The sequence below is a fragment of the Streptomyces sp. 130 genome (assembly GCF_007096885.1).
Lineage (GTDB): Bacteria > Actinomycetota > Actinomycetes > Streptomycetales > Streptomycetaceae > Streptomyces.
Genome location: NZ_VJNO01000014.1, coordinates 57,672 through 113,358, shown reverse-complemented (window position 1 = coordinate 113,358; position 55,687 = coordinate 57,672). Strand labels below are relative to the sequence as shown.

Here is a 55,687-nt window from a genome sequence, read left to right as displayed (position 1 = left end):
GCAGGACCGCCCACGGTCCACCTCACAGTCTGGTCGATGGTTCTCCACGACGAGCATCGCCGCCAAGGGGGTTGAGGGACAGGGCCCGGGGTACCGGGGGCGGGGAAGGGCGGGGTGCCCTTTGGGGGCGTGCGGCCACTTTCCGCGGCGGTCGTGCGCCGGTGAAACCGGTGCTTCCGCGCAGCTGTCGGCCGCCGCCGGGGAGACCGGCCACCGGCCCCTGGAGCCTGCGGGCGGCCGGGCCGCGCGCGCGGGGCACCGAGGGGGCAACGGCGGCTGCCCTCCCGGTGCCCGGTGCGCGGTATCCGGTGCGCGGTGGACCGGGTGCGCGTCAGATCAGCCCGTGCCGCATCGCGTACCCCACCGCGTGCGCCCGGTTGCGCAGGTTGAGCCGGGTCGCGACCTCGTGCAGCACGTTCTTGACGGTGCGTTCGGAGTACGCGGTCTTCTGCGCGATCTCCGCCGTGCCGTAGCCCTCCGACACCAGCCGGATCATCTCCGCCTCCCGTGTGGTGAGCGTGGACAGCGAGAGGCCCCTCGGGTCCAGGACCGAGCGGTGCAGGCTGCTGACGTGGTCGATGAGCTTGCCGAGGAGGTCCCCGGGAAGGACCCCCTCGCCCTTCGCGATGGCCGTCACGAGGTGGACCAGCCGGTCCTGGTCGGCCTCCCCGCGCCGCAGCACCGCGGCCACCCCGTACTCGATCAGGGTCTGCAGGGCGCCCGCCTCGAAGTAGCCGACGACCAGGCCGGTCCGGGTCGCGGTGTTGCGCTGGAGGCGGTGCAGGAGCTGGACGGCGGGCTCGTTCACCACGTCCACCACCACCAGGGAGACCTGGGCCCGGTCCGCCTCCTCGTCCGGGACCAGCTCGATCTCCGGGCGCCGGCGCAGCTGTTGCACCACCCCGGTCCGGAGGATCAGGTCCTCCGCGTACACCGCCACCGAGACCCGGCCGGACGCCGGGCCGGCTATGCCGGGCGCGGGCTGCGCGGGCTGCGCGGGCTGCGTGGGCAGGGGGAGGTCGCGCGGGCCCGCCGCCCCCGTCTTCGTCATGTCTGTCGTGATCGTGGTCATGTGCTCGTCCTTCTGGGCCGCTTCCGCCGAATTCCGTTACGTCCGGTGCCGTGCGCGTACGTCCGGGGAGCGCAGGGCGACCTCGCGCGGGGGTGCGGCGCGGGCACCCGGCGCGGGTGTGCCCCCGGGGCATCGCCCCTGCCCCGACATTGCCCTCGCGCCCCTGCTGCCGGGGGCGCGCCGCGGCCTAGCGTCGCAGGGTGACCACATCTGCCGAACTCGCAATGCCCACGGTGACGGTGTCGCCCGGCGCCGAAGCGACGACCACGCTGACCGTGCGCAACGACGGGGACATCGTCGAGGCATACACCCTCGACGTGGTCGGCGACTGTGCGGCGTGGACCACGGTGGAACCGGCCCGGGTCTCCCTCTACCCCGGCACCTCCGAGACCGTCACGGTGCGCTTCGCGCCGCCCCGGTCCCACGAGGTCCCGGCCGGCGAGAAGCCCCTGGGGATAAGGGTGTTGCCCGCCGAGCACCCCGAGTCGGTGGCCGTCCCGGAGATGACGGTGGTGGTCGAGCCGTTCCACGAGCTGCGCGCACGCCTGGAACCGGGGCGCCGCCGGGGCTGGCTGGGGGCCCGCTTCCGTACCGTCGTACAGAACCGTGGGAACGCTCCCACGGAGGTGGCCCTGAGTGCCCGGCAGCCCGGCGAGGAACTGCGCCTCGCGTTCACGCCGGAGCGCCGGAAGCTGGAGCCGGGGGAGTCCGCCGAGGCGGGCCTCAAGGTCCGGGCCCGGAAGCTGATCTGGTTCGGCGCGCCGGCCGCCTGGCCGTTCGAGGTGGTGGCCGGGGAGCCGCAGGACGCCGGGGCCGAGGGGCCCCGGGAGGGCGGGGCGGAGCCGCTGCCGGGCGAGTTCGCCCAGATCCCGGTCTTTCCGAAGTGGCTGCTGATCCTGCTCGCGGCGGTGCTCGCGCTGCTGCTCGCCTGGTTCGCGCTGGTGCGTCCGGCCGTCCGCTCCACCGCCGAGGAGGCGGGCGCCAAGGCCGCGCAGGAGGAGAACCGGCAGCCCCAGCAGGGCGGTTCGGCCTCCGGTGGCGGACAGCAGGAGCCCCAGGGCGAGGGGCAGGGCTCGGGGGGCGCCGCCGGGCCCGGCGGCGCCACGAGCGGCGGCGGCGGCTCGACCGGCGGCACCGGCGGCCCGGGCGGCTCCGGTGGCGGCGGCGGCCTGCAGAGCTCCCAGACCATCGACGTGCAGACGGACGCCGGCGGCCGGAAGAACGGCACCTATGTGGTCCCGGAAGGCAAGACCTTCGGTGTCACGGACATCGTCGTGGCCAATTTCCAGGGCGACGAGGGGCTGCTGACCATCTCCTTCGGGCAGCGGAAGATCACCACCATTGCCCTGGAGACGTTCAGGAACCAGGACTATCACTGGGTCACCCCCATTCAGATTCCGGAGAAGGCGGCGGTCACCGTTTCCGTGACCTGCGCGAAGCCCGGGACTCCGGCCACCGGTAAGCAGGCTTCCGGCTGTCACCAAGTGCTCAATGTCAGCGGCGTGCTGAGCGATGTTTCGCGAGAGGAACGATAGCGCCGGGTTCCTGGCCGTCCGTTCCGGTCATGTGAACAGACGGGTTTCTCACCTGCGGGGATGCGCCACCGAGTGTTCATCCGGGTGTGTCCCTTCACACACCCGGACACACCCGGAACGGTTGGACTCGTAAATGCGCGGAGCGCGGGCAGCGGGCCAATTCCGGTGTTTCCCGGGTGATTCCCGGTCATTTCCGTGCGCGACGAATGGACTGGACCACTGAGCCGCGTGCTCGGCGGAGCGGATCGGCACTCATCCGGTTCCCCGGAGTGCCCGTAGAAATCCAGCCGATCTCACCGACCCGCTCGCGACTTTCTGGCCAAAACTAATCCCTCGTGTCCGGTGTGTGGACGCACCGCCCCGGAAAGGCAGCCGCCCTGCCCCCCGGCCAGGACTTTGAGACCTACTGCTCCCGCGCACGCCCTGGCAAGACTGGGCGGGCGAACGACTGACCAGCCGAAGGAGCGAGCATGCCGTCGTACCTCACCCCAGGTGTTTACGTGGAGGAGGTGCAGTCCGGAGCACGGCCCATCGAGGGTGTCGGCACCGCCGTCGCCGCCTTCGTCGGCTTCGCGGAGACCGGCCCCTTCCACCGGCCGACGCTGGTGACCAGTTGGGACCAGTACGTTTCGACGTTCGGCACCTTCACCCCGGACACGTATCTGACGCTCGCCGTCCACGGCTTCTTCAGCAACGGCGGCGGCGCCGCGTACATCGTCCGGATCGGCGGCCCCGCCGAGGACGCCCCCCGGGACACCGCGCCCGCGACGGCCCCCTCCGTGGCCATCGGCGGCTTCCTGGTCGCGGCCCGCCAGGGCGCCGGTGACGGGATCTCCATCGAGGTCGCCGACGCCGAGGGCGAGAACCCGCCGGAGGACCGCTTCCGCCTGCTGGTCCGTCAGGGCGGCAAGGTGGTGGAGACCTTCGACACCTCCGTGCGCAAGAACGTCAAGGGCTACCTCGTCACCCAGGCCCGCCAGTCCAAGTTCATCGAGGTCACCGAGCAGCCCGGCGCGGCGCAGTCCCGCCCCGAGAAGCAGAGCCTCACCCTCGCGCCCGCCGCGCCGGACGCGAGCACCACCGGCCGGACCGGCCCCACCGAGTACGTGGGCGACGCGGCGGAGCGTACGGGCATCGCGGCCCTGGAGGCGATCGACGAGATCACCATGGTCGCCGTCCCCGACCTGATGAGCGCCCACCAGCGCGGTGACATCGACGACGAGGGCGTCCGGGCCGTACAGCTCGCCCTCATCGCGCACTGCGAGCAGATGGGCGACCGGGTCGCCGTCCTGGACACCCCGCCCGGCATGAACGCCCAGCGCGTGCGCACCTGGCGCAACGACGACGCCGGCTACGACTCGCGCTACGCGACCGTGTACTACCCCTGGCTCAAGGTCCTCGACCCGGCCACCGGCCGCCAGACCCTGATGCCCCCGAGCGGCCACGTCGCCGGCGTCTGGGCCCGCAGCGACGGCGAGCGCGGTGTGCACAAGGCCCCCGCCAACGAGGTCATCCGGGGCGCGCTCGACCTCGAACTCCGCCTGAGCCGGGGCGAGCAGGACCTCCTCAACCCGATCGGCGTCAACTGCGTGCGCGCGTTCCCCGGCCGGGGCATCCGGATCTGGGGCGCCCGCACCCTCTCCTCCGACCCGGCCTGGCGCTACCTCAACGTCCGTCGGCTCTTCAACTACCTGGAGGAGTCGATCCTCCTGGGCACCCAGTGGGTCGTCTTCGAGCCGAACGACGACCGCCTCTGGTCGAGCATCCGGCGCAACGTCACCGCGTTCCTCTCCGAGGAATGGCGCCGGGGCGCGCTCTTCGGCCGTACGGCGGAAGAGGCGTTCTACGTCAAGTGCGACCGGGACAACAACCCGCAGGAGTCCATCGACCTCGGACAGGTCGTCTGCGAGATCGGCGTCGCTCCGGTGAAGCCGGCGGAGTTCGTCGTCTTCCGGCTCTCGCAGTTCTCGGACAGCACGAGCCTCGTGGACGAGTGACAGCCGTCCCTCTCCCGCAGTAACACCGCAGGCGACAACGAACGGAACAGGTGACACACAGTCATGGCAGAGGGCGACGCTCTTTCCACCCACGTCTTCGGCGTGCAGCTCGGCGGCTATCTCGTGGAGTCCATCCAGGAGATCAGCGGCCTGACCGTCGAGGAGGAGGTGGTGGAGGTCCGGCAGGTGACCTCCACCGGCAAGCAGATCATCCGCAAGCAGCCCGGCGCGCGACAGGCCGGTGAGGTGACGATCACCCGGGGACTCGACAAGAGCAGCGAGTTCACCAAGTGGATCAAGGAGACGCTGAACAACGGCGCCGTCGACACCGCGCGGCAGAACCTCACCATCGAGATCAAGGACTCCAAGGGCGACACCGTCCGCCGCATCCAGCTGATGCAGGGCTGGGCCAGCCGCTGGGAGGGCCCCTCGCTGAAGGCCGGCGAGTCCAGCGCCGCGACCGAGACGGTCACCATCACCTTCGAGGAGATCGTGGTCGAATGAGGCGCAGGACCGTTTCCGGCGGCGGTCTCGAGGAGGTCCTGGACAGCCTCGCCGCCGCCGCGCCGGCGCCGACCGAGGCCCCGGCCCCCGCCCCGGCGCCGCCCCCGGCCGCCCGCCGGCCCGACGAGTTCGACTTCGAGCTGCCGCGCGGTTACGTGGACGACGAGGGCCGGACCCACCGGACCGGGACCATGCGGCTGGCCACCGCCCGCGACGAACTGCGTCCGCAGATCGACCTCCGGGTCAAGGAGAACCCCGCGTACCTGAGCGTGGTGCTCCTCAGCCAGGTCATCACCCGCCTCGGCACGATCACCGATGTGCACGCCGGGGTGGTCGAGCGGATGTACGCGACCGATGTGGCGTTCCTCCAGGACTTCTACCGCCGCATCAACAGCGAGGGCCACACCCACGCGGCGGTCACCTGTCCGCTGTGCCAGGGCTCGTTCGAGGTTGACCTGTCGGGTGAGCGCCTGGGGGAATCGTGACGTACGCGCCTTCCCGGCTGCGGGAGGAGATCGCGTACATCGCCTACCACTTCCACTGGCAGCGCGAGGAGATCCTCGACCTCACACACGGTGAGCGGCAGGAATGGGTGAGGGAGATAGCGCGGATCAACACCCGCGTGAACGAGAGCGGGTGAGGGCGTGGAGTTGAGGGGCTGGTTCCGGAAGCGTCCGGTGGCGGGCGCCTCCGAGGCGGCGGACCGGGCGCCGGAGCCCGGTGCCGTCCCCGGGGTGGCCGCCGCCTCCGCGCACCCCCGCGCGGACTGGGACGGCGGCTGGCGCCGCGTCGCACCGCCGGTGGTGACCGTCGCCCGGTCCTCGATCGGCGTCAGCGACGGCCTGCGCTTCCGGTCCGGCCTGGCGTCCTGGCAGAACGTCGCCTACAGCGACGGCGACCTCGGCCACGCGGTGCTGCCGTCGGCCCCGGTGGGGCGGGTGCACGGCGTGACCGCGACCCCGGGGAGGCCGCGCACCGCGCCCTCGGGGGCGCCGCTGGTGTTGCGGGCGGTGGCGCCGGTGGCGCCTTCGGCGCCGGGTGAGGGGGAGGCCGCCCCGGCGGACCGGGCCCCGGCTGCGCCCATGGCGCCCTTGGCGCCTTCGGCGCCGGTGGCCCGGGCGGGCCGGAGCACGGGCGTGCCCAGGCGCGTGGTCCCGGCCGTGGCCGGTACCGCGTCCGGTGGCGGTGAGCGGTCCGCGTCGCCGCAGATGCCCCCCGCACCGGTACGCGCCCGCCGCACGGCGCCCCCGCTGATCGTCGCCCGCCGCCCGGCGACGGCTCCCCGCACGGTGTCGGCCGTCGCCTCCACGGCGGTGCCGGTACGCCCTGGTCTCGGCGAGCCCATGGGCGCGCTGCCGCCCGGGGCCGACACGGAGGTGCGGCGCCAGGCGGACGAGCCGTCCTCCGCCGAGGGACCGGCCCTGCCGGTGGTGCAGCGTCGGGCGGACACGTCCGCCGTGCCCGGGGTAGGGCCGGGGTCGGCCGGGCCGTCGGGTGAGCTGCCCTTCGGGGGCGGCCCTTCGGGCTCGGGTGCCGGGCCGTCCGGCCCGGCTCTGCCGGTGGTGCAGCGCGCGTCGGACGGGTCCGCGCCTGCCGGTCCGGCGGCCGGTCCGTCCGTGCGCCCGACTCTGGACGCGCAGCCGCCCGTGGCGGCGCCGGTCGGGCCTGGACTGGCGGGGGTGCAGCGTCGGGCGGACACGTCCGCCGTGCCTGGGGTAGGGCCGGGGTCGGCCGGGCCGTCGGGTGAACTGCCCTTCGGGGGCGGCCCTTCGGGCCCGGTTGCTGAGCCGTCCGGCCCCGCCCTGCCGGTGGTTCAGCGCATGACGGACGGGTCTGCGCCTGCAGGACCGGCGGCCGGTTCGGCGGTGAGCCCGGCGCCGGGCGGCCGGGCTGGCGGAGAGGCGGGTGCCCCGGTGGGGCCCGCTCTGCCGGTGGTTCAGCGCGTGACGGATGGGTCCGCGCCTGCCGGTCCGGCGGCCGGTCCGTCCGTGCGCCCGACCCTGGACGCGCAGCCGCCCGTGGCGGCGCCGGTCGGGCCTGGACTGGCGGGGGTGCAGCGTCGGGCGGACACGTCCGCCGTGCCTGGGGCGGGGCCGGGGTCGGCCGGGCCCGCGGGGGGACTGCCCCGCGCGGGCGGCCCTGCGGGCCCGGCGGCCGAGGCGTCCGGCCCCGCCCTGCCGGTGGTGCAGCGCGTGACGGACGGGTCGGCCCCCGCCGGAGAGGCGGGTGCCCCGGCGGGGCCCGCTCTGCCGGTGGTTCGGCGGGAATCGGACGCGTCCGCGTCCACCGGTTCGGGGGGCGGTCCGTCCGTGCGCCCGACGTTGGGCGGGCAGCCGCCCGTGGCGAATCCGGCCGCGCCCGAACTGCCGGCGGTACAGCGGCAAGCGGACGCGTCCGTTACGCCGGCGGGGCCTGCGCTGCCGGTGGTGCAGCGCCAGGTGGAGGCCCCCGCCGGACCGGCGGCCGGTCCGGCCGTGAGCCCGGCGCCGGGCGCCCGGGCCGCCGGGGAGGCGGGTGCCCAGGCGGGGCCCGCTCTGCCGGTGGTCCAGCGTCAGGCGGACGCGCCGGTCGCCCGGGAGCGGCCCGCGCCGGGTGCCCCGGCCGGGCCCGCTCTGCCGGTGGTGCGGCGGGAATCGGACGCGTCCGCGTCCATCGGTTCGGGGGGCGGTCCGTCCGTGCGCCCGACGTTGGGCGGGCAGCCGCCCGTGGCGAACCCGGCCGCGCCCGCCGGGCCGGCGGGTGGTCCCTCCGTACGCCCTGCCCCGGACGGGCAGCCGTCCGCAGCCCTTCCCGGCCTGCCGGTGGTCCAGCGCCAGGCGGACGCGTCCGGCACTCCGGGTGCGCCGGACGGGCCCGCGCTCCCCGTGGTGCAGCGCCAGGCGGACGGGTCCGCCCCCGCCCTGCCCGCCGTCCAGCGCCAGGCGGACGCGTCCGCCGGCGTGCACCCGCCCCGCCCCGCCCCGGGCGCACCCGCGGCCCCCCGAGGCGCCGCCCGGCCTACCCTGGGCAAGCCGCTCCGCGAACTCCCCGCAGAGGCCGCCCCCTTCGCGCCGGCCCACCGGGTCGCGGGCGGCCCCGCGCTGCCCGTGGTCCAGCGGCAGACGCCGGACGGCGTCACCCCCGCGCAGCCCACCACCGGTCCGGCGCACCCCGCGCCCGCCGGCCCCGGCTCCCACGCCCGCACCCGGGGCGGGCTCGGCGCGCCCCTGTCCGCCCTCCCGCCCACCGCCGGCACCGCGAGCGACGCCGCGCGCCGGGCGCGCCCCGGTCCCGCCGCACCCCCCGCGATGCCCCTGCGGACCGCGCCCGCCGGGCAACCGCCCGCCGGGCAGCCGGCCCCCGTCCGCGTCCGCCCCGTCCCCTCGCGTCGCGCGGCCCGGCCCGCTCCCGTGCAGCGGGCCCGTGCCCTGCTCACCGGGCGGACGCTCGCCGTGCGGACCGGGGCGGCCGAAGGGTTCACCGCCCGTCCGTCCGCCGTGACCACCCGGCCCGTCGTACCGGCCACCTGGCGGCGCGACGCCCCGAGTGCGCAAGCCGGGCCCGTCGTCCAGCGGGTGGCCGCCGACCCGGTCGCCCCGCCCCGCCCGCACGCGCCGCTCCCGGCCCGGTCCGCCGCGCCGCAGGAGCCGGTGGTGCCCCAGGCCGCCGCCGTCCGCCCGGACCCGCCAGGCACCGCCCGCCCGGGCGGACCGGTCGTGCCGGTGCAGCGCCTGGCGATGCCGGTCGTGGCGGAGGCGGGCGCCCCCGTCGCGGGGGCCGGGCCGGAGGCGGGCGCCCCCGGCGCCCCCCGGCCGTCCGCCCCCGGGACCGCCCAGTCACCGCCCGCGCAGGCGAACGGTCAGGCGCACGCGCAAGCCGTCCAGCGCGCCGTCGCCCAGGCCGGTCTCGCCGGCGTGCCGGTGACCGTCGTCCAGCGGCAGCCCGCCCAGCGCCCGGCGCCCGCACGGCCCGCCGCGCCCGCCGCGCCCGCCGAGGCCGACGTGGACGTCGAAGACCTGGCCCGACGCCTCATCGACCCCGTCGCCCGGCTCCTCCGGGCCGACCTGCGGCGGGGCCGCGAACGTTCCGGACGTCCGTACGACGGCCGCCGCTGACCAGCACAGCGCTGAGAAGGAAAGCAACGGATGACGGACAACATCTTCGCGACGAGCGTGTTCTTCAAGCTCACCATCGGCGGGAGCGACCTCGGCGCGTTCCACACCTGCTCCGGCCTGGGCGCCGAAGTGGAGATCGAGCAGTACGCGGAGGGCGGGAACAACGGGTACACCTGGCAGCTGCCGGGGCGGATCACCTGGACCAACATCACGCTGACCCGCCCGGTCACCGCCGACACGCTCAAGATCGCGCGCTGGCTGAACGAGACGACGCAGCGCGTCGAACGCAAGGACGGCGAGATCGTCGCCCTGCGTCCGAACCTCAGCCGGATCGTCAGCTGGCAGGTGCAGGGGATCGTCCCGGTCCGCTGGCAGGGGCCGTCCTTCGACCCGGCCAGCTCCCAGGCGGCCGTCGAGACGCTGGAGATCGCGCACGAGGGGCTGGTGCCGTCGTGACGGGCCGCCGAGACCGCGTCAAGGAAGGAGGGACCCCGTGCCAGCCGCAGCCCGCACGAGCCGTGCCCGCGCACAGCTGACCATCATGGAGCCGCCGTCGGACGTCGGCGCCAAGCCGGGCGGGACCCTCGCCCGGCTGACGCTCCAGTTCAACCCGGCGACGCTCTCGCTGCGCAAGTCCACCGAGTGGCGCCGCACCCCGTCCCGCACGGCGGGCGAGTCCGCGCTGCCCGAGTTCGTGGGCAGCGGGCCCCGCTCGCTGTCGCTCGACGTGTTCCTGGACGCCACCGCCACCCACGACAACTCCGTGGAGAGGGCGGTCGAGCAGCTGATGACCGCCTGCGTGCCGACGCCGAGCAGCCTGGGGCGGAAGAAGCCGTCGAGCCCCTGGGTGCGGTTCGACTGGGGGACCTCGCGGACGACGTCGTTCGACGGGGTGCTGTCCAGCCTCTCCGTCTCGTACACGCTGTTCGACGTGGACGGGAAGCCGCTGCGCGCCACCTGCTCGCTGTCCATCGAGGAGGCGAGCGTCGACCCGGCCGGGCAGAACCCGACGTCCGGCTCGCGGGAGGCGCGGCGCACGCACACGGTCGTCGCGGGGGACAGCCTGCCGCTGCTCGCCTGGCGGGAGTACGGCGACGCCACGGCCTGGCGCACGATCGCCGAGGCGAACGGCATCGACGACCCCATGCACCTGCCCCCGGGCAGCGAACTCCTGGTGCCCGCGCTGGAGGACGGCGCGGCCGAGGACGGCGTGGCGGAGGCGGCCCGATGACCGGCCCCGCCCGCTCCTTCGCCGCCGACCCCATCGTGGAGGCGCCCGCCGAGCTGCCCCAGGCGTGGGCCGCCCAGCTGGTCAGCTGCGCGGTGGACGAGAACATCGGGCTCCCCGACAGCGCCGTGCTGACGTACCGCGACCCGTACCACACGCTGCTCACCGCCACCGGGATCACGATCGGCACCGAGCTGAAGATCTCCGTGGTCACCGTCCAGGAACGGGCGCGCGAGCGGCTGTTCACGGGCGAGGTGACCGCGCTGGAGCTCGACAGCGACACCACCGGCTCGTTCACCGTGGTCCGCGCCTTCTCCAAGGCGCACCGGCTGCGGCGCGGGCGCAAGGTCGTCGCGTACCGGAACATGAAGGCCGCCGACATCGTCCGCAAGGTCGCCGCCGGGGCCGGGCTGCCGTGCGGGAAGGTCGAGGCGGCCCCGGTGACGTACAAGCAGCTGACCCAGCCGAACATCTCGGACTGGGACTTCCTCCAGTACCTCGCGGGGGAGTGCGGGGCGCACGTCCGGGTGGACGAGAAGGGCGTGCTCCAGTTCGTGAAGCCGAAGCCCGCCGCCTCGGCGCCGGCCCCCTCCACCTCCGCGTCCAAGCACCCCATGGTCCTGGAGTACGGCCGCAACCTGCTGGCGCTCCGGGCCGTGCTGACCGGGGCGGACGGGGCGGACAGCGTGGAGGTGCGCGGCTGGGACGTGGAGAACAAGGTCCGGCTGGTCGCCCGGGAGCAGTCGATCCGGTCCACCACCGTCACCCCGGGTGCCGACCCGGCCACGCCCGCCGCCCTGTTCGGGAAGAACGCCCGGATGACCGTCGCCGACACCCCGTACCGCACCCAGGCCGAGGCCCGCTCGGTCGCCGGAGCCGTGGCCGGGCGGGTCGCCTCCGGCTTCGGCGAGATCGAGGCGGTCGCCGAGGGCAATCCGAAGCTGCGCGCGGGCGAACCGGTCGCCCTCGGCAACGTCGGCCCCGCGTTCGCCGGGCGCTACACCGCGACCGCCGCCCACCACACCCTGGACCCGCAGGGCGGCTACCGTACGACCGTCCTGGTCAGCACCGACCCGGACCGCTCGCTGACCGGCCTCACCGGCGGCCAGGGGGCGCCCGTGCCCGGCCCGCGCATGCCGGGCCTCGCGATCGGCGTCGTCACCGACATCCGCGAGGGCCGGGGCAAGGAACGCGGCTCGGTGCGGCTGAAGTTCCCCTGGCTGGACGACACCTACGTCACGGACTGGGTCCGTACGGTGCAGTGGGGCGGGCAGGGCGGCGGCGGGGTCTTCAGCCCCGAGGTCAACGACGAGGTGCTGGTCGGCTTCGAACAGGGCCTGATCGACGCACCGTACGTCCTCGGCGGCCTCTACAACGGCGTCGACAAGCCGTCCCCGCACGACGTCCCGCTCGTGGACCCGACCAGCGGCAAGGTCAACCGCCGCTCCCTGGTGTCCCGTTCGGGCAACCGGATCGAACTGCTCGACACCCCGCGCGGCCCGTCCGGCGTCCGGCTGGCCACCGGGGACGAGCAGCTGGAGGTCGTGCTCGACGAGCGGCGCGGCGAGATCGCGCTCAAGGTGTACGCGCGCGGCACCTCCCGGGTCCTCAGCTCCCTGTCGCTCGGCCGCACCGGGATCACGCTCGACGCGGGCGCCGGAGACGTCCAGGTGAAGGGCAGGTCGGTGACCGTCACCGGCAAGACCGGAGTCACCGTCGACGGCGGCCTGCTCGCCGTCCTGAAGGCCGCACTCGTCCGCATCAACTGACGCGTCCCACCGAGGAGATCACCAGCCATGCCCCAGGCAGCCCGTACGGGCGACCCCACCGTCCACGGTGGCGTCATCGGCACCCCGCCCCCGGGCGCGGTCGCCGTCGCCACCGTGCTGATCGGCGGCAAGCCGGCCGCCGTCACCGGAAGCCTGCACGTGTGCGCCGTGCCCCCGCACGCCCTGCTCGGCCCGGGGAACGTCGTCATGCCGAACCCGGCGGCGGCCGTCGGCGGCGCGGTCCTGATCGGCGGGCTGCCCGCCGCCCGCATGGGCGACACGACGACCTGCGGCGCGAAGATCGTCGCCGGTGCGCCCAACGTCCTGATCGGGGGCGCGCTGTGAGCGAGCACGGCTTCATCGGGCGCGGCTGGGGCTTCCCGCTGCGCGTCGGCGCCACCGGCGGCATCGGCATGGTCGAGCGGGAGCAGGAGATCGAAGAGGCCATCGGCCTGATCCTCGGCACCGCACCCGGCGAACGCCCCATGCGCCCCGAATTCGGCTGCGGCATCCACGAATACGTCTTCGCACCCGGCGACGGCGCGACCGCCGGGCGGATCGCCCACGAGGTGCGTACGTCCCTGGAGCGCTGGGAGCCGCGCATCGAGGTCCGGGACGTGGTCGTCGCGTACGACACCGTCGAGGAAGGCACGCTCTACATCGACGTGCACTACACCGTCCGGTCCACCAACGACCTGCGCAACCTCGTCTTCCCCTTCTACACGATCCCCGAGGCGGGAGCCCGCTGATGTCCCTGACCCCGCCCAATCTGGACGACCGCCGCTTCCAGCAGCTCGTGGACGAGGCCAAGCGGTACGTCCAGCAGCGCTCGCCCGAGTGGACCGACCACAACGTGTCGGACCCCGGCGTCACGCTGATCGAGACCTTCGCCTACATGGTCGACCAGCTGCTGTACCGGCTGAACCGGGTGCCGGACCGCAACTACTTCGCCTTCCTGGACCTGCTCGGGGTGCGGCTGTTCCCGCCGACGGCCGCCCGCGCCGACGTCGACTTCTGGCTGTCCGCGCCCCAGCCGGACACCGTGCGCCTCCCGGCCGGCACGGAGGTGGCGACCGCGCGCGGCGAGACGGAGGAGGCGGTCGTCTTCTCGACCGTCGAGGACCTGGCGATCGTGCCGAGCTCCCTGGTCCGCCTGGTCACGGTCCCGGCGTCCGGCGAGCAGACCGACCGCACCGCGCCGCTCGCCGAGGGCCGGGACATCCCCTGCTTCCAGGCCCGGCCCCAGCCCGGCGACGCCCTCCTGTTCGGGCTGCCCACCGCCGTGCCCCGCTGCATCGTCGCCGTGCGGCTGGACAGCCGGGTCGAGGGCGTCGGCGTCGACCCCCGGCAGCCGCCGCTGGCCTGGGAGGCGTGGGACGGCGCCCGCTGGGTGCCGTGCGCGACCGGCGTCGACTCCACCGGCGGGCTCAACAAGCCGGGCGAGATCACGGTGTTCGTGCCCGCCGGGCACACCGAGTCCGTCACCGCCGGCATCCGCGCGGGCTGGCTGCGCTGCCGGGTCACCGAGGCCGCCCCCGGCCAGCCCTTCTACTCCGAGTCCCCGACGATCCGCGAGGCGGAGGTCTTCACGGTCGGCGGCACGGCCGCCGTCGAGCACGCGGAGACCGTGTACGACGTGGCGCTCGGGACGTCCGAGGGGGTCGCGGGCCAGACCTTCGCCGCGCCCCGGACGCCCGTCCTGCTCGACGGGGAACCGCCGCTCGTGGAGGTGTCCTCGGCCGACGGCTGGCAGACCTGGACCCCGGTCGAGCACTTCGCCGCCTCCGGCCCGGCCGACCGGCACGTGCTGATCGACGCCGTCGCGGGCCGGTTCGCCTTCCCGCCCGAGGTGCGCGAGGCGGACGGCACCATGCGGGCGTACGGGGCGGTGCCCGCCAAGGGCGCCCACATCCGCCTCACCCGCTACCGCACGGGCGGCGGCGCCGCCGGCAACGTGGCGCGCGGCGCGATCCGCGTCCTGCGCAGCTCCGTCCCGTACGTCGCCGGGGTCGACAACCGGGAGGCGGCGCGCGGCGGCGTGGACGGCGAGACCGTCGAGAACGCGAAGCTGCGCGCGCCGCAGATCCTCCGCGTCCAGGAGCGGGCCGTCACCGCCGAGGACCACGAGGCGATCGCCCGCGAGGCCGCGCCCTCGCTGCGCCGGGTCCGCTGCCTGCCCGCCGCCCCCGGCGAGGGCGGCGCGGTCCGGGTCCTGGTGGTGCCCGACGCGGTCCCCGACGAGGGCGGCCGGCTCCGCTTCGAGCAGCTGATCCCGCCGGACCCGGTCCTCGCGGCGGTGGCCGGGCGCCTGGACGAACGGCGGCTCGTCGGCACCCGCCTGGTGGTCGAGCCCCCCGCCTACCAGGGCGTCACCGTCGTCGCCGGGCTGGTCGCGGACGAGGGCGACACGGACCGGGTCCGGACCGCCGCGCTCGACGCGCTCTTCCGCCTCATCGACCCGCTGAGGGGCGGCGCGGACGGCACCGGCTGGCCGTTCGGCAGGCCCGTGCAGTACGGGGAGGTGTTCGCCGCCCTCCAGAACGTGCCCGGCGTCCGCCTGGTCGAGGAGGTCCGCCTGTTCCCCGCCGATCCCCTGACCGGGAGGCGCGGCGGGGCGGTGGACCGCATCGACGTGGCGGCCAACGCGCTCGTCTTCTCCCACCAGCACCAGGTCGCGGTGACGGCTGCGGGGGCGCGCGCATGACGAGGTCCGCCGCCATGAGTTCCGTAGGCACCGGCACCGGGGAGCGCTCATGACGCGGGCCGCCGTCCCCGGCCTCCCCAGCCGCTACCCGATCGGCGCGCTGCTGCCCGCCCTGTACGCGGACGACGACCTCGCCCAGCGCTTCACGGCGGGCCTGGACACGGTCCTCGCGCCGGTCCTGTCCACGCTCGACAACCTCCCGGCCTACTTCGACCCGGCCCTCACCCCGGACGACTTCCTGCCCTGGCTGTCCTCCTGGGTCGGCGCGGGCATCGACCCCTCCTGGCCGGAGGACCGCCGCCGCGCGGCCGTCGCCCGCGCCGTGGAGATCCACCGCCGCCGGGGCACCCGCCAGGGCCTGGCGGACCACCTGCGCCTCTGCTTCGGCGTGGAGGCGGACATCCAGGACGGCGGCGGCGTCACGTGGTCGTCCGAGCCGGACTCCGCGCTGCCGCCCGCCCCGACCGGCGAACTGCTGGTCCGCGTCCGATCGGACCACCCCTTGGACGAGTCCCGCGTCCTGGCGGTGGTCCGCGCCTCCTGCCCGGCGCACCTGACCTGCCGGGTCGAGATCACAGGGAGCCCCGAATGACCCGCCCGTGCCCGGCCTGCGGTGCCGCCAACGCGGAGGACGAGGACTTCTGCGGGAGCTGCGGTACGTATCTGGGGTGGTCGACGCGAGTACGGCCCGGGGTGCCGCACCCGGACCCGGCGCCGGACCCCGCACCCGAGCCGCGTACGACCGCGAGCCCGGACGCGCCTTCCGCGCCCGGGCCGGACCCTGCCCCGCGTACGACCGCGCCCGCCGCGCCCGGGCCGGACCCTGAGCCGGACCCGGCCCCCGAGCCGCGTACGACCGCGAGCCCGGACGCGCCTTCCGCGCCCGGGCCGGACCCTGCCCCGCGTACGGCTCCGAGCCCGACCGCGCCCGAGCCCGGGCCGGACCCGGACCCCGCCCCGGAGCCCCGCGCGTCGCGGCGCTCGGCGTGGCGGCGGTCCCCGGACCCGGCCCCCGCGTCGGCCCCGGAGCCGCGTACGGCCCCGAGCCCGGCCGCGCCCGCCGCGCCCGCACCGGACCCGGAGCCGACCCCCGGGCCGGACCCGGCCGCCCCGCGGCCCCCCGCCCCGCGGCCCCCCGCACCCGTCCCCGTACAGCCGGCGCATCCGCGGCCGCCGGAACCCCCGGCCGAGGAGCCGATCGGGGCGGTCCGGCCCGGTGTACCGATCGCGGCCCGGCCCACCGTCAGAACGGCCCCGGTGGACGACGAACCGGACGGCGAGCCCTGCCCGTCGTGCGGGACGAACAACCGGCCGGGCCGCACGTTCTGCCGGAACTGCGCCGAGCCCCTGAAGCCCCGTGCCCAGGCGGCTCCGCTGCCCTGGTGGCGGACCCGGTGGCCGTTCAACCGCCGGGTGCGGGCGGGCTCGGGGAGGCTGCTGCGCGGGACCCTCATCGCCCTGGTCGTCGCGGCCCTCCTGGTCGCGGGCTTCCTGCTGGTCCCGGCGGGGCGTTACGTCGTGGAGGACGTACGCGACAAGCTCGGCGGCACGGGCGAGGTCTCCCCGGCCCGTGTCACCGCGAACGCGTCCGCCCACGGCCACCCGGCGAAGGCGGCGGTGGACGGGGTGACGAACACGTACTGGGGGGCGCCGAAGACGGGCGACGCGCTGACCGCGGAGTTCGAGGACCCGTTCCGGCTGGTCGGCGTCACGGTCCACACGGGCGTTTCGAAGAAGGCGGAGGTCTTCCAGAAGGGCGCCAGGCCCACCCGGGCGGACCTCACCATCACGACGGAGGACGGAAAGGTCCACGAGAAGACGATGACCCTGGCCGACAAGCCGGGCGAGCAGACCCTGCGGATGGGCATCAGTGACGTCGTAACGATCCGCTTCACGATCCGCGAGGCGGCGGGCCAGGGCGACGGGCGCCCGATCGCGCTCGGTGAGATCGAGTACTTCAAGCGCACGTGAGGAAGGCGCTCACCGCAGCACGGCCGCCATCAGGTCCGTCCCCAGCCCCGACAGCGCGGGCACGCTGAGGGAGTAGCGGACGTAACGGCCGTGCCGCCGAGCGGTGAGCAGGCCCGCGCGGCGCAGGACGGCGAGGTGACGGGAGACCTCCGGGGGCGACAGCTCCCAGGCGTCGGCCAGTTCGCCGGTGGTGTGCGGGCCCCGGGCCAGGGTGCGCAGCAGCCGCAGTCGTACGGGATGCGCGAGCGCCTCCAGCCGCAGCGTGACCGTCTCCAGCGGCACCGGCTCGGCCGGACCCGCCCCGGGCACGGGGTACTGCACCACGGGCTGCCACCCGGGCGCGTGGACGACCACCAGGTGCGGGCGGCCGAAGACGCTGGGGAGGAAGGTCACCCCGGTGCCGTGGGCGGAGGTGGCGTTGTCCTGGAGTTTGTCCACGACGATGCGACCGCCGTCCGGCGCCAGGGCCACCGCGCCGGAGACCGAAGCCAGCGCCGCCCCCAGGCCCTGGCGCCGCAGCAGGTCGTTCTTCAGGCGGACGTCGTTGGCGAGCCGCACGGCGGCACCCGCCCAGGCGGCCTCGAAGAACGCCTCGGCGCACTGTTCGAGGGTGTCGCGCACCCGGGCCCGCACGGCGGCCGGGTCCGCGAGGAGCCGTTCCGCGAAGGCGTCCTGGAGCGGGCCGCGCGCCCTGGCCCGGTCCAGGGCCCGTTCGCGCGCCGCCGCGTCGGCGAGCGGGGACGGCGCGCCGAAGTGGACCCGGTTGCTGCCGCACGTGGTGACGAGCGCGGCCGTCACATAGGTCTCGTCGTCGATCCGGTCCACGTCGTCCAGCTCATCGGCGAGGGCCGACCGGGGACGGGCGGGCACCAGGAAGTCGGCCCGGGAGGAACGCCACAGGAACTCCGCCTCGGTGAGCCGCTCGGCCAGCTCCGGCCGGAGCCCGGCCCGCACCTCGGCCGCCCAGCCGGCGAGCTCCGGATGGTGCGCGGGCTCGGCCAGCACGTGCAGCATCGCGGTCAGCTCGGCCAGCGGGGACGCGGCGAACCGCAGCCGCCCCTCGGGCAGGCCGGCGATGTCGATGCTCAGCGTCATCTCCGCATCATCGCCGGTCGGACCGGGGACGGCCGCGTCGATTGACGGTGTCGGTCAACCGGCGGGGCCGCCTGGCGGGCCGTGCGCACCGTGGACGCCATGGCAACCACCACCACCAAGCTGCGGCCGGGCGCCCTCGTCCGGGCCTCCGGAGGCCCCCGCTATGCCGTCGCCCTCGCCGTGGACGCGCTCGGCACCGGCCTGCTGCGGCCCTTCCTGCTGCTCTACGGGGTGTCCGTGCTGGGGCTCTCCGCACCGGCCACCGGCACCGCGATGACGGTCGGGGCCGTCGCGGGCCTGGCCGGCATGCCCGCCGTCGGCCGCTGGCTGGACCGGGGCGCGCGCAGCACGGTCGTGGCCGCGTCGATGCTGGTCCGGGTGGTGGGCGTGGCGCTGCTGCTGGCCGCCCCGGCGGGGAACGTACCGCTGTTCACGGCGGCGGCGCTCTTCCTCGGCATCGGCAACCAGGCGTGGCCCGCCGCCCACGCGGCCCTCGTGGCCACGGTCGCCCACGGCCGGGAACGCGACGCCGCCCTCGCGGGCGGCCGGGCCCTGCGCAACGCGGGCCTGGGAGCCGGGGCGCTGCTCGCCACCGCGTGCATGGCGGGCGGGACGGCCGCGCTCCAGGCCCTGGCGGCGGTCACCGGCATCGCCTACCTCGCGTCGGCGGCCCTGGCCCGCTCGGTCCGCGTGCGCGCCCGGCCGCCCGCCGCCCCGGCCGGGGGCGGAGGCGAGGAGCCGGCGCCCCGGATGCGCGCGCTGCTCGCCGCCAACGTGATCTACGTGTTCTGCCTCAACGTCCCCGAGGTCGCGCTCCCGCTCGTCCTCGTCACGCAGTTGCACGCCTCCCCGGTCTGGTCGGGGGTCGTCTTCGTGGCCAACACCGTGCTGGTGGTCACCCTCCAGGTGCCGGTCACGGTCCTGATGTCCCGCTTCTCCCGCGGCTTCGTGCTGGCCGGTTCGGGCGTGCTGCTCGCCGCGTCCTACCTCGGCTTCCTCGCCGCCGCCCAGCTGGGGCCGGGCTGGGCCGCCCCGGCCGTCGCCGTGGTGTCCGTGGTCTGCACGCTGGGCGAGATCCTGTACGCGGGCAGCGCCACGGCCCTTGTCACGGTCCTCGCCCCGGCCCGTGTCCTGGGCCGCGCCCTCGCCCGCTTCCAGCTCTCGTCGGGCTTCGGCCTCGCCGTCTCCCCGGCGGTGATCACCGCCCTCGCGTCCCACGGCCCGGCCGCCCTCTGGGGCAGCCTCTCCGCCGCGACCCTCTTCTCCGCCGGGGCGGTCGCCACGCGAGGCGACCGGGAACCGGTCACGGGGCGGCCGGCGTCTCCGGCGCCACGACACTCCGGAGAACCGAGCCCAGTGCCAGGTGACGGGCCTACAGGTGGATGACCACACGTCCGGGGCAGCGCCGGCCGGCCGCTGGACGAGGCCCGCGTCCTCGCGGTCGTCCGCGCCTCCTGCCCGGCGCACCTGACGTACCGCGAAGATCATGCGGTTGGTGTTCCGTACTCCGCCTTCCAGCCGATGTCGGCGCGGCCGTGCTGGCGGTAGTGGTGGGGCTTGGCTCGGTCGTGGCGCTGGTAGCCGAATCCGTGCTGGAGGTAGTAGCGCGGCGGCTCATCCAGTCCCTCAACGACGATGGCACGCTCGGTGACATTGATCGGGCCGGTCGCGCCGAGTTCGCGTGCCGCCTGAGTGACGGCCTTCGTGTCCGGCTGGACCCAGGCTTCCGTAGTGACCGTTGTAGCCGGCCTCCCCGTGCGCGTACGCGACACCGCAGGAGGTCTTACGGAACAGTGCTCCCCACGAAGCGTCCTCCTCGGAGGCGTCGGGAATCCGCTGTTCGGCGGCCTCGGGCATGATCTTGCGCCGGGCGGTGCCCTCGTACGGCATCTCGAGACCGTGGGCCTCGTAGTACGCGGCGATCTCCCCGCGGAAAGAACAGGCCGGTAAAGACGGTGGCGTGTGCGTGCCGGGACAGCTCCTTGGCGCGGGCGATGTCGGCGCCGGAGTCGTTCAGGCCGGGCACGATGGGACGCCAGTACAGGACGGTGCGGTACCGGTCGGCGTTCTCGTAGAGAGTGGGCAGGCTCGCGGCGGCGATGCTGCTGTCCACCGGCTCGATCCGCTCGTCCTGGATGCGCGAGTGGGTCACCAGCACGGTCAACCGCAGGTTGGTGAAGCCGTTGAGGACGGCGCAGTCGTCGGGGTCGACGCGCCACCGGGTGATGATCAGGACGTGGTCGGTCAGCCCCTGGTCGTAGAGCTGGCGCAGCACGTTGGACACGTGGGGTTTGACGGCGGGCAGCATCGGGTCCGTGGCCCGGTTCAGGAGCTGGATCGGGGTCAGGCGTCGGCGGGCGTGCTCTGTGTCGGCAGTTCCGGAGTGAAGAGGTCGCGGCGGCCGGCGCCGCACCAGGTGCCGAAGTCGCGTCGAGCCGCGTCGGCGTCGTCGCTGGTGTGGACGAGATTGCGCACCAGCCGCATTTCGGCGAGGGCAGCGGAAAGGCTGTCGTCGCCCAGGTCGCCGCGGATCGTGCAGAACGGCTACGCCGCTCTCGCGGCGTCGCGGGACGAGGAGGACCGGGCCCACGAGGCAGCCTTCCGGGCTCGCGGCGCCCGGCGGCGGAGCCGGGGCGGGGCTGCCGGGGCGGCTCGCTTCAACGAGCTCCCGCAGGCTCCGGGGCCAGGGCGATGAGCCCCGCTTCCGTACGCCGGAAGCCGCACGCGTCGAAGTAGAAGGAACGGAGGCGCTCTTCGAAGTCGACGTGGAGCCATGCGCAGCCCGCCGCGCGGGCACCGCGCACCGCGGTCGCCACGAGTCCGGTGCCGATGCCGGCGTTACGCACGTCCCGGGCGACCATCGTGTCGAGGACGAACGCATGGGAGCCACCGTCTCAGGCGACGTTGACGAACCCCACCAGCCGGTCGGCCTCCCGGGCGCAGACCCAGCCCAGGCTGTGCCGGTGTGTCCGCGTCCGCCAGTCGGTGCCCTCCACGGACGGGCCGAACGCCTCCGCGTGGAGCGCGTTGACGGCGGCGTTGTCGAAGTCACCGCGCCACTCGTACGTGATCGCCATGGGGCGCATCCTAGGGCGACTGGCCGCGCGCGGTCGTCGCCGTACGCCCTCCCGGGCCACTCAACTGTGCCCCGCCGGACCTGGAACCGCCCCCGCGCTCCGGGATATGCAGGGAGGGACACGCTCTCCGCAGGAAGAGGTCCCCATGCGCAGCCAGAACGGTGCCGAGAAGGCAGACGCGGCGCGCGGGCCCGGCTGGGCCCGCAAGGCGGCGGCCGCTGGCGCGGCGCCCGCCACCGAGTGGCTCGCGCTCCAGGGCAGCGTCGGGAACGCGGCGGTCGTCCAGATGCTGCGGGCCGCCGGCCACGCGCACTGCGGCCACGAGGACGCGGAGCGGCCGGTGCAGCGCTCGACGGTCAACGACGTGCTGCGCGCCGCCGGGCGGCCGCTGGACGGCGCGGTCCGGTCCGAGATGGAGTCGCGGCTCGGCGCGGACTTCTCGGACGTCCGCATCCACACCGACGCCGCGGCCAAGGCATCGGCCGCCGAGGTCGGGGCCCGCGCCTACACGTCCGGCCACCACGTGGTCATCGGTGACGGCGGGGCCGACAAGCACACGCTCGCCCATGAGCTGACCCACGTCATCCAGCAGCGCCGGGGCCCGGTCGCCGGTACGGACAACGGCGCCGGGCTCCGCGTATCGGACCCCTCCGACCGGTTCGAGCGCGAGGCCGAGGCGAACGCGACACGGGTCATGAGGGGGCCGGCCCCCGCACGCGGCGAAGGCACCGAACACCGGGCGGACACGCAGACGGCCGCCCGGACCGGTGAGACCGTGCAGCGCTACACCGACGTCGAGGTGGACGGGCAGAAACTCCGCGTGTCCGAGAACGGCCTCTTCCTGACGTACCCCGAGACCCCCTACGTCTGGGTCCGGGACGACGCGCCGGCGAACAGCATCGCGCCCGCTCTGAGGCGGGCGGACAACGAGGCGACGCAGTGGAACGGGGGGACGTACTTCAAGCACTGGCTGGGCAGTGACGTCCAGCAGGACTGCCTCCACGCCGCCGAGGAGATCATCAACAACCGTGTCGGCGAACTCGCCTGGGGCGAAGCCGAGTACAGCACGATCGAGACCACCAACCGCCGCAGCGGTCCCACCGAGGTGTTCGGCCAGGCGGACCCGACCAATCGCCGCCAGGCTCGTCAGTACGCCGGCGCGAAGAACGAGATGGCCGATCCGCAGGCAGGAGAGGCGTTCGTCATCGTGGTCACCAAACCCGACCCGACGAAGGAGATGAGCCAGTTCCACGCCGGGGCGGTGGTGGCCCGCGACGGAAACGACTGCGTCGTCCTGGAAGCCTGGTCGGACGGGAACAGCCCGCCCAACCTGGCCGCGGCCGACTCCGAGATCTACACGGTGGGCGACCTCCAGCGGTCGTTCCACGCGTCCTACGGCGGACCGGGTGCCTATTTCGGAAAGGTCGGAACGACGACGGTCGTCATCAGGCCGCACCCCGATGTGGTCAGGGCGCCCTGACCGCGGGCGAGGTTTCCCTCACAACCCCGGCGCCCCCCACACCGGGAACCAGCGCGACAGGTCCCGCTCCACCCGCAGGTCGTCGCCCAGCGCGGCCCGGACCTCCAGCTCCAGCCGGTTGTCGCGTTTCTCGGCGCCGCCCGGGACCGGGGCGAACGGGTAGAACGTGCCGCGCTTGTACAGGTACACCAGCGCCAGCGGGCGCCCCTCCCCGTCCCGGAAGGCGACCAGCGAGCAGAGCAGCTGCGGGCCGAAGCCGCCGTCCTGGAGCAGGGTGTTGACCGCGTGCAGGTCGTTGACCAGGGCGGCGGTGTCCTCGGGCGGTTGACGGGCGAGCAGCCAGGTGTAGCCGTAGGTGTCCCGGCTGAACTCCACCGGGACGCCGCCGCGCCCGGTGCCCGCGTCGAGCAGTTCGCGTACGTCCTGCCGGACCCGGGCGAAGGCGGAGCCCTCCGCGCCCGCGAAGCACACCGAGCCCGCGCCCGTCGGCGTGAGGCCCGTCGCGGCCCGGAGGGTGAGCGCGGCGGACGGGACGGCGAAGAGCTGGTCGAGGTCGGGGCGGACCGGCTTGCTGCGGCCCAGGATCGTGTCGAGCAGGCCCACGGGGACTCCTTGCGGACGGACGGGCGCTCACGGCCGGGACAGGTCGGCCGAGATGCGGGCCAGCTGGTCGAGGCGCTGTTCCAGCGTCGGGTGCGTGGAGAGCAGCCGGCCGATGCTCTCCTTCGAGGCGAAGGCCGGGACGAAGTAGAAGGCGTTGTACGGCTCCGCCTTCCGCAGGTCCTCCGTCGGAATCCGGGCCATCTGGCCGCTCACCTTGGTGAGGGCGGAGGCGAGGGCCGAGGGGCGGCCGGTGAGGAGGGCGGCCGTGCGGTCGGCGGTGAGTTCCCGGTAGCGGGAGAGCAGCCGGGTGAGCAGGAAGCTCAGCGCGTAGACGACCGCGCTGACCAGCGGGATCAGCAGGACCAGGACGCCGATCGGGTCGTTGCCGCGGTTGTTGCGGGCGAAGCCGCCCCACAGCGCGACCCGGGTGATGATGCCGGCCAGGACGCCGAGGAACGAGGCGATCGTCATCACGGCCACGTCCCGGTGCGCCACGTGCGACATCTCGTGCGCGAGGACGCCCTCCAGCTCCTCCGGTTCCAGTCTGCGCAGCAGCCCCGTCGTCGCGCAGACGAGCGAGGACTTCCGGCTGCGGCCGGTCGCGAAGGCGTTCGGCACATCGCTGTCCGCGATCGCCACCCTCGGTTTCGGCATGTCGGCAAGGGCGCATATCCGGTCGATCGCCCCGTGCAGCTCCGGCGCCTCGGCGGGGGACACCTCCCGGGCGCCCATGCTGAACGCGGCGATCCGGTCGCTGAACCAGAACTGGGCGACGAACATGCCGCCGGTGATCACCAAAATGACCGGCCAGGCCCCGCGCAGCACCGCCAGAAGCACGCCGACCAGCACCACGTACAGCAGCCCGATCAGGAACATGGTGGTGACCATGCGCGTGGTCAGGCCGCGGTCGGCGGCATAGCGGCTACGGGTCCCGGCCATGGACGACCTCCACTCCTCGCCTGTCTCCATGGTGCTCCTCGGCGGCCGAAAACGGACGCCGGTGCTCCGTTCCGCGGGTATGGCCGAACATCATCTAGGCGAGATAGATGCCTGAGGCATCTAGTGGGGGTGATCGGCAGGACGACCACACCCCCCTCGCTGCGAGGTCCGTCATGACCAACACCCAGTCCGAGTCCCAGCCCGTGCCCATCGACTTCCCGCAGGACCGCACCTGTCCCTACCACCCGCCCGCCGGCTATCCGAGCGAGAGCCGCGGGCAGCGCTCGGTGTCCCGGGTCCGCCTCTTCGACGGCCGTACGGCCTGGCTGGTGACCGGCCACGCCGAGGCGCGGGCGCTGCTGTCCGACCCCCGGCTGTCGTCCGACCGCTCGCATCCGGACTTCCCGATCTTCGCGCCGAGGCTCGCCGCGGTCCGGCAGCGGCGCGTCGAACTGCTCGGCGTGGACGACCCGGAGCACAACGCCCAGCGCCGCATGCTGATCCCGAGCTTCACGGTCCGGCGCACGGCGGCGCTGCGACCGCGCATCCAGGAGACCGTGGACCGGCTGCTCGACGCGATGGTGGCGCAGGGGCCGCCGGCCGAGCTGGTCGGGGCGTTCGCGCTGCCGGTGCCGTCGATGGTCATCTGCGCGCTGCTCGGAGTGCCGTACGCGGACCACGCGTTCTTCGAGGACCGCTCGCGCAAGCTGCTGCGGGGGCCCGAGCCGCAGGACGTGGTCGCGGCCCGGGAGGACCTGGACGCGTACTTCCGCGACCTGATCGAGCGGAAGCGGCGCGAACCGGGCGACGGTCTGCTGGACGAGCTGATCGCCGGGCGGCTGGAGACCGGGGCGGTGGAGCTGGACGCGCTGGTGCGCCTCGCGGAGATCCTGCTCGTGGCCGGCCACGAGACGACCGCGAACATGATCTCGCTCGGCACGTTCACGCTGCTGCGCCACCCGGACCAGCTGGCCCGGCTGACCGGCGGCGGGGCGGACGCGGTGCCGGCCGCCGTGGAGGAACTGCTGAGGTACCTCTCCATCGCGGACGGGCTGTCCCGGGTGGCGGTGGAGGACATCGAGATCGGCGGGGAGACGCTGCGGGCGGGGGAGGGCGTGCTCCTGTCCACCGCGGTGGTCAACCGGGACGCGGCGGCCTTCGAGGCGCCGGACGAACTGGACCTCGGGCGCGGGGCGCGCAACCACGTGGCCTTCGGCTTCGGCATCCACCAGTGCCTCGGACAGAACCTGGCCCGCGCCGAGCTGGAGATCGCCCTGCCCGCCCTCTTCCGCCGCCTGCCGGGCCTCCGGCTGGCGGCGCCCCCGGAGGAGGTCCCGTTCAAACCGGGTGACACGGTGCAGGGCCTGCTGGAACTGCCGGTGACGTGGTGACGGAGGAGAACCGGATGCGGATCGACATCGACAAGGACGTGTGCATCGGCGCCGGCCAGTGCGCCCTGGCGGCCCCGAAGGTCTTCACCCAGGACGAGGACGGCCTCAGCGAACTCCTCCCGGAGCCGGAACCGGGCCCGATGGTCGCGGACGCCGTACGGGCGTGCCCGGTGGGGGCGATCAGGGCGGGCGGAGACCCCGGCCCGTCCGGCGACTGAGGACGAAGCCGTTGCCCCGGTGCGCGGCGCGCGGTGCGCGGTGCGCGGTGCGCGGTGCGCGGTGCGCGGTGCGCGGTGCGTCGGGGTTCGGGCCCGCCCGGTCACCGGTTCCGTTCTCGAACGCCGGCCGGGCCGGGTGACGGGCCGGACCCGTCCGGATACGCCGACGGCGGACCACAGGTGTGGTCCGCCGTCGGTGAGACAGGACCCGGGGCGCCGGGATCACCGCGCGCCGCCCCGGCGGGGTTCGTTACTTCGCCGGCTTCTTGCCGGTGATGCCGAGGTGCACCAGCTGCGCCAGATTCGGCTTGATCTCGGCCTGCTTGACGCCCCAGGCCGTGAAGCCCTTCTGGTGCGAGGCGACGCCGGCCAGCATGACGACCAGGGCGCCCGCCATCGCGGCGGGGCTGATGTCCTGGTCGACCTTGCCCTTCGCCTGGAGCTCCTTCACGGACTCCGTCAGGGAGCCGGTCACGGAGTTCAGGACCTTCATGCGGATCTTGTTGAACCGCTTGTCGCCCTCCGCCGCGCCGAGCTCGATCACGCGCAGGATCGCGTCGTTGCGCCGCCAGAAGTCGAGGAAGCCCTCCACGAGTTGTTCGGAGGTCTGCCGGCCCGCCTTGCCGATCCAGGAGCGCCCGGCGACCAGTTCGGTCAGCCCGGCCCCCTCCTTGGCGACGTCCTCGGCGAGTTCGAGGACGGCGCCCTCGACATCGGGGAAGTACTGGTAGAAAGTCGCTGGTGAGGTCCCCGCCCTCCGGGCGACGTCGATGACTTTGACGTCCCGGTACGGCGAGGAGCTGAGCATCTCGCTGAGGCAGTCGAGCAGCTTCTGCCGCGTCGCCTGACCGCGTCGACCGGCCACGCGGCCGTCAACGGTGCGTACTTGTCCTGTCATGCCGTCAGCTTACCGACGGGTGATCGGAGCGCGATTCGACCGAAGCAAATGGGGAACGGGGCCTGCGGCAGCCCCTCGTCGCCCACAGTCCGAACAGTGTTATTAACAGCCTGTGGATAACGTCGGTGGATAACTTTCGAACCTGCGTTCGCGGCTGGGGGTGTGCCGGGAACGCCCCGGGGCGCGCCGCACGCACCGTAAAGCTACGGTGACTGTGACGGGCGTCACCCCATGACGAAGGGATTCGGGCCCATGGCCGCGTTCACGCAGTCCGCACCGTGCTGGGTGGACGTGCAGCTCCCCGACCTGGAGGCGGGCAAACGCTTCTACGGCGAGCTGTTCGGCTGGACCTTCCGCCCGGCCGAGGGCCCCCGCGCCGACGCCCTCAGCGACGGGAAGCTCGTCGCCGCGCTGGCCGCGAAGAAGGACGGGCGGATGCCGACCGCCTGGGGCGTCTACTTCGCCACCGACGACATCGAGGCGTCGGTCGCCCGCGTCCGCGCGGCCGGCGGCCAGGTGATCACCGAACCCGTCCCGGCCGGCCGGGACGGCGTGCTCGCCCAGGCCGCCGACCCGGGCGGCGCGGTCTTCGGCCTCTGGCAGGCCGGCGAGCGCGCGGGCTTCCAGAAGCGCAACGAGCCCGGCTCCTTCTGCTGGACCGAGGTCCACACCCGGTCCAAGGAGCGCGTCGACCCCTTCTACGAGGAGGTCTTCGGCTTCCGCTGCGCGGACGTGGACGACTCGCCCCTGGACGTCCCCGACACCGACGAGCACCGCGTGGACTTCCGTACGTGGTCCCCGCCCGGCACCGAACCCGGCCCCGAGACGGCGGTCGGCGGCCGGAGCGTCATCACGGCCGCCTTCCCGGCCGAGCTGCCCAGCCACTTCCTGAGCTACTTCAACGTCGTGGACTGCGACGACACGGCCCGTACCGTCCAGCGGCTCGGCGGCCGGGTCACCGAACCCCCGCTCGACATCCCGTACGGACGGGTGGCGGTCCTCCAGGACGACCAGGGTGCCGAGTTCGCCGTACTTCAGGAGCCTGTGTCCGGATAAGGGCGGAGTGGCACGGGACACCCCGATCCGCCCCCGGGTTCGCCACCGGAGCCCCGGCCAGGAACAATCGGGGTGCGCACCGCCGGGCCGCGTCCAGTGATGAGACGCTGCACACGGCGGGATTTTCGCGGGCCTCTGTCCCCTGAGGTCCGTACGGGGAGGTGGCAAGTAGTGGAGCAGCTGACGCAGCACGACCCGAGGCGGATCGGCCCCTTCGAGGTGCTGGGACGGCTCGGGGCCGGCGGCATGGGGCTGGTCTATCTGGCCCGGTCGGCGTCGGGCCGCCGGGTGGCGATCAAGACCGTCCGTACGGAACTGGCCGAGGACCAGCTGTTCCGGGTGCGCTTCACGCGTGAGGTGGAGGCCGCGCGCGCCGTCAGCGGTTTCTACACGGCCGCCGTCGTGGACGCCGACCCGCGCGCCGCCGTGCCCTGGCTCGCCACCGCGTACGTGCCCGCCCCCTCGCTCGAAGAGATCGTGAACGAGTGCGGGCCCATGCCCACCCAGGCGGTGCGCTGGCTGGCGGCCGGCATCGCGGAAGCCCTGCAGTCCATCCACGGCGCGCAGCTCGTCCACCGCGACATGAAGCCGTCGAACGTGCTCGTCGTGGAGGACGGCCCCCGGGTCATCGACTTCGGCATCGCCTCCGGCGTCTCCAACACCCGGCTCACCATGACCAACGTGGCCGTCGGCACGCCGGCCTACATGTCGCCGGAGCAGGCCCGGGACTCGCGGAGCGTGACGGGGGCCAGCGACGTCTTCTCGCTCGGCTCGACGCTCGTCTTCGCCGCGACCGGTCACGCCCCGTACCGGGGGGCCAACCCGGTCGAGACGGTGTTCATGCTGCTGCGCGAGAGCCCCGACCTCTCGGGCCTGCCGGACGATCTGCGACCGCTGATCGAGTCGTGCATGCAGACGGACCCGGCCCTCCGGCCCACCCCGGCCGACCTGCAGGCCCAGCTCGCCCCGCACCTCTTCGCCTCCGGCGGCGGTGACGACGACGGCGGCACGGCTTCCGCGTGGCTGCCGGCCGCCGCGACCGCGCTGATCGAGCGGCGCCGCGGAGGCGGCCGTACGACCCCGCCGGCCGCCCCGCCCGCACCGCCGCCCGGGCCCACCGCACCGTCGCGGCCCGCCGTGACCGCGCCGCACCCGCCGCCCGGCACGGACTGGGACGGCCCCTGGCACAGCGGCGTCCCCGCCCGCCCGGCATCCCCGCCCGCGCCGGTGCCGGACGCCGGGGGGCCGGTCCGGCTGACCGGTGTCCAGGTGCCGATCGGGCCCGGGCCCCGCGTGCGGGACGTCCGCGCCTCGGCCGCCGGCGCCGACGCGGGCCCGGCGACCGGCTGGGTCCGCCCGCCCGCCGGGGTCGACGGAACGCCCCCGCCCGCCCCCGTCCCCCGCCCGGCGCAGGCCCCCGACACCGGCCAGTCCGGGCCCGCCCGGTGGCGGCCCTGGCGGTTCCGCATGTCCAACGACGTGTGGGGCACGCCGGTCGTCGTCGGCGACCTGCTGTACGTCACGTCCTTCGAGGTCCACGCGCTGGACACGGGTAACGGGCGGCGCCAGTTCAAGACCCGGGACGTCGCCTGGGCGATGGCCGTCGAGGGCGGGCGCATCCACGCCTCGGACGGCCCCTCCCTCTACGCCCTCGACGCCACCAGCGGCGCCGAGCGGTGGCGGACGGCCACCGACGCCTGGGTGTACGCGCTCAAGGCCGACCGGGGCACGGTCGTCACGGCCACCCGGGGCGGCGGCGTCCAGGCGTGGGAGGCGGCGACCGGCGAGAAGCTGTGGGACCTGAGCGGCGCGCAGACGGACTTCGAGACGCCGGAGGGCGGGCCGGTCATCCACGACGGCACGGTCTACGTCTGGCAGGACGCCCGCCTGAAGGCCCTCGACGCCCGCACCGGCGCCGAGCGCTGGTCGTATCCCATCGGCGACGCGGCCTCCTGCGGCGGCGTCCCGGTCCGGGTGACGCCCGCGCCGGACGGCTACGTGTACATCGCCGCCGGGACCCGGGTCCTCGCGGTGGACATCGCGGCCGGGCACGTCCGCTGGCACTTCGAGTGCCCCGCGGTCTTCCTGTCCCCGCCCGCCTTCGCCCCCGGCCCGGCCGTCACCGGCGGCGGGGTCTACCTCGCGGACTACCTCGGTACGGTGTACGCCCTGGACGCCGCGACCGGCAAGGACCGCTGGCGCATCGCCACGGAGGCCCGCCAGTCGGCGGAGCCGGTGCTCGTCGTCGCGGGCAACGTCCACGTGGGCAGCGGCAGCGCGCTCTACACCCTCGACGCGGTCACCGGCACCCCGAAGTGGCGGTTCGCGGCGGGCGGCGAGGTGGTGGGCGCCCCGGCCGTCGCGGACGGCCGCGTCCACTTCGGCTCCGCGGACCACGTCCTCTACACCCTCGACGCGGCGGGCGGCCAGCTGCGCTGGAAGCTCGCCACGGGCGGCGAGATCACGGGCTCGCCGGTGGTCCGGGGCGGCGTGGTGTACGCGTGCAGCAAGGACCGCTGCGTCTACGCGCTGGACGCGCTGAAGGGCACGGGGACGGGCGCCCGCGCGCGGGCGTGAGGCTCAGCCCGGACGGGCCGGTGGTTCCTCAGGACCCACGTGGGGGTCGTCCCCCTCCGGCTCCGGCCACGGGCTCGTCTGGACCGAGGGCCCGGGCTCCCACGTCGGGGGCCACGTCTCGGGGGCGGCGGAATCCGGCGCGTCGGGCTCCGGGGCGCGAGGACGGTGCCGCCCGAGGCGGCCGTCGCGCCGCTCACGGAAGGGGCTCGGCGCGGCGACCGCCGCTCCGGTGAGAGCGAGGACCGCACCGAGGACGTTGCGGGTCATCTCCGTACCTCCAGAGAGCTCTCGCTCTGACGCTACGCCGCCCGTGTGACGGCCGCCACCAGACGGAGACGAGACCGTGACAGGTCCATGACCGGCCCGCCGGTGTTCCGCGCCACGCTGTGCGTTACGGTTCCGTGGCGCCCGGCCACCCGGGTCGGCGGCGACACAACAGCACACAAGCGGGGGCGGATTCGATGAGACGGCAGCACGTCAAGCTGACGGTGGTCCTGGTCGCGGTGGTACTCGCGCTCACCGGCTTCTCGAGCGGCAGTCACGGCGGGAAGAGCAAGAGCGGAAAGAGCCGGTCCAGCAGCCACGGCAGCAGCAGCGGCGGCGGGTGCTCCAACTCCAAGAAGAGCAACGGCACTTATCACGACACGGACTCGGACAACGACTACGACGACGACTACGGCTCGTCGAGCGGCTCCTCGGGCTCCACGTCGACCGACCCGACCCCCGCCGCCACCGCGTCGGACGCGCCGCAGGTGTACGTCTTCCGCTGCGCCCAGCCCGCGAAGGGCAAGCGCAAGGCCGTCACCGCGTCCACCGTCCGCCTGACCCCGGTCGCCTCCGGCACGCACACCTACGAGGTCGACGTGACCTTCCTGGACGCGAGGGGCGGCGTGGTCGACACGGGCGAGGCCACCGTGGAGGCCGACTACGGCGACACGAAGACCGTGTCCGTCCGGATGGACAGCCCGCGCCTCGTGTCCCGCGTCAAGAAGTGCGAGGTCACGGCCGAGCTGGAGTACTGAGCATCACCCTTGGGGGTGAAGCGGTCACCCCATGTGATGAATCCGGCTATTCGGCCGAAAGGGTGGCGGGTATGGTGCGAAGTATGGCAACCAAGAAGTACACCGTCACCCTGCCGGAAGAGCTCGCGGAGGAGATCCGCGGCGAGGTCGGCCCCGGGGCCTTCAGCGCGTACGTCACACGGGCCATAGAGCGCCAGCGCGAGCACGACCGGCTGGGGGAGCTGGTGGCGCGGCTGCTGGAGGAGGGCGGCCCGCTGACCGAGGAAGAAGAGGCCGCTGCCGACCGGGAGATGCGCGAGATCGAGCGGTGGTTCGAGGCGCGGGAATCCGGTCACCGACGCCAGGCGGACGCCGCGTGATGCCGGAGATGACGTACGTCCTGGACAGTGAGGCGCTGTCCAGGATGGTCCTGCGTGACCGGACGATGGCGGTCACGCTGGCCAAGGCGCATCAGTCCGGGGTGCGCGTCGTGACGAGCGCCATGACCCTGGTCGAGGCGTACCACAGCAAGGTCCGGCGGTCCGCATGGGACTGGGCGATGTCCCGGGTGGTCGTCGAGCCGGTGTCCAGGGCGATGGCGGACGACGCGATCCGCCTGCTGGCGGTGGCCGGCCTGCACGGCCACAAGTACGCGATCGACGCCGCCCTCGCGGCGATCGCGAACCGCCAGTCGGGCCGGACGGTGGTCTTCACGTCCGACCGGGACGACATGGAGAAGCTGTGCGGGGCGCAGGTGCTGGTGCGGGGGCTGTAGGCGCGGTCCCCGATGCCCGGGCCGGGCACGGAAACGCGGCGGCCGCGGCGGCTTCCCCTCCGCGCCGCCGCGGCCGTTCCCCCCGTCAGGTGCGGCTTAGTTGGCCGGCTCGCTCGTCGCGTGGGTGTTGTCCGTCTTGTCCTCGGTCTCACCCTCGGGCGCCGACGTGGCGTGGGTGTTGAGCGGCTTGATCGTGCCGTCCGTGCCCAGAAGGTCCGCCGGGGCGCTGGTGGCGTGGGTGTTGAGCGGCTTGATGATCGGCTCGGTGCTCTCGTCGGCCATGATCGTCTACTCCCGTTGGTGTGCTTCGTGCTGTTTCGGCGAGGCCCGTCCGGCTGTTCCCCCGTGGACTGCCGGACGGGCCTGTCGGGGCCGCTCACATTAGTGCTGCGGCCGTATGTCGCCCCGCCTGCCCCCCGACGCGGCGGATCGACTACCCAGAGACTGGCCCGGCGCGATAAACGAACGATGAACGGCCAGGCAGGGCAGGTCAGGAGACCGTGGCCGAGGTGAGGAGCCGGCGGACGTCCGCGGCCTCGGGGGAGCCCAGCGACTCGAATATGTCGAGCGCCTCGCGCCAGCAGACCTGCGCGCGCCCGGTCTGGCCGATGCCGGCCAGCGATCTGCCGAGGACCGTGAGCACGTTCCCACGACGCCATTCCCCGCCGATGCCCCGGAGAACCGTGAGCGCGGTCTCGGAGTTGGTGGCGGCCTGCGCCGGCCGGTGCGCCGCGATGTCGAGCTCCGCCAGGCGGAACAGCGCCATGCCCTCCCAGAGGCGCTGCCGGCTGTCCTTGAAGACCTGGTAAGCCTCCTTGAGGCTGTCCGCCGCCTCCTCCAGCCGCCCGCTCTGCGTCAGTGCGAGCCCCAGCGCGTAGCGGCCGTTCGCGCCCTTGAGGGCGTGGTTCATCTCGTCGTACATGGCCGTTCCCCGCTGAGCGAGGGAGACCGCCGTGCTCATCCGGCCCATGGCCAGGTGGACGCGTGAGAGGTTGCACAGGGCCGACGCCTCGCCGGGACGGTCTCCGAGTTCGCGGAAGTCCTCGATGGCGCGGGTCAGATGCCTCTCGCCGTCCGCGTGGCGGTTCTCGTAGAGCGCGACGATGCCGAGCAGGTTCGACGCCCAGCAAGCGGGCAGCGGGTCGCCGGCCGCCGCCGAAAGCCGCAGGGCCCGCGTGCACTCGTGCTCGGCCAGGTCGAAGCGGCCGGACACATGGTGCACATTGGCGAGGGTGAGGAGCGCCCTGGCCTCGGACTTGGTGTCACCGGCTTCCTCGGCGGCCCGGCAGGCCGCGGTGACGGTGGCCTCGTACTCCTTGGAGTTCGCCCCCGACTCCGCCAGCTCGATGGCCGTCCAGAGCAGGTCCACGGCGTGGGCCAGCGCCGGCCCGTGCGCGGCCTGGCGGGCACACGCCAGGAGCGTCCCGGCCTCGCTGTAGAGCCAGTCCTGCGCCTCGCGCCGGCTGGTGAACGTCAGCCCGCTGTACGACGTGGGCGCGAGGTGGTCGATCAATGTGTCGCCGGGCTTCTCCAGGGCGCTGACGCAGGCCACCGTCGCCAGGTAGAAGTCCAGCAGCCGCGACAGCGCCGCCTCCCGCTCCCCGGGCTCCCGCTCGTCCCGCTCCGCGCAGGAGCGCGCGTACAGGCGGACCAGGTCGTGGTAGCGGTAGCGGCCCGGGGCGGCCGACTCGACCAGGGACGTGTCGACCAGGGCCTCCAGCAGGTCCTCCGCCGCGTGCGGGTCCAGGTCGAGGAGGGCCGCCGCGGCGGCGAGGGAGATGTCCGGGCCGTCCGCGAGGCCGAGGAGGCGGAAGGCGTGGGCCTGGGCCGGTTCCAGCTGGCCGTAACCGAGTTCGAAGGTGGCCTTCACCGCGAGGTCGCCGGCCTGGAGCTCGTCCAGGCGGCGGCGCTCGTCGGCCAGCTTGGCGGCCAGCACCGAGACGGTCCAGGTGCGGCGGGAGGCCAGCCGGGAGGCGGCGATCCGGATCGCCAGGGGGAGGAAGCCGCACGCGGCGACCACGTCGAGCGCGGCCTCCCGCTCCGAGGTGATCCGCTCCTCGCCGACGATCCGGGTGAAGAGCTGAAGCGCCTCCTCCGGCGACATCACGTCCAGGTCGACCAGATGCGCCCCGGCCAGGTCGACCATCCGTACCCGGCTCGTCACGAGCGCCGCGCACCCTTCCGTGCCGGGGAGCAACGGGCGGACCTGGGCCGCGTCGTGGGCGTTGTCCAGGAGGACCAGGACCCGGCGGCCGTCGAGCGTGGAGCGGTAGAGCGCGGCCCGCTCGTCCAGCGTCTCCGGGATCGCCGAGTCCGCGGTCCCGAGCGCCCGCAGGAAGGCGCCGAGCACCGTCTCCGGCTCGGCGGCCCGGGCCCCGGCGCCCTGCAGGTCGACGTACAGCTGCCCGTCCGGGAAGTGGCGGCGGGCCTGGTGGGCGACGTGGACGGCGAGCGTCGTCTTGCCGACGCCCCCGATCCCGGCCAGTGCGGAGACGGCCATCACGGACCCCTCGGCGGTGCCCAGCCGGTCGCCCAGCTCGCGGACGAAGGCGTCCCGCCCCGTGAAGTCCGGGACGGTCGCGGGCAGTTGGGCCGGACGGACCGGCGCGGCGGCGGGGGCCGGGGCGTTTGCCGACCGGGCCAGCTCCTCGTCGGCGCGCAGGATGCGCTGCTGGAGCCGGCCCAGCTCCGGGCGCGGATCGACCCCCAGCTCCTCCGCGAGCAGCCGCCGGGTGTCCGCGTAGACGGCCAGCGCCTCCGCCTGCCGGCCGCTGCGGTACAGGGCCACCATCAGCAGCTCGCGCAGCCGTTCCCGCAGGGGGTGCGCGGCGGTGAGCGCGGTCAGTTCGGAGACCGCCTCGGCGTGGCAGCCGGCCTCCAGGTCCAGGTCGAGCCGGGTCTCGGTGAGCTGGAGCCGCCACTCCTCCAGCCGGGTGCGCTGATATTCCGCGTACGGACCGGGCACGGAGGCCAGCGCCTCGCCGTCCCACAGCCCGAGCGCCTTGTTCAGCAGGGCCCGCGCCGCGTCCCGGTCGCCGCCCGCCCGCGCCTTCTCCGCCCCGGACGCCAGCTCCTGAGCCACCGTCAGGTCCAGTGCGTCGGCGCCCGTGCGTATCGCGTAACCGCCGGAGTCGCTGACCAGTGTCCCGGGGCCGAGGACCTTGCGCAGCCGGGAGGCGTAGGTGCGGAGGGCGGCCAGCGCCTGCGAGGGCGGCTCGTCGCCCCAGATGCCGTCGATGAGTTCGGCGGCCGTCGCCGTGTGGCCGCCGCGCAGCAGCAGCGCCGTCAGCAGCGCGCGCTGCTGCGGTGATCCGGACGGCAGCGGCTCGCCGCCGCGCCGGGCCCGTACGGGACCGAGTACGGAGAAGTGCAGCGCGGCCTCGTCCTCCGGGCCCCGCTCGGGGTCCCGCTGCTGCGGAACGCGTACCGGTGGCCCGTCGTCACGGCCCATTGCTGCCTCCTGTCCTGCCTGCGCACGGCCCGGCACGGTCGCTGTGTCCGGATCGGTCCCAGGCCGTCCGGATTGCTCCATACCGTTGATATCGCCGTCAACAGTCTGCCTTGTGAAGGGTCGGCCCGTCAGTAACGGATGACTCTCTGCACAAGCCCTCGACAACGATTCGGGGCGGCGCGGTCGGGACGGGAACGTGCGAAGCGGGGCGCCCGCCCGCCGGCGGGCGCCCCCGGTCTCAGGCCGTCGCCCGGACCACCGGCTCCTGGAGCTCGGTCACCCAGCCGTCCCGGTCCTCCGGGCATTCCAGGCTGATCTCGCGGGCGTACCCCGCCGACCGGTAGCCGTTGGCGTCGATCCAGCGGGCCAGGGTCTGGGCGGTGGGCAGGACGGCGTCCATGGACCCCCGGTGCACGACGGTCGCCGCCTCGAACGGCGGCAGCTCGACCACGGTGATCCCGGTGTCGCCGACCGGCCCGACGGGTGCGGAGACCGTCACCCCGGCGTGCACGACGACGCTGCCGCCGCCGTCCGGGGCGTCCTCGTACCGGGCGATCCCCGGGCCCGAGGGGGTCAGGCCCGCCTCGGCGAGGAGGGGGAACAGCCGGTCGTACAGCGGGCCGATCACCGGGCCGATGTCCTGCGGCTCGTAGCTCCCGGCCACCCCGGTCAGCTCCGCGACCCGCACCGCGGGCACCTTCTTCATCACGACGTCGTTCGTGGGCATGTGTCCCTCGCTCTCGATGGACCGGAGCCTCGCCTCGACCTGCGCCAGCCTGGCCGCAGCCGCGGCCATCGCCGCTTCCAGCTCCGTACGCCGCAGCCGCAGCATCCCGCGCAGCTCCTCCGGGCCCACCGCGTCGTCCAGGACGGCCCCCACCTGCTGGAGCGTGAAGCCGAGGTCCTTGAGCGCGATGATCCGGTTGAGCCGGGCGAGCTGGGCCGCGCCGTAGTAGCGGTAGCCGGTCGAGGGGTCGGTGCGGTCCGGGTGCAGCAGCCCGATCTCGTCGTAATGACGCAGCATGCGGGCCGACACCCGCCCGTACCGGGCGAAGTCTCCGATGGTGAACATGACTCCTCCACTGCACGGCTTCACACGGTGTGAAGGTCAAGACACCACTTCGCACGGCCGGGACGGGCCGCACGGGCAGGAGCCCCGCTCCTCCGCCGGTGCGGAGGAGCGGGGCTCCTTGGGTACTGCTCTTACCGGCCGCGATCGGCCGACCCGGGCAACTAGGCCGGGGTGACGTTCTCAGCCTGCGGGCCCTTCGGGCCCTGAGTGACGTCGAAGTTCACGACCTGGTTCTCCTCGAGGGAGCGGAACCCGGACGCGTTGATCGCGGAGTAGTGGACGAAGACATCCGGGCCGCCGCCGTCCTGGGCGATGAAGCCGAAGCCCTTTTCAGCGTTGAACCACTTGACGGTTCCGGTAGCCATAAGCCCTCCTTGGGCCAAAGGGTTGCCCTGCTCCAGAACCTGCAATGAAGTCTGAAAACTACAAAAGCCTGCGGGGTCACATGCTCCGCAGGCTCTGTACTGCAAGGGAAACCAAACTGCAACTTGCCGTCGAGCCTAGCACGCAGCGTGTCCGTAAGGGTAGAGGGAAAGATCACTTCACCCGGATGTTTGATTGCCGTCCGGATGAGCCATCCGAGAGGGCCTTCCTGTGTGCCGCCGCCCCGGTGCGGCGGCCCGGCGGGGACGGGTCTAGCCTCGCGATGTGGACAATTCAACCGTTTCAAACGTCGCGGGCGGCGACCGTCGCCCCCGGCCGCGCGTCGGCCACATCCAGTTCCTCAACTGCCTGCCCCTTTACTGGGGGCTGGCACGGACCGGAACCCTGCTCGACCTGGAGCTGTCGAAGGACACCCCGGAGAAGCTCAGCGAGCAACTGGTCAGGGGCGAACTGGACATCGCCCCGGTCACCCTGGTCGAGTTCCTGCGCAACGCGGACGACCTGGTCGCCTTCCCCGACATCGCGGTCGGCTGCGACGGCCCCGTCATGTCGTGCGTGATCGTCTCGCAGCGGCCCCTGGAGGACCTGGACGGGGCCCGTGTCGCGCTCGGCTCGACCTCCCGGACGTCCGTACGGCTGGCGCGGCTGCTGCTCGCCGAGCGGTACGGGGTGACCCCCGACTACTACACCTGCCCGCCGGACCTGGGCGTGATGATGCAGGAGGCGGACGCCGCCGTCCTCATCGGTGACGCCGCCCTCCGCGCCAACCTGCACGACGCGCCCCGCCTCGGGCTCCAGGTCCACGACCTGGGCGCGATGTGGAAGGAGTGGACGGGCCTGCCCTTCGTCTTCGCCGTCTGGGCCGCCCGCAAGGACTACCTGGCCGCCGAGCCGGACGCGGTCCGGCAGGTGCACGAGGCGTTCCTCGCCTCCCGCGACCTGTCCCTGGAGGAGGTCACCAAGGTCGCCGAACAGGCGGCGCGCTGGGAGGCGTTCGGCGCGGAGGTGCTGGAGCGCTACTTCACGACGCTCGACTTCCGCTTCGGCCCGGACCAGCTGGCCGGCGTCGAGGAGTTCGCCCGCCGCGCCGGTGAGGCGGCGGGCTTCCCGGCGGACGTGAAGGTGGAGCTCCTCGCCGGATGAGGAGGGGGTGGGCCGGGGTTTCCCGCGCCGTGCGCCCCGCGCGTGCGACGCGTCGAATTCCCGGCCATTCCCGATGTTTCCGGCGATGCCCCGGAAACCCTCGCACGGACGCCGATACTCGTCCGGGTGAATTCACGCTGAATAGTTGATCGGCGAAGGACCTCGGAATTCCAGATCCATTCCTCTTCCGCGGTCATTTCGCCCGTCACCCCGCCCGGTCGGGATTGCGGGGGACGACGCGCATATCCCGCCGGGCCGAGGCGGACGTCCGCACTTCCCGCTCTGTTCCGCCGGGGCGGTGAGCCCGGCCCCCGCCTCGCTGAGCGGCTCGGCCGAGGGGCGGGGCTCCGGTGGTCCGGCTCCGGCCAGATCAGCGGTGGAACAAGCCGCGATCTGATCCACTCTCTACCGTGCACCGAGTCGTTAGGCTTCGATCGGAGGTCCGGCCGGTTCACAGGGGGAGTCCGTCATATGCAGCCGCTGGAAGCCGGGGAACCGCGCAGCATCGGCGCCTACCGGCTGCTCGGCAGACTCGGCGCCGGCGGCATGGGCCGCGTGTACCTCGGGCGCAGCGCCGGCGGTCGCACCGTCGCCGTCAAGGTCGTCCACCCGCACTTCGCGCTCGACGAGCAGTTCCGCGCCCGGTTCCGGCGCGAGGTGGAGGCGGCCCGGCGGATCGGCGCCGAGTGGACCGCGCCCGTCCTGGACGCCGACCCGGACGCCCCGGTTCCCTGGATCGCCACCGGTTACGTGGCCGGGCCGCCGCTCTCCGCGGCCGTCACCGAGCACGGCCCGCTGCCCGAGCACGCGGTCCGGGTGCTGGGCGCCGGGCTCGGTGAGGCGCTCGCCGCGGTGCACGAGCGCGGCCTGATCCACCGGGACGTGAAGCCGTCCAACGTCCTGCTCGCCCTGGACGGCCCCCGACTGATCGACTTCGGCATCGCCCGGGCCATCGACGCGACCACCTCCCTCACCTCCACCGGGGTCTCGGTCGGCTCGCCCGGCTACATGGCTCCGGAGCAGATCCGGGGCACCGGGATGTCCGGCGCGGCCGACGTCTTCTCGCTGGGCGCGGTCCTGGCGTACGCGGCGACCGGCTCCGCGCCGTTCCTCGGCGACTCCTCGGCCGTCCTGCTCTACAAGGTCATCCACGAGGAACCGGAGCTGGGCGAGCTGGAGGGCGGGCTCCGCGAGACCATCGCCGCCTGCCTGGCCAAGGACCCGGAGCGGCGGCCGACGCCGGACGAGCTGGTCCGGCTGCTGCTGCCGGGCGGCGCGGCGGCGGCGGTCGCGGCGGGCTGGCTGCCCGGGCCGCTGGTCCGCGAGGTCAGCCGGTCGGCGGTGGCGCTGCTCGACCTGGAACCGCAGGAGGCCCCGGCGCAGTCGGGTCCGGTGCCGTTCAGCAATCCGTCGTTCGGGGCGGGGGCGGGCGAGCCCGCCGGAGGGCCGTACGGCGCGGTCGGCGGCTCCGAGCCGGGCGTCTTCGGCCCGCCGGCCGGCCCGCCGCACCCCCCGACCGCCGTGGCCGACGGGCTGCCCGCGCAGCGGACCGTCGGGCGGGGCCTGGCCCTCGGCGCGGCGGCGGGTGGGGACGGGGCGGGGCGCCGCCGGGTGAGCTGCACGCTCGCGCTCGCGGTGGCCGGGGCGCTGGCCGCGGTGACGGTGGGCGGCGCCTTCCTGCTGGACCTGATCCCGGGCCGGGGCGACGACAGCGGCAACGTGGGGAGCGCCTCGCAGACCCCGTCCGCCACCTCCGGCACCTCCGGCGGGGCGGACCAGCTGCCCGCGGCGTTCGTCGGCACCTGGAAGGGGCCGCTCACCGAGAAGACCACCGGCCAGCCGCACGGCACGCTCACCGCGGTCTTCACCAAGGGCCGCGAGGGCGCGGACGTGGTCCGCCTCACCACCGAGGTCTCCGCCCTCGGCGTGAACTTCACCTGCCACAGCGTGGGTTCGCTCATCTCCGCCACCGGACAGGAGCTGAAGGTCCGCGAACGCGCGGACCGGGACCGCCCCAGCACCGCCGGCCTCTGCACCACCGCACCCGCCGGCCTCCACTTCACCCGCACCTCCGACGGCACGCTCCGCTTCCGCTCCGACGAGAAGGGCGCGGGACTCCCGTACGGCACGCTGACCCGGTCCGGCAGCTGACGCCCGACCCCCCTGGCGTACGCTGAACCGGTCCGTAGATCCGTTGAAAAACCGCCGAAAGGTGACAGCCCGGTGACCGAGAAGGCCGACCTCCAGCCCATCCTCGACCGAGCCGCCGAAGGCGGCCGGATCACTCCGGAAGAGGCGCTCGACCTCTACCGGTCGGCCCCGCTGCACGCCCTGGGCGCGGCGGCCGACGCGGTGCGCCGCCGCCGGTACGCCGGTACGGAGCACATCGCGACGTACATCATCGAGCGCAACATCAACTACACCAACGTGTGCGTCACGGCCTGCAAGTTCTGCGCGTTCTACGCCGCGCCGAAGGACACCGCCAAGGGCTGGTCCCGGGACCTGGACGACATCCTGCGCCGCTGCGCGGAGACCGTCGAGCTGGGCGGCACCCAGATCATGTTCCAGGGCGGGCACCACCCGGACTACGGCGTGGAGTACTACGAGGAGCACTTCTCGGCCATCAAGAAGGCGTTCCCGCAGCTGGTGATCCACTCGCTCGGCGCCTCCGAGATCGAGCACATGGCCCGGATCTCCAAGGTCTCCGCCGAGGAGGCCATCAGCCGCATCCACGCCGCCGGCCTGGACTCCTTCGCGGGCGCCGGGGCCGAGCTGCTGCCGGCCCGGCCGCGCACCGCCATCGCGCCGCTCAAGGAGTCCGGCGAGCGCTGGCTGGAGATCATGGAGATCGCGCACGGCCTGGGCGTCGAGTCCACCTCGACCATGCTGATGGGCACGGGCGAGACGAACGCCGAGCGCATCGAGCACCTGCGCATGATCCGTGACGTGCAGGACCGCACCGGCGGCTTCCGGGCGTTCATCCCGTACACGTACCAGCCGGAGAACAACAAGCTGAAGGGGCAGACGCAGGCCACGCTCTTCGAGTACCTGCGGATGATCGCCATCGCCCGGCTCTTCCTGGACAACGTCGCGCACATCCAGGGCTCCTGGCTCACCACCGGCAAGGAGGTCGGCCAGCTGTCGCTGCACTACGGCGCGGACGACCTCGGCTCGATCATGCTGGAGGAGAACGTCGTCTCCTCGGCCGGCGCCAAGCACCGCTCCAACCGGCTGGAGATCATCGACCTCATCCGCAAGGCGGACCGCGTCCCGGCCCAGCGCTCCACGACCTACGAGCACCTCGTCGTGCACGACGACCCGGCGAACGACCCGGTCGACGAGCGCGTCGTCTCGCACATCTCGTCCGTCGCGATCGAGGGCGGCACGGCCCACCCGGAGCTCAAGCTCCTCAGCGCCAACTAGGGCCTTCCGTTCGGATCATGCCGGGCTCGCGGGGCGTGGCACGCACTCCCAAGCTCTCGGCTTCGCTCGAGCAGAGAGGGGCCCCCTCCGCCTTGCAGCCGCACGCGCCACGCCCCGCTCCCTGATCCAGCCTGGTCCGAACGAAAGGCCCACGCGTCTTGCTGACGATCCACGCCGCCGCCCTGCTGCTGCCGGGCGGCGGACGCGCACCCGTGCCCGGCGGCGCGGTGGCCGTGCGGGACGCCTCGGTCGAGGCGTTCGGGCCGTACGGGGAGCTGGCCGCCGCCCACCCCGCCGCCCGCGTCCGGCGCTGGCCGGGCGTCCTGACCCCCGGCCTCCTCCAGCGGGACGCGGTCCGGCTCCTGGAGGAGTGGTACTTCCCCGACCCCCGCGAGGCGGACGCGCTCGGCACCGAGCCCCTGACCGGCGCCGCGCTCGACGCGCTGGGCCCCGAGGAGACCTGGCGCGCGGGCAGCGTGCGGCGCGGGCTGCACCGAATGCTGCGGCACGGCACGACGGCGGTGACGGCCGCGCCCGGGGCACCGCCCGCCCTGCTCACGGCGGTCCGGCGGTCCGGGCTGACGGTCCTCACCGCGTCGGCGTCCACCGGGGACGGCCCCCGGCTCGATCCGCTGGCCGGGGCGGGCGCGGTGGCCGAGGCGACGGCGGCGCCGCTCGCCGCCGGGGGCCGCGCGGACCTCGCGGTCTTCGACGCCCCGGACGAGGCGGCGCTGCTCGCGGCGGGCGCGGCGAGCTGCGTGGCGACGATCGCGGGCGGGCGGCTGGTGTACCGGGGGCGGTGACCGCTACGGCACCGGGGGGCCGCCCAGATAGCGGCCCTCGGAGTCGTACGGCCAGGCGTTGGCGACGCAGCCCTTGAGGCCGTCGATCTGCTGCATCATCGCGGGGGCGGGGCGGCCCTCGCCGGGGCAGGTCTCGTGGCCGTGGCCGAGCCAGTGCCCGACCTCGTGGTTGATGATCAGCGCCCGGTACTCGCCCAGCGGGCCGTCGAACTCGGGCGAACCCGTCTGCCAGCGCTTCAGGTTGACCATCACGACCGTACCGACGCGGCAGTTGACCTCGCCGTGCGTGTCGAGCCCGCTCTCGCCGCAGACCCGGTCGGTGGTCTCCGGGGTCGCGATCCGGATGACCAGCCCCGCCGGGCCCTTCGCCACCTGGCGGAACCTGTGCTCGCCGTGGTGCGACCAGCCCCGGGGCGAGGCCAGGACGCGGGCGACGACGGAGGCCGCCCGGTCCGGGTCGAGCCCGGAGCCGTCCTCCACCTCCACCCGGTAGGCGTTCCCCGTGCCGCTGTCCGTCGCGGCGGCGCGGGCCACGGTGAAGGCGGCGGGTGCCGGCCCCCGCGCGTCGTTCCAGCGGAGGCCGGCGACGGCGGCGCCCGCGATGACCACGGGGACGACGGCCCACGTCAGCAGCCTGCTCCGGCCGCTCTCTCGGCGCCCCTTGCTCCCGGGCATCCGGAACCCTCCCCAGCGATCGACGTTGCGTCCCCCGCTGTAGGACCGGTGATCGGGGTGATCGGTTCAGTCCACATCCTTTTGAGGCCGTGGCCGGTGAATCGTTACGGCACCGAGGGGCCGCCCAGGTATGCCCCGTTCTCGTCGTACGGCCAGGCGTTGGCGACGCAGCCCTTGAGCCCGTAGATCTGCTGCATCATCGCGGGGGCCGGGCGCCCAGCGCCGGGGCAGGTCTCGTGGCCGTGGCCGAGCCAGTGGCCGACCTCGTGGTTGATGATCAGGGCCCGGTAGTCGTTCAGCGGGCCGTCGAACTCGGGCGAACCGGTCTGCCAGCGCTTGAGGTTGACCATCACCCTCTCGCCGATCCGGCAGTTGACCTCGCCGTGCGTGTTCATCCCGCCCTGCGCGCAGATCCGGTCCGTGGTGGCCGCCGTCGCGATGCGGACGACCAGTCCGGCCGGGCCCGAGGCCACCCGGTGGAACGTGCGCTTCCCGCCCTGCCCCCAGCCGCGCGGCGCGGCGAGGATGCCGGCGATCCGGTCGGCGGCCTCCTCCGGATCGACGCCCGAGCCGTCCTCGACCTCCACCCGGTACGCGTACTGCCCGGAGGACGACGCGTCGGCGCGGGCGGTCGCGAAGGTGCCCGGGCCGGAGGCGGGGATGCGGAGGACGGTGGGGCTGGGGCTGGGGGACGGGGAGGCGGACGGGGAGTGGGACGGCTTCGGGCTCCGGCCGGGCTTCGCGGACGGCGGTGCCGAGGCGGGGGACGCGGCGGCGGCCGAGGGGGTGCGCGCGGCGGCGGACGCCGGGGACCCCTCACCGCCCGCCCAGCGGGGTGCGAGGAGCACCATGATGCCGATCAGCGCCGCCGGCACGGCGACGGCGGCCACTATTCGGACGCGGCTGCGCCGCGCCCGTCTCGCGCGCCGGCGCCCGCCTCCACCGTGCCGCCCCCGCCTGCTCTCAGCCCCCACGGACAGATCCCTCCCTGGCTTCCATCGGACGTGCGTCCGCGTAAGCGACCAATTCCATGAACCGCGGGTCCCGGGCGACGGCCAGCAGGTCGTCGGTGGTGACCGGCGCCGGCACCATCGCGTCCGCGTCGCCCCCCACCGTGAGCGTGACGCGGCTGTGCCCGTACGTGAAGCGTACGGTCGCCCCGGTGATCGTCCTGCCCCCCTTGGCGTTCCCGGTCGCCGTGATCGCCTGGGCCATCATGCCCCCTGGCAGTGACACCTCGTCGCACCGGAGGCCCTTGGCGGCCACATCGAGGCAGGCGCGGTCGGCCCGGGCCGCCTTGCCGGTGGCCAGGGGGCGGACCGAGAACGAGAGGGGGAAGACCCGGCCGTCCGCCCCGCCCTGGTACCGGCTGACGCCGATGTCGACCGGACGGACCGGGGCCAGTGCCTCGGGCAGCAGCGTTTCGAGCACCCCCGCCGCCTCGTTCTGGAAGACCTGCTGCCGCGCCCGCTCATCGGCCGGCAGGTCCGCCATGGAGGTCTCGCCGGGGCTCGGCTCGACGTGCACACGGGGCCGGACGGGCACCGCCGTCTCCGTGGGGAGCGGCGAGGTCCGCGAGGCCGCCGACCACTCGCGTACCGGCTCCCCGCCCCCGCCCCCGCCCCACACCGGCAGCGCCGCGCCGAGCATGCCGAGGCCGGCGATCGCGGTCGCCGTCGCCCCGATGGCGGCGCGGGCCCGGACCCGGCGGCGGCGGCCCTCGGCCAGCGCGCCCGGGACCAGATCGGTCAGCGGCGGCGCCCCTTCGGTGGCCCGCTCCATGGCGGTCCGGACCAGCATCTCCCCGTCGTCCCGGCCGGGCTCGTCGCCCGGAGCGGGGTCCATGAACACGTACACGGCGTGACTCCTCAGCTTCGGGCGGTGTAGAGGTGGGCGTCGCCCAGGCGGGCGCGCAGCGTGGCCAGGGAGCGGGAGCACTGGCTCTTGACGGTGGACGGGCTGCACCGCAGCAGCTCGGCGACGGTCTCCACGCTCAGGTCCTCCCAGTAGCGCAGGACGACCATGGCCCGGGCGCGGGGCGGCAGTTCGGCGAGGGCGGCGAGCAGCGTGACCGTGAGCTCGGGGCCCACCGCCGGGGCGGGCGCGGCGATCGGCGTGTGGGCGAGGAGGTCCCGGAGACGGCGGCGGCGCTCGGCGATGTAGGTGCGGGTGAGCACGGTCCGGGCATAGGCGTCCGGATGGTCGGCGGCGCGCACCCGGTGCCAGTGCTGGAACAGCTTGGCCAGCGTCGTCTGGGTCAGGTCGCGCGCGGCGTCGGCATCGCCGCAGAGCAGGTACGCCGTGCGGTAGAGCCGGTGCTGGCCGGCGCGGGCGAATTCCTCGAAGCCGTCGGCGCCCCGGCTGGCTCCCGTGGACATCTGCCCCCTTTCGTGTTCTTCCCGGTTCTGCGCGGAGGTCTCTCGTGAGGCCCTTCCGTCAGTACTGAGTGGTGCCGGGCGGAAAAGGTTGAAGCCGGGTTCGCCGGGGGCGTCCCCCGCGAGGCCGCGCGGACCGGGCTGCTTGAATGGGGTGCGTGACCCGAGCCTCCCTGGACAAGCAGCCGCACGAAGTCGCCTCGATGTTCGACGGCGTGGCGGCGAACTACGACCTGACCAACGACGTGCTCTCGCTCGGCCAGGACCGGGTGTGGCGCAAGGAGGTCGCCAGGGCGGTGAACGCCCGGCCCGCCGAGAAGGTCCTCGACCTGGCGGCCGGCACGGCGACGTCCTCGCTGCCGTTCGCCGCGACCGGTGCGTACGTCGTGCCGTGCGACTTCTCGACCGGCATGCTCCGCGAGGGCAAGAAGCGCCACACCTGGCTGCCCTTCACCGCCGGCGACGCCACGAAACTCCCCTTCCGCGACGAGGTCTTCGACGCGGTGACCATCTCCTTCGGGCTGCGCAACGTGCAGGACACGGACGCGGCGCTGCGCGAGCTGTACCGGGTCACCAAGCCGGGCGGCCGGGTCGTCATCTGCGAGTTCTCCCAGCCCGTCTGGACCCCGTTCCGCACGGTCTACATCGAGTACCTGATGCGCGCCCTGCCTCCGGTCGCCCGCGCGGTCTCCTCCAACCCCGACGCCTACGTCTACCTCGCCGAGTCCATCCGTGCCTGGCCCGACCAGCCCGGCCTGGCGAAGAAGCTCCAGCAGGCCGGCTGGTCCCAGGTCGCCTGGCGCAACCTCACGGGCGGCGTGGTGGCCCTGCACCGGGGTGTCAGGGCCGCCTGACGCTATCTGGCGTACATGCCGTAGCCGCCGACCCCGGTGTACACCGAGTCGGCGACCCGCCGGTGGACGTACTTCGGCCCGGCGGGGTCCTTGCCCGCGTCGGTCGGCGGTGTCCGCGTCTCCGTACCCGTGACGAGCGTCGTGGACCCGCCGCCGTCGAGGTTGAGCACGTCGACCAGCGCCAGCTCCGCCGAGTCCAGCAGGTTCGCGAACGCCCGGAGCGAGTCCCCGTCCTCGTGCGTGGTCGACGCGGTGGCCTGCGGCTGCCCGGTGAGCGTGATGAACACCGGGTGGCCCTTGATGTTGGTGCCGATGGCCGTGCGGGAGTCGGTGCAGATGAGGTTCGTCCCGTCGGCGCCCGTCGCGTGGCCGCTGCACGAGTCGGGCAGCTCGGCGGGTACGGCGCTCGCGCGCAGGAGCTGGTGGAAGGAGCTGACGACGTCCACCGAGTCGTCCAGCGGTATGTCCCGGTCGAGCGTCACGTCATGGAGCTTCAGCTCGACGGCCGGGTGGTCGTCGCGGGTGAGGTGGGTGCGCAGCCAGTCCGCCCCGGCACCCACGCCCTGCAGAATCCGGCCGCCCGCCGGGACGTACACCTGCTCGCCCGCCGTCTGCCCGCCCCGGCGCTCCCGGGCGTCGGTGACGACGCCGTGCGCGTCGAGGACGACCTCGAAGCCGGGGTCGTCGTCCGTCGTGACCGTCGGGTCGGTCCCCGGCTTGGGCACGGGGACGCCGTAGTCGTCGGTGAACAGGACGATCTCGTCCGGGTCGGTGTACAGCGCCGCCTGGCCTTGCACCGCCGTGTCGTCGGCGTCCCGGGCGCAGCCCCGGCTGCGGCCGGGATCGCGATTGACGTCGTCCACCCGTACGGTCGCGCCGGACGCGGTGGTCAGCTTCATGTCCGTACGGAGCTTGGTGATGTACGGGATGCCGTACTGAAGGACCACCCCGCTGCTGCCGGCCCCGTTCATCCAGCAGCTGGAGCTGTGCAGGACGCCGTCGGTGACCGAGACGCCCAGGTGCGCGAGCGTGGTGCCGTCGGCGCCGGCCGGGAGTACGAGGTCGGGGTGGGCGGGCTCGGACTTGAACAGGCCCCCGTTGACGCCCGCGTAGGGGCGGCGGGCGGCGACCGCCGAGACTCCGGCGAGCTGGTCGGCGACCGTCTCGGTCAGTCCGTCGGCCTTGCCGACGACGCTCTCCAGGGTGAGCGCGGAGGCGGTCGGGTCGATCTCGACCACGTTCAGGACGCGGCCCCGGGTCCGGTTCTCGGGCACGCGCTCGGTGTACCGGGTCAGGGTGACTCCGGTCGTGATGTTCGTCGTCGGGGTCTGCCGGTCCCAGTTGGCGGCCAGCGGGCTCGCCGGTGCGTCGGCGGCCGGTGCGCCGGGAGCGGTGAGGACGAGGGCGCTCAGGGCCGCCGCCACCGTCGTCCAGGTGCGGGTGAGAGTTCTGCTCATGACTACTGGCACTCCGAGGTTCCGTTGACGAGCTCGTGCGAGCGGAAGGTTCCGGCGAAGGGCGCCGGGACGGTGGTGCTGTCGCCCTTCAGCACGACGTAGGCGCCGTACGTGGTGGCCGGAGCGGCCGGGTCGGTCCAGGTGCCGGTGAACTTCTCGGTCGGGTAGAAGCAGACATGGCGTGCGGTGCGGTTCCACACGGAGACGGGCGCCACCTCGGCCCCGTACGCGTTGCCGTAGTTCTTCGTGGCCGGGTCGGTCATGGGCATGTGCACCGTCATCCGGCCGCGCCCCGCCGCTTCGGTGAAGGTGCAGACGCGGTTGTCGGGGCATCGCTCGTAACCGGTGAAGCAGTGGGCCCGGGACGGGACCAGCTTGTGGGAGCTGATCTTCCCGGCGAACCGGGGGTCGTCACCGTATTCGTCGGAGTTGCCGGGCTTGATCGTCTGGAGCAGCCCGCCGAAGTCGGTGTCCACGTACACGCAGGCCCAATAGGGGGTGTTGTTCTTCGCGGAGAGCGTCGCGTCGTCCCAGGAGGCGTCGTAGCGCGTCCCGTCGTCCTCCACGGAGAACGCCCGCTGCGTGCCGCCGCCGCCCGACGCGCTGTACAGGCAGAGCTGTCCCGCCGGGCAGTCGTCAAACGCCTGGGCGCTCGCCGGGAGTACGAAGAACGCGGAGCCCAGCAGGGCGAGGGCGGCGGCGATGAGAGAGCCGCGCACCGTGATGAGTTTCTTGATGGTCACGACAAATCATCGCACCGTCCCACGAAGGCCACGGGCGCGGGGCGGTGCGGTCCGCGCGTGAAAGCGGCGGCCGTTATTCCGAGTTGACGGGAACCGGTGGGCGGGGAAGATGTGTCCGTTGACACAGCGCGCGTCTTCCCCGCTTCCGTGTGTCACCGTCCCGCCCGTCCCCGTCCCCGTCCCCGGCCCGCTGCGGAGCTCTCATGCCCTCGTACTGCCCGTTCTGTGGAACCCAGGCGCCCGACGAGGCGCGCTTCTGCATGAAGTGCGGGCGGGAACGCCCGGCCGCGCCCGCCGCTCCTCCTCAGCCGGCCGCTCCACCGCCGCCGGCCGGGCCGCCCGCCGTCGAACCGCCCGCGGTGCCCGCCTACCTGACGCGGCCCGCCGCGCCGCCGCCGGGGTACGCGCCGCCGCCGGGGTACGCGCCGCCGCCGGCCGGTCCCTCGCCCGCCGGGATCTTCTTCGGCCGGGTGATGCGCGGGGACTGGGCGGGCTCGCTGAAGGCGGCCGTCTGGCCGACCGGGCTGATCGCCGGGCTCGCCGTGGCGCTCGCCATCCCGGACTACGGACAGGGGGACGACGTCGTCGTCGGGTGGAGCGACCGGCTCCGGATCGCGCTCGCGATGCTGCTCCAGGCGTTCGGCGGCGGCTTCGACGTCCGGGCCGTCGCGCCCGGCGGCATGAACAGCGGCGGTTACGGGGGAGGCTCGCAGTACGGGGACAGCTACGGCGACTTCGATCCGGGCGGGCAGGGCCAGGTGACGTTCTCCCTCGTCCCGCTGACCGTCACCGTGCTCTGGGTCGGGGCCGTGATCCTCGGCGCCCGCGGCCTCCGCCGGCAGGGTGCCGGACTCGACGCGGCGGTCCGTGCCGGCCTGCTGTCCGCCGCCGCCGTGCTGATCCTCGGGCTCTACGCCCAGCCCGAGATCGAGGACCTCTCGGTGCACTCGTCGCCGTTCCTCGCGGCCCTCGGCGCGCTCGCCATCGCCCTCGCGACCGGCTGCGCCGTCCTGCAGCGCGATGCCGCCGCCGCCTGGCTGGCCCGGAGACCGGGCACGCTCGGCCTGGTCCGCGCCGCCGGGACCGCCGTCCGCGCGCTCGGTGCCGTTCTGCTCCTGTGCGGCCTGACCGGCTACATCACGTACGCCACCCTGGACGACGTCAACGGCACGGCCCTGCTGATGGCCCTGCCGGTGCTGCCCAACATCGCCCTGAACGTCCTCTCCGTGTGCTGGGGCGGCTCCGTGGAGTACGACCTGCGCGGGCAGACCAACTTCATCGGCGGCGGTACGGAACACGGCTCACTCGGCCTCGGCGAGCTGGGCGACGCGGCGAACGACTGGGCGGTCGCCGGCGCCCTGGCCCTCGGCCTCGTCAGCGCCCTCGTCGTGGGCCTGCTCACCGCCCGCCGCTCCGCCGACCGTCGCGAACAGGTCACCGCCGGCGGGCTCTTCCTGCTCGGCTATCTGGCACTGACCGCCATCAGCGGCCTGTCCGTCGAATACACCGGCAGCGTGCTCGACCTCAGCGGCCTGGGCACCCTGGAGATCGCCCCGAGCGTCGCCGACGCGCTGCTGTTCGGGCTGCTGTGGGTGGGCGGCGCGGTGCTCGTGGCGCCGTTCCTGGGCCGGATGGGCGGCGGTGGCCCCGGCGGCGGCTCCCCGGCCTACCCGCACGGCCCGCAGACCCCGTACGGCGGCCCGCAGGCCCCGTACGGCGGCCCGCAGAGCCCGTACGGCCCGCCGAACCCGGGCCCGTACACCCCCGCCCCCGGCCACACCCCGCCGCCCGGTCCGTACGCCCCGCCGGCGCGCTTCGCGGCGCCGGGGGAGCCCGCGCCCGAGGCCGCCGTCTCCGCGCCGCCTCCCGCGCCCCGGCGCCGCCGGGCCGTCCTCGTCTGGGGCGCCACGCTCGCCGCCGCCGTGATCCTCGGGGGCGGGGCCACCGCGGGCACCCTCGCCCTGATGGACCGCCACGACGACGACCCGGGCGCCTCGGAGAGCGGCGAGGGCGGGACCGGCGACCGGGCGACGCCCGCCCAGGACCGGACGAGCGGGACCCCCTAGGGCCCCGCCACCACGGCCCCGGCCGTACCCGTCGCCCCGGACGGGTGCGGCACCGAGTACGCCAGGGACGCGGACCGGGCCGGTGCCCGGGAGGTCTTCGATGCCTCCCCGTCCACCTGGAGGCTCAACGGCGTCGGCCGGCCGTCACAGCTCCAGCCGGAAGCACCGCACCTCCTGGCCCGGCACCGGTGTCGTGAAGGTCTCGGCCGGCTCCATGCCGAGGCGCCGGGCCACCGCGGCCGACCGCTCGTTGAGCACGTCGACCGCCGCCACCACCCGTGGCACGCCCGCCGCGCGCAGCCGCTCCAGGGTGAGGCGCGCGGCGGCCGTCGCGTACCCCAGGCCCCAGGCCGGCCGGGCCAGCCGCCAGCCGATCTCGGTCTCGCCCACCGGGCCGTAGGCGGTCGGCCCCCACGGCTGCGCGCCCGTGAAGCCCACGACCCGCCCCTCGCCGTCGAGCACGGTCCACAGGCAGTAGCCCAGTTCGGCGTCGTGTCTGCGTTGCCGGGCGGTCCACTCCTCGTACATCGACAGCTCCTCCGGCCGTCCGCCGAAGAACCGCATCACCTCCGGGTCGGCGAAGGCCCGGTGCCAGGCGACGGCGTCCTCGTCGGTCGGGACGCGCAGCTGTACGACGGGCGGAGCGGGAGGCGCGATTGACATGGGGCAGCCCTTCGGAGGGTTGATCGGCAGGCCCCCATAGACTGCCTTGGACCTGTGCCGCGCGGCACGCGAATTCGAGTCTTCGGGAGAACCGACCGTGACCGAACCCCTGTCCGAACACAGCGCGGACGTCATCGTCGTCGGGGCGGGCCCCGCCGGCTCCACGACCGCGTACTACCTGGCCAAGGCCGGACTCGACGTCCTCCTCCTGGAGAAGACCGCGTTCCCGCGCGAGAAGGTCTGCGGCGACGGCCTCACCCCGCGCGCCACCAAGCAGCTCGTGGCCATGGGCATCGACATCTCCGAAGAGGCGGGCTGGCTGCGCAACAAGGGCCTGCGCATCATCGGCGGCGGCGTCCGGCTCCAGCTGGACTGGCCGGATCTCGCCTCCTACCCGGACTACGGACTCGTCCGCAAGCGCGACGACTTCGACGAGCAGCTGGCCCGGAACGCGCAGAAGGCCGGGGCCCGGCTGTACGAGCGGTGCAACGTCGGCGCCCCGATCACCGACGAGCGCACCGGCCGGATCACCGGGGTGCACGCGAAGCTCGGCGAGGAGAAGACCCCGGTCACCTTCCACGCCCCGCTCGTCGTCGCCGCCGACGGCAACTCCACCCGGCTCTCCCTCGCGATGGGCCTGCACCGCCGCGAGGACCGCCCGATGGGCGTGGCCGTGCGTACGTACTTCACCTCGCCCCGGCACGACGACGACTACCTGGAGTCCTGGCTGGAGCTGTGGGACCGGCGCGGCCCCCAGGAGAAGCTGCTGCCCGGCTACGGCTGGATCTTCGGCATGGGCGACGGCACCTCCAACGTCGGCCTCGGCATCCTCAACTCCTCGTCCGCGTTCAAGGAGCTGGACTGGCGCGAGGTGCTGAAGGCGTGGTGCGCGTCCATGCCGGAGGACTGGGGCTACACCCCGGAGAACATGACGATGCCCATCCGGGGCGCCGCCCTGCCGATGGCCTTCAACCGCCAGCCGCACTACACCAAGGGCCTGCTGCTCGTCGGTGACGCGGGCGGCATGGTCAACCCGTTCAACGGCGAGGGCATCGCGTACGCCATGGAGTCGGGGCAGATCGCGGCCGACGTCATCGTCCAGGCACACGCCCGCGCGACCCCGGCCCAGCGGGAACTGGCGCTGAACAACTACCCGAAGGTGCTCAAGGAGACCTACGGCGGCTACTACACGATGGGCCGCGCCTTCGTGAAGCTGATCGGCAACCCGAAGATCATGAAGGTCGCGACCCAGCGCGGCCTGACGCACCCGCTGCTGATGAAGTTCACCCTGAAGATGCTCGCCAACCTCACCGACCCGACCGGCGGCGACGCGATGGACCGCATCATCAACGGCCTGGCGAAGGTGGCGCCGCGCTCGTAGCGCGCGTTCACAAACGAAGGAGCCGTCACTCCCGAGCGGGGGAGTGACGGCTCCTTCGTGTGCCTCACGTGCGGATCAGCTTTGTGAATCCGTGAACACGCGGATGTCTCAGAGGACGCGGACCGCGCCCGTCGGCATGTCGTAGTCCAGCGGGCGCTGCACCACACCGGTGGAGGAGTTCTGCGCACCGACGAACTGGCCGCCGCCCACGTAGATCCCGACGTGGTACGCGCTGCCCGCGCCGCCCCAGTACAGGATGTCGCCGGGCTGGAGGTTGCTCAGCGAGACCTGGGTGCCGGCGGTCGACTGGCTCTGCGAGACGCGCGGCAGGTCGACGCCCACCGTGCGGAACGCGGCCTGGACCAGGCCCGAGCAGTCCCACGAGTTCGGGCCGGTGCCGCCGGACACGTAGGCGTCGCCGACCTGCGCCTGGGCGAACGCGACGACGGAGGCCGCGGAGCCGGTGGCGTTGGAGGAGTACGAGGTCGTGGCGGCGCTGGTGGAGCCGGACGACGAGGAACCGGTGCTCTTCTGGAGCGTGGTGCGCGCGGCGGCGCGGGAGGCGCGCTCGGCGGCCTCCGCCTTGGCCTTGGCGGCGGCCTCGGCCTTCTTCTTCGCCTCGGCCTTGCGGACGGCCTCGGCCTTGGCCTTCTTGGCGTCCTTGGCGGCGCTGCTGGCCGCCGCGTCCTCCTGGGCCTGCGTCTCCAGGTCCAGGGCGATCTGCTGCGTCGCCTCGGCGGAGGCGGCGACGGTGGTGGAGAGTCCCGCCGTGATGGTGGGCATCTCGATCGTCTGGGTCACCGGTTCGGCCTGGGCCGGGCCCGCGGCACCCGCGACCGCGATGGTGCTGAGGACGCCACCGGCAACTCCGGCCCGCAGCGCCGTCGTCGAGGCGTTTCGGCGGGGCTTCCGGTGGCTGGGTATGTGAGCGGTGTGGGACATGGGTACTAGCGCTATCAGGGCGCGCGGGGTCCCATCAAGAAACGTGTGTTGCGACACAGTTACGTCCGGAATCTGTGAATCCGCTTTCCGAGGGCCTTTATTGACGCCGTAACGGGCAAAACGGGCAGTCGTGATCATGGCTGTGATCATGGGTTTTCGGCAATACGTCCGAATTGCCCGCCGCTTACCACCCGTTCGCACAGTTGGCCAAGCCCGCTTCTGTGGCGGCTGCGGTGAGGTGACGCAGCTCACAGTGTGGACGTGGCGTGGTGGGCATACGAGGGCCCGGCACGCGAGCCGGCGGCCCGCGTCCACTTCGTTTCGCGTGAACCCCCGCGCGAGTGATGTCCTTCCGGCCGCCGCGGCCGTCCGGCCGTCCCCGTCCCGGGGTGTGGCGGATTCCTTTATCACCCCATGGCGTCCATCGCCAATTTTGCGCACAGCGCCGCGTCTTGATAGTGCGACGCCTCTTTGACCAGCGAAAACGGCGACAGATGTCACCTCTCGTGATCACTCGGCCGCTTCGTGTACGAAGATCACCGCTCATCCGACTTCATGATCGTTCGTCAGGTGGTGGAGATCACAAAGACGTTGGCGTACCCCGTGTCGCAGATCACAGGACGACGGGCATAGGATGCGGGGCAGTCGGGCTTGTGAACTGCCTCACATGTGCACGATCTTGGTGAGGCGGGGAGCCGGTTCGCCCGATGCGGTCCAACGGTCAAGGACGACTGGAAGGAGCGAGGAGCGTGAATGCCTACGCGCCCATCCTCGTGCTCGGCGCCCTCGGGGCAGGGTTTGCGATCTTCTCCGTGGTCATGGCCACGCTTATCGGCCCCAAGCGGTACAACCGGGCAAAGCTCGAAGCGTACGAGTGCGGTATCGAACCGACACCCACTCCGGCCGGAGGCGGCCGCTTCCCCATCAAGTACTACCTGACGGCGATGCTCTTCATCGTCTTCGACATCGAGATCGTCTTCCTCTATCCCTGGGCGGTCAGCTTCGACGCCCTGGGGATCTTCGGGCTCGTGGAGATGCTGCTCTTCGTGCTCACCGTCTTCGTCGCCTACGCGTATGTGTGGCGGCGCGGCGGTCTGGAATGGGACTGAGGGGCTGAGGGGCACACCATGGGACTCGAAGAGAAGCTGCCGAGCGGCTTCGTTCTGACCACCGTCGAGCAGGCGGCCGGCTGGGTGCGGAAGTCCTCCGTCTTCCCGGCGACCTTCGGCCTCGCCTGTTGCGCCATCGAGATGATGACCACCGGGGCGGGCCGTTACGACCTGGCCCGTTTCGGCATGGAGGTCTTCCGCGGCTCGCCGCGGCAGGCGGACCTGATGATCGTGGCCGGGCGGGTGAGCCAGAAGATGGCGCCCGTCCTGCGGCAGGTCTACGACCAGATGCCGAACCCCAAGTGGGTCATCTCCATGGGCGTTTGCGCATCATCGGGCGGAATGTTCAACAATTACGCCATTGTTCAGGGTGTTGATCATATTGTCCCGGTTGATATCTACTTGCCGGGCTGTCCGCCGCGGCCCGAGATGCTGATGGACGCGATCCTCAAGCTGCACCAGAAGATCCAGGGCACCAAGCTCGGCGTCAACGCCGAGGAGGCCGCCCGCGAGGCGGAGGAAGCGGCGCTCAAGGCCCTGCCCCTCATCGAGATGAAGGGGCTCCTGCGATGAGCGACGAGCTGGGCGGCTCCGCCGTCCCCGCCCCGCGCGACGAGCACGGCGAGGTCATCGGCGTACGGAAGGGCATGTTCGGCGCCAACAACGGCGGCGACACCTCCGGCTACGGCGGCCTCATCCGTACCGTCGCCCTCCCCGGCGCCTCCTCCCGGCCCTACGGCGGCTGGTTCGACGAGGTCGCCGACGAGCTCGAAGGCGCCCTGGAGGAGCAGGACCTCCTCCCCGAGAACGCCATCGAGAAGACGGTGGTCGACCGGGACGAACTCACCTTCCACATCGCCCGCGAGCACCTGGTCACCGTCGCCAGGACCCTGCGCGACGACCCGGCGCTCCGCTTCGAGCTGTGCACCGGCGTCAGCGGCGTCCACTTCCCCGGCGACAAGGGCCGCGAGCTGCACGCGGTCTACCACCTGCGCTCGATCACCCACGGCCGGCTGATCCGCCTCGAGGTCTCCACGCCGGACGACGACCGCCACCTGCCCTCGCTGGTCCCGGTCTATCCGACCAACGACTGGCACGAGCGCGAGGCGTACGACTTCTTCGGGCTCGTCTTCGACGGGCACCCCGCCCTCACCCGGATCAT

Annotated in this window: 55 protein-coding genes and 1 pseudogene (2 of these 56 only partly in view); 33 read left to right on the top strand and 23 right to left on the bottom strand. The window is 73.7% G+C overall.

The genetic code is table 11. The annotated features are described in order from the left end of the window. Positions 1-14: the start of a DUF11 domain-containing protein gene (locus FKN01_RS14955; protein WP_185992847.1), read on the bottom strand. Its footprint begins 3,166 nt before the window's first position; 14 of the gene's 3,180 nt are visible here — the first part of the coding sequence; it begins with the start codon at positions 12-14; its stop codon lies off the left edge, out of view. Between the two features lie 317 nt (positions 15-331). Continuing rightward, positions 332-1,072: a LuxR C-terminal-related transcriptional regulator gene (locus FKN01_RS14950; protein WP_143620513.1), complete on the bottom strand. Its 741-nt coding sequence runs from the start codon at positions 1,070-1,072 to the stop codon at positions 332-334. A gap of 224 nt (positions 1,073-1,296) precedes the next feature. On the opposite strand from FKN01_RS14950, the gene FKN01_RS14945 reads away from it, so the two are divergent. The 5 genes from FKN01_RS14945 to FKN01_RS32535 all read left to right on the top strand — a co-directional run bounded on the left by FKN01_RS14945 (position 1,297) and on the right by FKN01_RS32535 (position 5,748). Then, a complete protein-coding gene (locus FKN01_RS14945; protein WP_143620626.1) occupies positions 1,297-2,607 on the top strand; it encodes a hydrolytic protein in 1,311 nt (436 codons plus the stop codon). Positions 2,608-3,077: 470 nt separating this feature from the next. Further along, positions 3,078-4,604, top strand: a complete 1,527-nt coding sequence (locus FKN01_RS14940) for a phage tail sheath family protein (protein ID WP_143620511.1) — start codon at positions 3,078-3,080, stop codon at positions 4,602-4,604. A gap of 63 nt (positions 4,605-4,667) precedes the next feature. Then, entirely contained in the window at positions 4,668-5,108 is a 441-nt protein-coding gene (locus FKN01_RS14935) for a phage tail protein (RefSeq protein ID WP_018101393.1), read from the top strand. Further along, positions 5,105-5,593 (top strand): hypothetical protein, encoded by a 489-nt coding sequence (locus FKN01_RS14930; protein ID WP_143620510.1) that lies wholly within the window; start codon positions 5,105-5,107, stop codon positions 5,591-5,593. The genes FKN01_RS14935 and FKN01_RS14930 overlap by 4 nt, the downstream gene beginning before the upstream one ends. Continuing rightward, on the top strand, positions 5,590-5,748 hold the full coding sequence (locus tag FKN01_RS32535; RefSeq protein ID WP_018101391.1) for a DUF6760 family protein: 159 nt from the start codon (positions 5,590-5,592) through the stop codon (positions 5,746-5,748). Before FKN01_RS14930 ends, FKN01_RS32535 begins: the two co-directional genes overlap by 4 nt. A gap of 243 nt (positions 5,749-5,991) precedes the next feature. Here FKN01_RS32535 and FKN01_RS14925 read toward each other — a convergent pair whose 3' ends face one another. Beyond that, positions 5,992-6,558 (bottom strand): hypothetical protein, encoded by a 567-nt coding sequence (locus FKN01_RS14925; protein ID WP_143620508.1) that lies wholly within the window; start codon positions 6,556-6,558, stop codon positions 5,992-5,994. A 976-nt stretch (positions 6,559-7,534) separates the two neighbouring features. Between FKN01_RS14925 and FKN01_RS14920 the strand changes: the two genes are divergently transcribed. The 9 genes from FKN01_RS14920 to FKN01_RS33175 all read left to right on the top strand — a co-directional run bounded on the left by FKN01_RS14920 (position 7,535) and on the right by FKN01_RS33175 (position 16,874). Then, positions 7,535-9,202, top strand: a complete 1,668-nt coding sequence (locus FKN01_RS14920; RefSeq protein ID WP_143620506.1) for a hypothetical protein — start codon at positions 7,535-7,537, stop codon at positions 9,200-9,202. Between the two features lie 30 nt (positions 9,203-9,232). Beyond that, positions 9,233-9,658: a phage tail protein gene (locus FKN01_RS14915; RefSeq protein ID WP_143620504.1), complete on the top strand. Its 426-nt coding sequence runs from the start codon at positions 9,233-9,235 to the stop codon at positions 9,656-9,658. 85 nt (positions 9,659-9,743) lie between these two features. Continuing rightward, a complete protein-coding gene (locus tag FKN01_RS14910; protein ID WP_143620624.1) occupies positions 9,744-10,433 on the top strand; it encodes a LysM peptidoglycan-binding domain-containing protein in 690 nt (229 codons plus the stop codon). After that, a complete protein-coding gene (locus tag FKN01_RS14905; RefSeq protein ID WP_143620502.1) occupies positions 10,430-12,199 on the top strand; it encodes a VgrG-related protein in 1,770 nt (589 codons plus the stop codon). Before FKN01_RS14910 ends, FKN01_RS14905 begins: the two co-directional genes overlap by 4 nt. Before the next feature lie 27 nt (positions 12,200-12,226). Beyond that, positions 12,227-12,544, top strand: coding sequence for a PAAR domain-containing protein (locus FKN01_RS14900; protein WP_143620500.1), 318 nt, complete (start codon positions 12,227-12,229; stop codon positions 12,542-12,544). Further along, on the top strand, positions 12,541-12,948 hold the full coding sequence (locus FKN01_RS14895) for a GPW/gp25 family protein (protein WP_018101386.1): 408 nt from the start codon (positions 12,541-12,543) through the stop codon (positions 12,946-12,948). Before FKN01_RS14900 ends, FKN01_RS14895 begins: the two co-directional genes overlap by 4 nt. Continuing rightward, positions 12,948-14,903, top strand: coding sequence for a putative baseplate assembly protein (locus tag FKN01_RS14890; protein ID WP_143620498.1), 1,956 nt, complete (start codon positions 12,948-12,950; stop codon positions 14,901-14,903). The genes FKN01_RS14895 and FKN01_RS14890 overlap by 1 nt, the downstream gene beginning before the upstream one ends. A gap of 49 nt (positions 14,904-14,952) precedes the next feature. Further along, a complete protein-coding gene (locus tag FKN01_RS14885) occupies positions 14,953-15,495 on the top strand; it encodes a phage tail protein (RefSeq protein ID WP_143620496.1) in 543 nt (180 codons plus the stop codon). 665 nt (positions 15,496-16,160) lie between these two features. Then, positions 16,161-16,874 carry a zinc ribbon domain-containing protein gene (locus FKN01_RS33175; RefSeq protein ID WP_260696887.1) on the top strand — a complete coding sequence of 238 codons (714 nt, stop codon included), beginning with the start codon at positions 16,161-16,163 and terminating at the stop codon, positions 16,872-16,874. Positions 16,875-16,883: 9 nt separating this feature from the next. On the opposite strand, the gene FKN01_RS14875 is transcribed toward FKN01_RS33175, so the two are convergent. Beyond that, on the bottom strand, positions 16,884-17,969 hold the full coding sequence (locus FKN01_RS14875; protein ID WP_143620492.1) for a DUF5937 family protein: 1,086 nt from the start codon (positions 17,967-17,969) through the stop codon (positions 16,884-16,886). A 99-nt stretch (positions 17,970-18,068) separates the two neighbouring features. Here FKN01_RS14875 and FKN01_RS14870 point away from each other — a divergent pair, with 99 nt between their 5' ends. Further along, positions 18,069-19,355: an MFS transporter gene (locus FKN01_RS14870; protein WP_143620490.1), complete on the top strand. Its 1,287-nt coding sequence runs from the start codon at positions 18,069-18,071 to the stop codon at positions 19,353-19,355. Between the two features lie 98 nt (positions 19,356-19,453). Here FKN01_RS14870 and FKN01_RS33170 read toward each other — a convergent pair whose 3' ends face one another. The 4 genes and pseudogenes from FKN01_RS33170 to FKN01_RS14850 form a co-directional block, all read right to left on the bottom strand. Further along, positions 19,454-19,741, bottom strand: coding sequence for a hypothetical protein (locus FKN01_RS33170; protein WP_260696886.1), 288 nt, complete (start codon positions 19,739-19,741; stop codon positions 19,454-19,456). A gap of 11 nt (positions 19,742-19,752) precedes the next feature. Next, positions 19,753-20,277, bottom strand: a complete 525-nt coding sequence (locus FKN01_RS33165; protein WP_260696885.1) for a hypothetical protein — start codon at positions 20,275-20,277, stop codon at positions 19,753-19,755. Positions 20,278-20,312: 35 nt separating this feature from the next. Then, positions 20,313-20,453: a hypothetical protein gene (locus tag FKN01_RS14855; protein ID WP_185992850.1), complete on the bottom strand. Its 141-nt coding sequence runs from the start codon at positions 20,451-20,453 to the stop codon at positions 20,313-20,315. 173 nt (positions 20,454-20,626) lie between these two features. Continuing rightward, positions 20,627-21,046: pseudogene (locus tag FKN01_RS14850) on the bottom strand (GNAT family N-acetyltransferase). A 145-nt stretch (positions 21,047-21,191) separates the two neighbouring features. Between FKN01_RS14850 and FKN01_RS14845 the strand changes: the two are divergent. After that, a complete protein-coding gene (locus FKN01_RS14845) occupies positions 21,192-22,526 on the top strand; it encodes a DUF4157 domain-containing protein (protein WP_185992846.1) in 1,335 nt (444 codons plus the stop codon). Between the two features lie 18 nt (positions 22,527-22,544). On the opposite strand, the gene FKN01_RS14840 is transcribed toward FKN01_RS14845, so the two are convergent. Together FKN01_RS14840 and htpX are read right to left on the bottom strand one after the other, a co-directional pair. Further along, complete coding sequence (locus FKN01_RS14840; protein ID WP_143620488.1) at positions 22,545-23,129, bottom strand: PspA-associated protein PspAB; 585 nt, start codon at positions 23,127-23,129, stop codon at positions 22,545-22,547. Between the two features lie 27 nt (positions 23,130-23,156). Then, entirely contained in the window at positions 23,157-24,068 is a 912-nt protein-coding gene (gene htpX, locus FKN01_RS14835) for a zinc metalloprotease HtpX (protein ID WP_143620620.1), read from the bottom strand. 173 nt (positions 24,069-24,241) lie between these two features. Between htpX and FKN01_RS14830 the strand changes: the two genes are divergently transcribed. Continuing rightward, positions 24,242-25,459 carry a cytochrome P450 gene (locus FKN01_RS14830; protein ID WP_143620486.1) on the top strand — a complete coding sequence of 406 codons (1,218 nt, stop codon included), beginning with the start codon at positions 24,242-24,244 and terminating at the stop codon, positions 25,457-25,459. A 14-nt stretch (positions 25,460-25,473) separates the two neighbouring features. Then, positions 25,474-25,677 carry a ferredoxin gene (locus FKN01_RS14825; protein ID WP_143620484.1) on the top strand — a complete coding sequence of 68 codons (204 nt, stop codon included), beginning with the start codon at positions 25,474-25,476 and terminating at the stop codon, positions 25,675-25,677. Positions 25,678-25,927: 250 nt separating this feature from the next. Here FKN01_RS14825 and FKN01_RS14820 read toward each other — a convergent pair whose 3' ends face one another. Then, the gene (locus FKN01_RS14820; RefSeq protein ID WP_143620482.1) at positions 25,928-26,575 is read right to left on the bottom strand and encodes a TetR family transcriptional regulator; all 648 of its coding nucleotides are present in this window, start codon (positions 26,573-26,575) and stop codon (positions 25,928-25,930) included. 252 nt (positions 26,576-26,827) lie between these two features. On the opposite strand from FKN01_RS14820, the gene FKN01_RS14815 reads away from it, so the two are divergent. The 5 genes from FKN01_RS14815 (at position 26,828) to FKN01_RS14790 (ending at position 31,984) form a co-directional block, all read left to right on the top strand. Beyond that, a complete protein-coding gene (locus tag FKN01_RS14815) occupies positions 26,828-27,631 on the top strand; it encodes a VOC family protein (RefSeq protein WP_143620480.1) in 804 nt (267 codons plus the stop codon). A gap of 171 nt (positions 27,632-27,802) precedes the next feature. Next, on the top strand, positions 27,803-30,208 hold the full coding sequence (locus FKN01_RS14810; protein WP_143620479.1) for a serine/threonine-protein kinase: 2,406 nt from the start codon (positions 27,803-27,805) through the stop codon (positions 30,206-30,208). 461 nt (positions 30,209-30,669) lie between these two features. Beyond that, entirely contained in the window at positions 30,670-31,230 is a 561-nt protein-coding gene (locus tag FKN01_RS14800; protein WP_143620475.1) for a hypothetical protein, read from the top strand. Positions 31,231-31,313: 83 nt separating this feature from the next. After that, a complete protein-coding gene (locus FKN01_RS14795) occupies positions 31,314-31,589 on the top strand; it encodes a hypothetical protein (RefSeq protein ID WP_143620474.1) in 276 nt (91 codons plus the stop codon). Continuing rightward, complete coding sequence (locus FKN01_RS14790) at positions 31,589-31,984, top strand: PIN domain-containing protein (protein WP_143620472.1); 396 nt, start codon at positions 31,589-31,591, stop codon at positions 31,982-31,984. The genes FKN01_RS14795 and FKN01_RS14790 overlap by 1 nt, the downstream gene beginning before the upstream one ends. 96 nt (positions 31,985-32,080) lie before the next feature. Here FKN01_RS14790 and FKN01_RS14785 read toward each other — a convergent pair whose 3' ends face one another. The 4 genes from FKN01_RS14785 to FKN01_RS14770 form a co-directional block, all read right to left on the bottom strand. Beyond that, entirely contained in the window at positions 32,081-32,266 is a 186-nt protein-coding gene (locus FKN01_RS14785) for a hypothetical protein (protein WP_143620470.1), read from the bottom strand. 208 nt (positions 32,267-32,474) lie between these two features. Further along, positions 32,475-35,435, bottom strand: coding sequence for a BTAD domain-containing putative transcriptional regulator (locus FKN01_RS14780; RefSeq protein WP_143620468.1), 2,961 nt, complete (start codon positions 35,433-35,435; stop codon positions 32,475-32,477). Between the two features lie 238 nt (positions 35,436-35,673). After that, positions 35,674-36,507, bottom strand: coding sequence for a MerR family transcriptional regulator (locus FKN01_RS14775; RefSeq protein ID WP_143620466.1), 834 nt, complete (start codon positions 36,505-36,507; stop codon positions 35,674-35,676). A gap of 161 nt (positions 36,508-36,668) precedes the next feature. Continuing rightward, the gene (locus FKN01_RS14770) at positions 36,669-36,872 is read right to left on the bottom strand and encodes a cold-shock protein (protein ID WP_003967102.1); all 204 of its coding nucleotides are present in this window, start codon (positions 36,870-36,872) and stop codon (positions 36,669-36,671) included. A gap of 283 nt (positions 36,873-37,155) precedes the next feature. Here FKN01_RS14770 and FKN01_RS14765 point away from each other — a divergent pair, with 283 nt between their 5' ends. The 4 genes from FKN01_RS14765 (at position 37,156) to FKN01_RS14750 (ending at position 42,260) form a co-directional block, all read left to right on the top strand. Continuing rightward, entirely contained in the window at positions 37,156-38,034 is an 879-nt protein-coding gene (locus FKN01_RS14765; RefSeq protein WP_143620464.1) for a menaquinone biosynthetic enzyme MqnA/MqnD family protein, read from the top strand. A gap of 471 nt (positions 38,035-38,505) precedes the next feature. Beyond that, complete coding sequence (locus FKN01_RS14760) at positions 38,506-40,185, top strand: serine/threonine-protein kinase (protein ID WP_143620462.1); 1,680 nt, start codon at positions 38,506-38,508, stop codon at positions 40,183-40,185. Positions 40,186-40,257: 72 nt separating this feature from the next. Next, a complete protein-coding gene (gene mqnC, locus FKN01_RS14755; protein ID WP_143620460.1) occupies positions 40,258-41,457 on the top strand; it encodes a cyclic dehypoxanthinyl futalosine synthase in 1,200 nt (399 codons plus the stop codon). Positions 41,458-41,615: 158 nt separating this feature from the next. After that, complete coding sequence (locus tag FKN01_RS14750; RefSeq protein ID WP_143620458.1) at positions 41,616-42,260, top strand: hypothetical protein; 645 nt, start codon at positions 41,616-41,618, stop codon at positions 42,258-42,260. A gap of 3 nt (positions 42,261-42,263) precedes the next feature. Here FKN01_RS14750 and FKN01_RS14745 read toward each other — a convergent pair whose 3' ends face one another. From FKN01_RS14745 to FKN01_RS14730, 4 genes are all read right to left on the bottom strand, one after another. Further along, positions 42,264-42,935, bottom strand: a complete 672-nt coding sequence (locus FKN01_RS14745; RefSeq protein WP_260696884.1) for a DUF3152 domain-containing protein — start codon at positions 42,933-42,935, stop codon at positions 42,264-42,266. A 104-nt stretch (positions 42,936-43,039) separates the two neighbouring features. Further along, complete coding sequence (locus FKN01_RS14740; RefSeq protein ID WP_143620616.1) at positions 43,040-43,786, bottom strand: DUF3152 domain-containing protein; 747 nt, start codon at positions 43,784-43,786, stop codon at positions 43,040-43,042. 112 nt (positions 43,787-43,898) lie between these two features. After that, on the bottom strand, positions 43,899-44,792 hold the full coding sequence (locus FKN01_RS14735) for a hypothetical protein (RefSeq protein WP_143620456.1): 894 nt from the start codon (positions 44,790-44,792) through the stop codon (positions 43,899-43,901). An 11-nt stretch (positions 44,793-44,803) separates the two neighbouring features. Next, positions 44,804-45,313: a SigE family RNA polymerase sigma factor gene (locus tag FKN01_RS14730; protein ID WP_143620454.1), complete on the bottom strand. Its 510-nt coding sequence runs from the start codon at positions 45,311-45,313 to the stop codon at positions 44,804-44,806. 155 nt (positions 45,314-45,468) lie between these two features. On the opposite strand from FKN01_RS14730, the gene FKN01_RS14725 reads away from it, so the two are divergent. After that, positions 45,469-46,164: a demethylmenaquinone methyltransferase gene (locus tag FKN01_RS14725; RefSeq protein WP_143620452.1), complete on the top strand. Its 696-nt coding sequence runs from the start codon at positions 45,469-45,471 to the stop codon at positions 46,162-46,164. Between the two features lie 2 nt (positions 46,165-46,166). On the opposite strand, the gene FKN01_RS14720 is transcribed toward FKN01_RS14725, so the two are convergent. Then, a complete protein-coding gene (locus FKN01_RS14720; RefSeq protein WP_143620450.1) occupies positions 46,167-47,621 on the bottom strand; it encodes a phosphodiester glycosidase family protein in 1,455 nt (484 codons plus the stop codon). Between the two features lie 2 nt (positions 47,622-47,623). Beyond that, complete coding sequence (locus tag FKN01_RS14715; RefSeq protein WP_143620448.1) at positions 47,624-48,364, bottom strand: peptidase inhibitor family I36 protein; 741 nt, start codon at positions 48,362-48,364, stop codon at positions 47,624-47,626. Between the two features lie 203 nt (positions 48,365-48,567). On the opposite strand from FKN01_RS14715, the gene FKN01_RS14710 reads away from it, so the two are divergent. After that, positions 48,568-50,430 carry a zinc ribbon domain-containing protein gene (locus tag FKN01_RS14710; protein ID WP_143620446.1) on the top strand — a complete coding sequence of 621 codons (1,863 nt, stop codon included), beginning with the start codon at positions 48,568-48,570 and terminating at the stop codon, positions 50,428-50,430. 144 nt (positions 50,431-50,574) lie between these two features. Here the strand turns inward: FKN01_RS14710 and FKN01_RS14705 are convergent, their stop codons facing one another. Then, positions 50,575-51,093: a GNAT family N-acetyltransferase gene (locus tag FKN01_RS14705; protein WP_143620444.1), complete on the bottom strand. Its 519-nt coding sequence runs from the start codon at positions 51,091-51,093 to the stop codon at positions 50,575-50,577. A gap of 97 nt (positions 51,094-51,190) precedes the next feature. Here FKN01_RS14705 and FKN01_RS14700 point away from each other — a divergent pair, with 97 nt between their 5' ends. Then, positions 51,191-52,474, top strand: a complete 1,284-nt coding sequence (locus FKN01_RS14700; protein WP_143620442.1) for a geranylgeranyl reductase family protein — start codon at positions 51,191-51,193, stop codon at positions 52,472-52,474. Between the two features lie 108 nt (positions 52,475-52,582). Here FKN01_RS14700 and FKN01_RS14695 read toward each other — a convergent pair whose 3' ends face one another. Next, positions 52,583-53,416 (bottom strand): C40 family peptidase, encoded by an 834-nt coding sequence (locus tag FKN01_RS14695; protein ID WP_143620440.1) that lies wholly within the window; start codon positions 53,414-53,416, stop codon positions 52,583-52,585. A 749-nt stretch (positions 53,417-54,165) separates the two neighbouring features. Between FKN01_RS14695 and FKN01_RS14690 the strand changes: the two genes are divergently transcribed. The 3 genes in view from FKN01_RS14690 to FKN01_RS14680 are tightly spaced (at most 18 nt apart) and all read left to right on the top strand, a layout consistent with a single transcriptional unit that may run on beyond the window. Beyond that, positions 54,166-54,525 carry an NADH-quinone oxidoreductase subunit A gene (locus FKN01_RS14690; protein WP_003967084.1) on the top strand — a complete coding sequence of 120 codons (360 nt, stop codon included), beginning with the start codon at positions 54,166-54,168 and terminating at the stop codon, positions 54,523-54,525. An 18-nt stretch (positions 54,526-54,543) separates the two neighbouring features. Further along, positions 54,544-55,098 carry an NADH-quinone oxidoreductase subunit B family protein gene (locus tag FKN01_RS14685; RefSeq protein WP_030112935.1) on the top strand — a complete coding sequence of 185 codons (555 nt, stop codon included), beginning with the start codon at positions 54,544-54,546 and terminating at the stop codon, positions 55,096-55,098. Then, positions 55,095-55,687, top strand: the 5' portion of a protein-coding gene (locus FKN01_RS14680) for an NADH-quinone oxidoreductase subunit C (protein ID WP_143620438.1). The gene runs 118 nt beyond the window's last position; only the first 593 of its 711 coding nucleotides appear in the window; it begins with the start codon at positions 55,095-55,097; the stop codon falls past the right edge of the window. Before FKN01_RS14685 ends, FKN01_RS14680 begins: the two co-directional genes overlap by 4 nt.

Coding starts and splice junctions, on each gene's coding strand:
- FKN01_RS14815 (WP_143620480.1), top strand. CDS start 26,828: ATGGCCGCGTTCACGCAGTCCGCACCGTGCTGGGTGGACGTGCAGCTC.
- FKN01_RS14950 (WP_143620513.1), bottom strand. CDS start 1,072: ATGACCACGATCACGACAGACATGACGAAGACGGGGGCGGCGGGCCCG.
- FKN01_RS14870 (WP_143620490.1), top strand. CDS start 18,069: ATGGCAACCACCACCACCAAGCTGCGGCCGGGCGCCCTCGTCCGGGCC.
- FKN01_RS14830 (WP_143620486.1), top strand. CDS start 24,242: ATGACCAACACCCAGTCCGAGTCCCAGCCCGTGCCCATCGACTTCCCG.
- FKN01_RS14910 (WP_143620624.1), top strand. CDS start 9,744: ATGGAGCCGCCGTCGGACGTCGGCGCCAAGCCGGGCGGGACCCTCGCC.
- FKN01_RS14945 (WP_143620626.1), top strand. CDS start 1,297: ATGCCCACGGTGACGGTGTCGCCCGGCGCCGAAGCGACGACCACGCTG.
- FKN01_RS14760 (WP_143620462.1), top strand. CDS start 38,506: ATGCAGCCGCTGGAAGCCGGGGAACCGCGCAGCATCGGCGCCTACCGG.
- FKN01_RS14800 (WP_143620475.1), top strand. CDS start 30,670: ATGAGACGGCAGCACGTCAAGCTGACGGTGGTCCTGGTCGCGGTGGTA.
- FKN01_RS14745 (WP_260696884.1), bottom strand. CDS start 42,935: ATGCCCGGGAGCAAGGGGCGCCGAGAGAGCGGCCGGAGCAGGCTGCTG.
- FKN01_RS14820 (WP_143620482.1), bottom strand. CDS start 26,575: ATGACAGGACAAGTACGCACCGTTGACGGCCGCGTGGCCGGTCGACGC.
- FKN01_RS14740 (WP_143620616.1), bottom strand. CDS start 43,786: ATGGTGCTCCTCGCACCCCGCTGGGCGGGCGGTGAGGGGTCCCCGGCG.
- FKN01_RS14875 (WP_143620492.1), bottom strand. CDS start 17,969: ATGACGCTGAGCATCGACATCGCCGGCCTGCCCGAGGGGCGGCTGCGG.
- FKN01_RS14940 (WP_143620511.1), top strand. CDS start 3,078: ATGCCGTCGTACCTCACCCCAGGTGTTTACGTGGAGGAGGTGCAGTCC.
- FKN01_RS14795 (WP_143620474.1), top strand. CDS start 31,314: ATGGCAACCAAGAAGTACACCGTCACCCTGCCGGAAGAGCTCGCGGAG.
- htpX (WP_143620620.1), bottom strand. CDS start 24,068: ATGGCCGGGACCCGTAGCCGCTATGCCGCCGACCGCGGCCTGACCACG.
- FKN01_RS14915 (WP_143620504.1), top strand. CDS start 9,233: ATGACGGACAACATCTTCGCGACGAGCGTGTTCTTCAAGCTCACCATC.
- FKN01_RS14825 (WP_143620484.1), top strand. CDS start 25,474: ATGCGGATCGACATCGACAAGGACGTGTGCATCGGCGCCGGCCAGTGC.
- FKN01_RS14705 (WP_143620444.1), bottom strand. CDS start 51,093: ATGTCAATCGCGCCTCCCGCTCCGCCCGTCGTACAGCTGCGCGTCCCG.
- FKN01_RS14685 (WP_030112935.1), top strand. CDS start 54,544: ATGGGACTCGAAGAGAAGCTGCCGAGCGGCTTCGTTCTGACCACCGTC.
- FKN01_RS33165 (WP_260696885.1), bottom strand. CDS start 20,277: ATGCTGCCCGCCGTCAAACCCCACGTGTCCAACGTGCTGCGCCAGCTC.
- FKN01_RS14855 (WP_185992850.1), bottom strand. CDS start 20,453: ATGCGGCTGGTGCGCAATCTCGTCCACACCAGCGACGACGCCGACGCG.
- FKN01_RS14720 (WP_143620450.1), bottom strand. CDS start 47,621: ATGAGCAGAACTCTCACCCGCACCTGGACGACGGTGGCGGCGGCCCTG.
- FKN01_RS14780 (WP_143620468.1), bottom strand. CDS start 35,435: ATGGGCCGTGACGACGGGCCACCGGTACGCGTTCCGCAGCAGCGGGAC.
- FKN01_RS14785 (WP_143620470.1), bottom strand. CDS start 32,266: ATGGCCGACGAGAGCACCGAGCCGATCATCAAGCCGCTCAACACCCAC.
- FKN01_RS14695 (WP_143620440.1), bottom strand. CDS start 53,416: ATGTCCCACACCGCTCACATACCCAGCCACCGGAAGCCCCGCCGAAAC.
- FKN01_RS14900 (WP_143620500.1), top strand. CDS start 12,227: ATGCCCCAGGCAGCCCGTACGGGCGACCCCACCGTCCACGGTGGCGTC.
- FKN01_RS14890 (WP_143620498.1), top strand. CDS start 12,948: ATGTCCCTGACCCCGCCCAATCTGGACGACCGCCGCTTCCAGCAGCTC.
- FKN01_RS14845 (WP_185992846.1), top strand. CDS start 21,192: ATGCGCAGCCAGAACGGTGCCGAGAAGGCAGACGCGGCGCGCGGGCCC.
- FKN01_RS14790 (WP_143620472.1), top strand. CDS start 31,589: ATGCCGGAGATGACGTACGTCCTGGACAGTGAGGCGCTGTCCAGGATG.
- FKN01_RS14905 (WP_143620502.1), top strand. CDS start 10,430: ATGACCGGCCCCGCCCGCTCCTTCGCCGCCGACCCCATCGTGGAGGCG.
- FKN01_RS14730 (WP_143620454.1), bottom strand. CDS start 45,313: ATGTCCACGGGAGCCAGCCGGGGCGCCGACGGCTTCGAGGAATTCGCC.
- FKN01_RS14770 (WP_003967102.1), bottom strand. CDS start 36,872: ATGGCTACCGGAACCGTCAAGTGGTTCAACGCTGAAAAGGGCTTCGGC.
- FKN01_RS14930 (WP_143620510.1), top strand. CDS start 5,105: ATGAGGCGCAGGACCGTTTCCGGCGGCGGTCTCGAGGAGGTCCTGGAC.
- FKN01_RS14710 (WP_143620446.1), top strand. CDS start 48,568: ATGCCCTCGTACTGCCCGTTCTGTGGAACCCAGGCGCCCGACGAGGCG.
- FKN01_RS14885 (WP_143620496.1), top strand. CDS start 14,953: ATGACGCGGGCCGCCGTCCCCGGCCTCCCCAGCCGCTACCCGATCGGC.
- FKN01_RS14935 (WP_018101393.1), top strand. CDS start 4,668: ATGGCAGAGGGCGACGCTCTTTCCACCCACGTCTTCGGCGTGCAGCTC.
- FKN01_RS14775 (WP_143620466.1), bottom strand. CDS start 36,507: ATGTTCACCATCGGAGACTTCGCCCGGTACGGGCGGGTGTCGGCCCGC.